Genomic DNA, 57,671 nt, shown 5'->3' with positions numbered 1-57,671 from the left:
CGCCACAGACACCGTCCCGAACGGTTGACGGAGCATCAGCCCGGCTCTAGGGTCACCGACTGAATCGGCGGATGGACCGAAAGTTTCGACCACCCGGTCCCTCCGCGCGGTCCGCGTTCCACGCCCCACCGCACGTCCCGTCTCTTCCCTCACAGAGAAAGGACCACGCCGGTGTCAGTCCGGACGCTCCGCCTTCCCCGCCCCACCCATGCCCGGCGCGCCTTCAGCGCCGCCGCAGTCACCGCAGTCGCAGCCCTGTCCGCCACCCTGCTGCCCACCGGCCAGGCCGGCGCGGCGGACACCAGCCTGCGCTCGCTCGCCGAGGCGAAGGGCATCTACTTCGGTACCGCCATCACCCAGGGCGACCTCAACAACTCCGCACTCACCGCCGTCGCCGGCAGTCAGTTCGGCATGCTCACCCCCGGCAACGAGATGAAGTGGGACACCACCGAGCCCTCGCGGGGCAGCTTCAACTTCGGCCCCGCCGACAGGCTCGTCTCCTTCGCCCAGACCCACTCGATGAAGTTGCGTGGCCACACCCTTGTCTGGCACAACCAGCTCCCGTCCTGGGTGAGCGGCCTTCCCGGCGCGCAGGTGAAGGCCGCGATGGAGAACCACATCACCAACGAGGTCACCCACTACAAGGGCAAGCTCTACGCCTGGGACGTGGTGAACGAGCCGTTCAACGAGGACGGCAGTTTCCGCACCGACGCCTTCTACAACGCCATGGGCAGCGGCTTCGTCGCCGACGCGCTGCGCACCGCGCGCGCCGCCGACCCGGACGCCAAGCTGTATCTGAACGACTACAACATCGAGGGCCTCAACCCGAAGAGCGACGCCATGTACAACCTGGTGAAGTCGCTCAAGAGTCAGGGCGTCCCGCTGGACGGCGTCGGCTTCCAGGCCCACTTCATCCTCGGCCAGGTCCCCTCGACCTTCAAGGCCAACCTCCAGCGGTTCACCGCTCTCGGCGTCAACGTCGCGATCACCGAGCTCGACGACCGCATCCAGCTCCCGGCGACCGCCGCCAGTCTCGCCCAGCAGGCGAACGACTACGCCGCCGTGATCAACACCTGTCTGGCCGTCACCGGCTGCGTGGGCATCACCCAGTGGGGCGTCGGCGACGCGGACTCCTGGATCCCCGGCACCTTCCCCGGCTACGGCGCCGCCACCCTGTACGACGCCAACTACCGGCCGAAGCCCGCCTACGCCGCCTCCGCCAACGCCCTCGGCGGCGGCACCGACCCCTCCCCCACCCCGGGCGCCTCCTGCAAGGTGACCGGCGCGGTCAATGCCTGGAACACCGGCCTGACGGAGGACATCACCCTCACCAACACCGGCTCGTCCACGGTCAACGGCTGGTCCCTGGCCTTCACCCTGCCCGCCGGCCAGACCGTGACCAGTAGCTGGAACGCCTCCCTCACCCCGGCCACCGGTCGGATCACCGCCGGAAACCTCAGCTACAACGGCACCCTCTCCCCCGGCGCCTCCACCTCCTTCGGTTTCCAGGCCACCCACACCGGCAACACCTCCCTCCCGACCGGGTTCAGCCTCAACGGCACCCCCTGCACCACCGCCTGACGCCCCTTCCCCTCACGGGCCCGGTACGCACGCGATCCACCACGGACGGCATCTTCTGGGAGCGCTCCCAACTCCGGCCTCGATCAAGGCGCGTCAACCGCCGACAGCGCGCCGGTCATCCCGGCCACCGATTCCGGCGCGAGTCGCGGTGTCACGGACACCCCCAGCCACCCAACAACCTACGGAGAGCCATGAAGCACCCACACCGATCCAGCTCACGCCGCGCCTGCCTGCTGGGCATACTGGCCGCCACCACCCTGGTGTCGATCGGCACGGCGACCGCGACGCCCCCTGCCGTCCGGGCCTCCGCCCTGGGCGCCCAAGCCGCCCAGTCCGGACGGTACTTCGGGACGGCCGTTGCGGCCCACAAGCTCAACGACAGGACGTACACGACGATCCTGGACCGCGAGTTCAACAGGATCACGCCGGAGAACGAGATGAAGTGGGACACCACGGAACCGTCCCGGGGATCGTTCAACTTCGGCCCCTCCGACCAGATCGTCAACCACGCCCTGGCGCACGGACAGAAGCTCCGAGGCCACACCCTCGTATGGCACTCCCAACTGCCCGGCTGGGTCGGCGCCATCCCCGACGCCACCACCCTGCGCGGCGTGATGAACAACCACATCGCCCGGCAGATGACCCACTTCAAAGGCAAGATCCATTCCTGGGACGTGGTGAACGAAGCCTTCGCGGACGGTGGCAGCGGACAGCATCGTCCCTCCGTCTTCCAGAACCTCCTCGGCAACGGCTTCATCGAAACGGCCTTCCGCACAGCACGCACGGCCGACCCGTCGGCCAAGCTCTGTTACAACGACTACAGCATCGAGGACTGGAACAGCGCCAAGACCCAGGGCGTCTACCGCATGGTCCGCGACTTCAAGGCGCGGGGCGTACCCATCGACTGCGTCGGCTTCCAGGCCCACTTCGGCACCAGCGGCCCGCCCGCGAGTTTCGGCACCACGTTGGCGAACTTCGCCGCCCTGGGCGTCGACGTCCAGATCACCGAACTCGACATCGCCCAGGCACCGCCGACGGCGTATGCGAACACGGTGAGGGCCTGCATGAACGTCGCACGCTGCACCGGCATCACCGTATGGGGAATCAGGGACACGGACTCCTGGCGCACCGGAGAGAAGCCACTGCTCTTCGACAGCGGCGGCAACAAGAAGTCGGCGTACAACGCGGCCCTCACCGCCCTCGGCGGCACTCCCGCTCGGCAGAAGTGACGCTGCCCCGGGTGTCAGCCCTTGCCCTGTAGGCGCCAGATCTGGTTCTTCTTGGTACCGAGGGCGCTCGCCGGGTCGCAGGTCCACTGGTGGATCAGCGCCCCGGCCGTGGTCGAGACGTTGCTGACGTCGACGCACTTCCCGCTGTGGACGGCGGACAGCTGGTAGTCCTTGCTGTTGCCCAGCGCCGTGACGGGGTTGAGGGTGAACTGCTGGTTGGTGGCGCCGTTGCAGGTGTACTGGATGACGGCGGCGCCGTCCGCCGTGGAAGCCCCGGACACGTCAAGGCACTTGCCGCTGTGCTCGTTGACGACGGTGTAGGTGTTGGTCTTGCCGCTCACCGGCTTGAGGTCAAGCATCTGCTGGTAGCCGCCCTCGCAGTCCCACTGCTGGTACTGGGTGCCGTTGGCGGTGCTGAGGTTGGTGTCGTCCAGGCACTGGCCGCTGTTCTCGCTCACGGCGACCGTGGACACGGTGGTGTTGGACGGCGGAAGGAGGGTGATGGTGTAGCCGTCCTTGGCGTTGCTCCAGGGGAGGCTCACCGAGGCCGCGTTGTTGCTGACCGTCAGGGTGGTGTCGGCGATCGTCTCCGAGCCCGCGACCGCGGCGCCGTTGTTGTGGGGGACGCGTTGGACGACCGCACGGACCTTGCCGCTCTCCACCACCGAGGTGGTGCCCAGGCCGGTGAGGTTGACGGTGACGTTGCCCGTGTTGCCGTTGCTGCCGAGCAGCACCTTGGCGTTCTTCGCGGCGTTGTCCTTGGTGGCAAGGCCGTCGGTGTTGCTGCCCGGGACGAGGTTGACGATGTTGCCGGTCTGGGAGCCGTAGTAGCGGTACATGAACCACTCGCCGAGCGGCAGGTACTGACCGGAGCTGTTCCTGGTCAGCAGATTGGCCTCATCGTCATGCAGGTTGGTGCCGGAAGCCCAGTTGCCGCGCAGGCCGTCGGCGCCCGCCCGCTCCAGGCGGCCGATGAACCAGGCACCGCCGCCTGGGTTCTGCTGGGAGTACGCGGCGTACTCGTTGATCTGGTACGGGCGGGTGTTGGTCAGGCCCGCGGCGGCGAGGGTGGCGTTGGCGCCGGCGGTGCCCGGGACGGGGTCGGCTGGTTCGTCGTGCCAGCTGTAGATGTCGGGAGCGACGTTGTGGGCCTTGACGTAGTCGAGATAGGTGGTCCACCAGGTGTTGGAGGAGACGGGCTGGTTCGCGATGCTGGGGCCGACGATCAGCTGGTTGGGGAAGGCCGCCCGCACGCGGGCGTAGAACCGCGACCACATCTGCAGGTACTGGCTCTGTGAGGCGCCCCAGAAGCCGCGGCCGTCGGGCTCGTTCCACAGGTCCCACTCGACCGTCATGTTGTTGGCTTTGACGTCGTTGACGAGCTGGGTGACGAAGGCGTCGAACCGCGTCCAGTCGCCGTTGTCACCGGGCCAGCCCACGTTGGTGGTGCTGTCGGCGCCCCACAGGTCGTGCGGCAGGAGCACGAAGGTGCCGCCGAGGGCGGCGGTGCGCTTGTACTGGGCGAGGGTGGCGTTCCAACGGGTCTGGTACTCGGCAAGGCTGGTGGCATAGCCCCCCTTGTTGAGCTGGGCGCCGCCTGCCCGCATGAAGTGCCACTTGATGTCCTTGAAGAAGTGATCCTGCGGGAGCGAGCCGTTCGGCGTCATGCCGTAGATCATTCCGGAGGCGCGGTAGGTGGGGGCGCCTCCGGCGTTGGCGAAGTCGACAGTGACGCCGGTGTCCGCGGCTTGGGAGGGGGCGGCCGGTATCAGGGTCGTGGCCAGGGCGGTCAGGACGACGGCGACTGACGAGACCGCCAGGCGCCTGGTGCTGGTCGTGGGTATGGGGAGTGCCGTGGGCGACTTCATGGTGCGGCTCCTGAAAGGGGAGGAGGAACCGGGGCTCGTTACGGTCCCGGGGCTGTGGGGGAGACGGCCGGTCAGCGGCCGTCCCGGTGGGCGTGTGCTTCGGCGAGGAGGAGGTAGCTGCTCGCGGTCCAGGTGTAGGCGCGGTCGCGCAGGCCCGTTCCGGTGAGGGCGTCGTAGTTCTCGGCGAAGCCGTGGCTTTCGCACAGGGCGCGGAAGCGGGCGCTGATGTCGTCCGCCAGCCGGTGGTGGCCGGCGCGGCGCAGGCCGTCCTCGACGAGAACGGTGGCGGGGGCCCAGATCGGGCCGCGCCAGTATCCGTCGGAGAGGTAGTGCGACGAGGAGGTCAGTTCGGTGGCCAGGCCGTACGGCGTCAGATGGGCCTTGATGCGGTCGGCCAGCGCGCTGCCGATGTCGCCGGGCAGGTGTTCGCCCAGCACGATGGGCATCAGGTCGAGGAGGCTGGCGCTGCTCCAGGTCCTGCCGCTCGCGACTCCCCGGGCGACGAACCTGTCGCCCGTCCAGAGCTGGTCGAGCAGCGCCCTCTGCATGTCCTCGGCCGCCCGCGTCCACCGACTCGCCTCGCCCTGCCTGCCCAGCTCCGTCGCCAGCTCGGCGAGTTCACGCAGCTGGAGGACGAGGAAGGCGGCCAGGTCGGCGGTGACGACCACCCGCTCGGGGTCGAAGGTGGTGGCGTTGTCCCAGCCGCTGTCGTTGCCGTGCTGGTAGTAGGCCAGTTCGGCCCCCGGGGCTCGCCGTGCGGTCATCCAGAAGGCGGTCCACCGTTCCAACTGCTCGTAGGTCTCGGTCAATTGGGCATGCGTGGGAGGCGTCGGCAGTCGGCGGCGCAGATGGCCGAAGGCCCAGCCGTGGATGGGTGGCTTGACGAAGTTGTGGAGGATCTCGGAGTGGGTGACCGAGTCGGGCAGGGCACCGCTGTCGTCCTGATGGTCGAAGGGCAGGGCGAACTGGTCCAGTGCCAGATTCGGGCAACCCCGGGCCAGAGCCAGGGCGTTGAAGCAGTGGTCCCAGCTCCAGACCTTGTCCATCCAGTGCTTGGACATCAGCACCGCGGGTCGGGTGACCACTCCCGTCGGCGCTACAGTCGCCGACCAGACGACGTAGGCGGCGAGTTCGGCCGCCGGGGTGGCGGACGAGCGCCAGGGGGCCACCGCGTCGACGAAGTCCGCGAACGCCCGCCGTGCGGACTCCACGATGTCGTCGAAGGTCCCCGAGGGCGCGTAGGACGGGCGGGCGGTGCCCAGTTCCTCGATCGCGATCTCCCAGACACCGCCCGTCTCCGCGATGACGGCGAGACCGCGGTCGGCGCCGCCCAGCGCTTGCGCTCCGGCCGTGTGGGCGGCGGTGCCGGACAGAACGGTGACGCGGTAACGGCGTCCCGTCTCGTACGACGTGAACACGTGCGCGTCCGCTGCCGGGTCGTGGAAGAAGTACGTTCCGCTGAAGGGGGTGAGGGTCCGCGCGGCGGCGAAGACGCCGATGCCGAGGCCGCTCCCCCGCAGGCGTACGGTGTCCGGCGACTCATAAGCGAGGTCGACGCGTCCGCTCTCGGCGGTCCAGCTGAGCAGGCTCGGTGTCGCCTCGACGCGGGTCTCGACCCGGTCGCCTCGCGCGGGGTCCCGGGGCACCAGGCGCAGGACGCCGTGCATGCCGTTCTGGTGCGAGACGAGCTGGAGGTCCTCGGCGTACGTGTTCTCGGCCACCACGGGCGATATGTCGAACCAGGATCCGTACGTGCTGAACGGGATCTCATGGACGGAGAAGGCCGGGCCGGATCGGGCGGCGGTCATGTGTCGTGACTCGTTTCTGGAGCAGGGGGCGGCAGCGGGCTGACGCGCGAGTGGCTCAGCCGTCGTGGCGGGGTCGGGCCGGTCTCAGTCCTTGACGGCACCGGCGGTCACGCCGGCGGCGACATAGCGCTGGGCGAGGACGAGGATGACCGCGGCGGGCAACGAGGCCACGACGGCGGTGGCCATGACGGCGTTCCACTCCTGGTTGTTGTTGCCGATGTAGTGGTAGATGCCGAGCGTGATCGGCTCCTGGGCACCCCCGTTGACGAGGGTGCTGGCGAAGACGAAGTCGGACCAGGACCACAGGAACGCGAACAGGGACACCGTGACGACGGCGTTGCGGCTCATCGGCAGGACGACGGACCGGAAGGTGCGCAGTGCACTCGCTCCGTCCACCTGCGCCGCCTGGAGCAGTTCACCGGGGATGCCCGACATGAACGCCGTGAAGATCAGGACGCCGAAGGGGACGGCCAGGGTGGAGTCGGCGACGATGAGGCCGGGGAGGGACTGGAGGAGACCGAGCTGGAGGTAGATGGCGTAGAAGCCCATCGCCATGATGATGCCGGGGATCATCTGGGCGGCCAGCAGGACGAAGCTCAGGATGCCCCCGCCGCGCGGGCGCAGCTTGGCCAGCGCGTAGCCGGCGGGCGCGGACAGCACCACGGTCAGGGCGACGGTGCCCAGGCCGATGACGAGGCTGGTGCCGAGGTAGGGCAGTTGCTCGTCCAGGACCGTGCGGTAGCCGGCCAGGGTGCCGTGGAGTGGCAGCAGGTCCGGCGGGGTCTTGCGCATGTCCTGGTCGCGGGTGAAGGAGACGTTGAGCATCCAGTAGACCGGGAAGAGCATGACCGCCGTCAGCGCCAGGCCCACGGCCGTCTTCCACCACGTACGGCTTCGGCTTCGGTTCATGACAGTGCCTGCTTTCGCTGGACTCTCAGGTACACCAGGCCGAAGACCAGGGCAGCCACGACGAGCAGGTTGCCGACGGCGGCTCCGGGGCCGAAGGCGGGCAGCAGGTTGCCGAATCCGAGCTGGTAGGACCAGGTGGCGAAGGTGGTCGACGAGTCCGCCGGGCCACCCTTGGTCATGATCCAGATGATGTCGAAGACCTTGAGCGTGTAGACCAGTCCCAGCAGCAGGGTGATCGCGGACACCGGGCGCAGCAGCGGGAAGGTGATGCTCCAGAACCGGCGCCAGGCACCCGCTCCGTCGAGCGCCGCGGCCTCGTACAGGGCGGCCGGGATGGACTGCAGGCCGCTGTAGAGCACGACCAGGTTGAACGGGATGCCGATCCAGACGTTGGCGATGATCACCGAGGCCAGCGACCAGGAGGGTGAGGTCAGCCAGTTCACCGGCCCTACGCCGACGACGTGCAGGACGGCGTTGACGACGCCGGAGTCGCTGTTGAGCATCCACGACCAGGTGGAGGCCGACACGATCAGCGGTAGCAGCCAGGGCACCAGGAACAGGGCCCGCAGGGTGGCCGACAGCCGGAAGTGCTGGTTGAAGAAGACGGCGAGGGCCAGCCCGACGGCGTACTGGAAGACCAGGCACACGGCGGTGAACACCGCCGTGTGGAGCAGGGCCGGGGCGAAGGTCGGGTCGGCGAAGACGGTGCGGTAGTTCTTCAGGCCGGTGAACGGCGCGTCGCCCTGGACGAAGGAGCGGACGGTGTACTCGCGCAGGCTCAGGTCGATGTTGCGGTACAGCGGATAGGCGTAGAAGAGGGCGAGGTAGAGGGTCACGGGGGCGAGGAATCCCCAGGCGGCCCACTGCGTGGAGGTGGGCCGGGTGCGCTTCCTTCCGCGAGCCGGGGGCGGGAGGGCCGTGGCCGTCCCGTTCCGGACGTGCACGGACCGCTGGTCCGGCAGCTGTGTCGTGTGGTTCATGAACGCCCCTTGGGGTCGGGCTACTTGACGGCGGACTGGGCCGCGGACAGGGCGTCCTTGGGCGCCTTGGACCCGCTGAGGGCGGACTGGACGGCCTTCCACATCTGCTCCGAGATCCTGGGGTACTTGGTGCCCAGCTCGTCACTGGTGCGGCCCTTGGCCGCCTTGACCGCATCCACCCACGGCTTCAGTTCGGCGTTCGCGGCCACCTGCTTGGCCTTGACCTCACCGGTGGGCGCGACGTAGGACAGCGTGGCGTCGGTGTTGTAGAGGTTGTCGGTGCTGGTCAGGCAGGTCGCCAGCTTCTGGGCGGTGGCGTAGCGGCCGGTGTCCTTGTGGACCGGGATGGTCACGAACTCACCGCCGACCGGAGCGGCGGCGTTGCCTCCGTTCGCGCCGGGAATGGGCAGCACGCCGTAGTCGAGGCCGGCCTTCTTGGCGCCCGCGAGCTGCCAGGTGCCGTTCTCGCTGAACGCGTAGTCGCCACTGGCGAACTCCTGCCAGCTGGTCGTCTGGGTGTTGTTGAGCACCGAGTTCGGGGCGTAGCCGTTCTTCAGCCAGTCCTTCCACAGGGAGAGGGCCGAGACGGCCTGGGAGGAGTCGAGTTCGGTCAGCTTGGCGCCGGCGCCCCAGAACCACGGCAGGAACTGGAAGCTGCCCTCCTCCGTGCCGATAGCCGAGAACGTGATGCCCTTCTTGCCCGCCTTCTTGACCTTCGCCAGCGCCTCGGTCAACGACTTCCAGTCCTTGACCGAGGCGATGTCCACCCCGGCCTCCTTCAGCACCTTCTTGTTGTAGTAGAGGGCGAGGGTGTTGGCGCCGATCGGTGTGCCGTAGGTCTTGCCGCCGGACTGGCCGGCCGCGAGCAGGTTGGGGTCCACCTTCGAGGTGTCCAGCTTGTTCTCGTCGGCCGTGGTGAGCACACCCGCCTCGGCGAGCGTCGAGACCACCGGGTTGTCGACGACGAGGACGTCCGGCGAGTTGCCCTGCTGCGCCGCGAGCAGCGCCTTGTTGCCCAGGTCGCTGGTGTCGAAGCCGGTCCGCTTGACCTTCACTCCGGCCTTGGTGCCGCACTGGTCCAGCAAGTTGACCCAGGCCGAGCCCTTGCCGAACTGCGGGTACGGGTCCCAGACGGTGTACGTGCCGGCGCCCTTGGTGTCGCTGCTGCCCGAGCCGGAGGAACAGGCGGTGGCGGCGACGGCCACGGCCAGGGCGGTCAGGGCAGTGGCGGTCAGACGGCGCTGCCTGGAGAAGCTGTTCATCGAGGTTCCCTTGTTCTGGACAAACGGGTGCCGAGGGCACGGGGTGGTGAGGAGAGGCCGTCACGGCGAACGGCCTGCACGGGCCGGGCGCCGGGGCGTGAGGAGGTGCGCGTGGAGACGGTCAGGGCGTGGTGCCGGACCCGTCGCCCGCGGTGGGCTGGATTCCCGCGGGCCCCGTACTCGACCGCAGGGAGATCGGCGGCGCCAGGAGATGGTGCCGGGGCGGTGCGCCGGGGCGGCCGAGCCGCTCCACGAGCAGGTCGACGGCGCGTCGGCCCATCTCCTCCGCCGGTACGTCCGCCGCGGTGAGTTGCGGTGTCACGGTCTCCGCCCAGCGGGCGGCCACAACTCCGGTGACGGAGAAGTCGCGCGGCACATGGCGGCCCGCCTGGGCGAGCCCCCGGTAGAGACCGCCCAGCGCGGCCTCGTTCAGGGTGACCAGGCCCGTGGTGGCCGGATCGTCGTACAGGATCCGTTCCACGCATGCCTGGCCGGAGGCGGCGTCGTCCCCGCAGCAGTACGTCCGCACCGTCAGCCCACGCTCGGCGGCGGCCTTGTTGAAGCCGTCCAGTCCCCGGTGCGCGGACTCGTACCCGGTTCGCAGCAGCTGCTCGGGCCGGTTGACGAAAGCGACCCTGCGGTGGCCGAGATCCGCCAGGTGGTGGACGCACGCCGCCGCCAGCGCTGTGTGGTCCAGGCCGACCCACCAGCCGCCTTCGGGATCGGCGGTACGGCCGATGGCGACGGAGGGGAAGTCCAGCGCGGCCAGGTGATCGACCCGGTCGTCCGCCAGCCTGATCTCCATCAGGATCGCCCCGTCGACGCGCCGCTCCCCCAGCAGCCGCTGGAACGAGCGGTCACGGTCCACGCCGCTCGGTGACAGCAGCACGTCATAGTCGTACGCCGCGGCGGCCTCCACCACACTGCCGATGAAGTCCAGCTGCATGCCCGTGTAGTGGTTGCCGGCCGGCGGGAACACCAGGCCGATCGTGCTGGTCCGGCCGTTGGCCAGAGCCCGCGCGCTGGCGTTCGGGCGGTAGCCCAACTCGTCGATGACCTCCTGGATCTTCCGGCGGGTGTCGTCCGAAACCGGGCGCTTGCCGCTCAGCGCGTAGGACACCGTGGAGCGCGAGACACCAGCTCGCCGGGCGATCTCACCGATGTTCACGACGACTCCTTGCTCGAACCGGTTCGACACCTCGAAAGAGGGAAGCCCACCGGCCGTGAGGGTGCGGGTTACGGGAAGAGCACGCCCCGGCTGTCGAACCGGTTCGCATGAAGGAACGTAGAAACGACCCCCACGGCTGTCAATACTCCGCGCACACTTTCCCAGCCGCAGAACGCAACATGGGAGAACCTCGCATCAGGGGTATTGCTGGCCGTGTGCCCCGGTGCTAGCTTCCTCGAACCGGTTCGAGTGCCGTGATCCGCACGCCGCCTGGCGGCCGGTCCTCACGCAGCACCGCCCTACGCGGTGTCGAAGGGGGTGCGGTACGAGGGGGTCCGGGTGCGGAGCGTCAGGTCCAGGGTCAGCCGGATCCTGGTGGAGGGCGGCAGCTCGACGCTGATCCAGGCGCTGTCGACGGCCACGGTGGTCTCGGTGACGTTCGGTTCACGGTGGCCGTAGTCGTACAGGTCGCCGATCCAGGATGGGTCCTCACAGACGGTGTGCCGCACGGCCCTGATGGTGTGTTCGGCGCAGGCGCCGGCTTGTACGACGACCGTTCGCGCGGTCTGGGGGTGGAGATTGACCAGTTCGACAGTGGTCGCGGCGGGGTCGATGCCGGTGACCAGTGCGGCCACCGAGGGCGGGAGGCCGGGGCGACGGGCGCGGGCGTCGTAGTGGCGGACGCGGGCCTGCTGGAGGCCGCCGTTGTAGATGACCTGCGGGCCGCCCCAGGTGAGTTGGACCAGAGCCTCGGTGACGACCGGGTTGGACTGCTGCCACAGGTGAATGTCCTCCTCGGGGACGTCCAGGTCGCGGTAGCGGTCCATCCGTGCAAGGCGGTGGCGCACCTGGGCCTGGGCGGCGGCCAGGATCCGTTCCGGGTAGCCGGGGTTGTCGCCGGCCAGGAAGGCGAACCAGGGCTCCTCGTGCCCCGCCTCCTCCTTGGTACGGAACGGGCGCACCGTACGCCAGTCGATCCCGCCGGCCTCGCGCATCCGTTCCAGGCGCGCCCGGTCCGTGTCGGCCGCGCTGTGGTGCCACAAGGCCGTGGGGACCGCGGCCAGCAGCGGGTTGAAGTCGAACCAGCCGCGGTCGCTGTGCCGGAACGGCACGTGCAGGGTGGGGGTGTCCACATCCTCGGCGAGCTGGGCGGTCCACCTTGAGCGCAGGCTGGAGTCGGATTCGTTGAAGGTCATGGTCTTGCCGTGGGCGATGACGGTGTCCAGGGCCGGACGGACCAGGTCGAGGAAGCTGTCGTCGCCGGTCGCGGCGACGGCTGCCAGGGCCGCCACCAGGGCGGCTTGGCCGACGCTGTACCAGCCGTGGGGCCAGGTCCAGCCGTAGTGTCCGCCGTACCAGCGGCCGTCCAGTTGGCTGCCGACTTCGCCGTCGGTGCCGACGTTGTCCGGAATGATCCCGCCGTTGGCCGCCGCACGCTCCCGCCATGCGCCGACGTAGTCGGTGATCCAGGTGCGGTAGCGCTCCTCACCGGACAGGATCCAGGCGTTGAGGACCAGTCCGGCCGCGGCGAGGTTGACCGCGGTGTCGCCGCTGCCGATCCTGCGGCGCATCTCCTCGCCGAGGCGCGGGTCCTGCGACAGCTCGGGTTCGGGTGTGCCGTCAGGGAGCATCCAGTCGAGCGGGAAGCCATACGTCTGGGCTTCCTTGGGCAGCCACGGGTAGGCCTCGCCGTCGGACAGGCCCGCCCGCTCGGGGTCGCTTCCGTTGTGCGGGCGGCGGATGATGCGGTGCTCGGGGTCGTAGTTGCCGTTGGCCGGATCGACGTAGAGGTCGGCGAACCGCAGGGCGCGCTCCGACCAGCGCTCGGGGGCCGCCATCGACAGGAAGTAGAGCAGCAGCAGGCTCTCGCCCTGGTGGAACCAGTCGTAACCGCGTTCGTACTCGTCGTGGAGCATGCCCAGTTCGGTCAACTGGCGGGTCACGCCCTCCCAGTGGCGCTCGGCGGCCGCCAGCAGGTCGTCCGCGCCGCCGAGCAGATAGAGCTGAGGCCAGTTGAAGAAGACCTCGTAGAAGTCGTCCACGCCGTCACGCGAGGTCAACACGCCGCTGTAGTTCAGCCGGCCGTCCTCGCCGGTGAAGTCGTTCGTGAACCGCCGCCGAGCGTGGTCGAGGAGCTCGAACAGGTCCCGCTGCGCGATGGCCCAGCCCGGTGGGTCAAGCAGCGGAACCGAGGCCGTGATGCCGGGTATCGACGGTGACGGCCCGCTCTCGGCAGGGTTGAGGGACATAGGGAGGCCTCCTTCGGGGCGCTGCGGCAGGGCAGGACGGGGCGGCGCGTACGAGGCCATAGCGGACCGGGCTGGTGGCTCAGGACTTCGTGGACCCGGCGAGCATTCCGGCGATCAGGAAGCGCTGGGAGAAGAGGAACACCACCAGGACGGGGATGATCGCCACCAGGGTGGCCAGGGCCAGTTGGGGACGCTCGACCGCGAGCGTGCCGACCGTCGGGTTGAAGGAGGGCACGCTGTCGAGGAGGGTGCCGAGGCCGACCTGCACGGGCATCTGACTGCTCTCGGGGAGCATCACATAGGGCAGGAAGTAGTTGGTCCAGTTGGCGACGAAACTGAAGAAGCCGACCAGTGCCACGACGGGGGCGGCGAGCGGCAGGGCGACGTGCCGGAAGACCTGGAACTCCGAGCACCCGTCGATGCGCGCCGCGGCGAGCAGATCCTTGGGAACGGCGGTACTGAAGTAGATATAGGTCAGGTAGACGCCGAAGGGGTAGAACGAATACGGCAGGATGACCGACCACATGGACCCGATCAGGTGGACCGCGTTGACCTCCAGGAAGAGCGGCACCACCAGGGTGGCGTTGGGCATAAGCATCACGATGAGCGTGGCGACCAGCAGCGTGTGCCGGCCCCGGAACTCGGTCATCGCCATGGCGTACCCGGCGGGCACGGCGACGCACAGGGTGATCACCAGGGCGAGGCCGGAGTAGAGCGCGGAGTTGCGCAGCCACAGCAGGAGCACGTTGTCCTGGAAGCCGGTCAGCGCGTTCCAGTTGGCGCGCAGCGCGTGCCAGGAGCCGAAGGAGAGCGGATTGCCGTGCACCAGCTGCTGGTCCGACTTGGTGGCGGCCAGCACCAGCCACAGCAACGGCAGAACGAAGAAGAGCAGGAACAGTGCGAGCACCACAGCGGTGAGCAGCCGCGGAAGCGCCGGCCTGCGGACCGGGCGCGGACGGCGCCGGATCCGCGGGGCCGGCGCGTCAGGTACCGGTGCCGGCGTGGCGGAGGGCGTGGCGGTGGCGTACGGCCTGATGTCATTCGGCATCGAAGAACCCCGACCGTGCGACGAAGACCGTGGCGACCGCGAGCCCGACGACCAGGAGCTCGACGGAGATGGCGGCGGCGCCGTTGACGTTGTCCATCTGGAAGGCGAAGTCGTACGAGAGCTGGTTGGGCGAGTAGTCCCGGCCGGCCACGCCTACGCTGGCCTGGGAGAGCAGCTGTGGCTCGACGAACAGCTGGGTGCCGCCCGCGAAGGCCAGGATCACCATGTAGACGATCCACTTGCGCAGCATCGGCACCTGGATGTGCCAGGCGGTGTGCCACGCGCCGGCGCCGTCGATCCGGGCAGCCTCCAGCACCTCGGTGGGGATGTTGTTGAGCGCCCCGTACATCACCACGATCCAGCCGCCCGCGCCGGTCCAGAACGCGATGAGGGCGAAGAGCAGTGGCAGGTGTCCAGGCGCGATGACCTCACCGAAAGTGGCGTAGCCGAGCCGGCGCAGCAGGAAGCTGACCGGGCTCACGGTCGGGTCGAGCATGAACAGCCAGATCATCACGCTCGCCGCGCCCGTCAGTGCGCCAGGGATGTAGAAGAGGAACCGCAGCGCCCGGCTGGTGCCGTGTGAGGCCAGGCGGTGCAGCAGCAGTGACAGGGCGACGACCAGGATCACGAGCAGGGCGAGCCAGAACACCAGGTAGAGCGCGATGTGTCCGACGGCCGGCAGGAAGCGGAAGTCCTGCGCGGAGGTGGCGAAGTTGTCGAACCCGGTGAAGGCGCCGTCGGCGGTGGTGAAGGCGAAGTAGACGGCGTAGCCGGTGGGCACGATCCCGAACGCGGCCAGCAGGATGACGTATCCGGCGACGAAGAGGTAGGTGGTCCGGCTTCGCCGGGGGGCGCGGCCCGCGCGGTCCCCGACGAGGCCGGTCGCGCGGGTGGGCGCGGTCACTCGGAGACCTTGTAGCCGTCGGCCTTGGCGTACTTCTCGATCGCGTCCTGCCAGGCGGGGAGCAGGGCGACGATCGTCTTTCCGGCGGTCAGGCCGGGCTTGACGGTGGACGCCCAGATGGCTTCCTGGCTGAACTGGCCGGAGCCCCAGCCGGGCCAGACCTTGGTGGCGGCGTCCTGGAGGGGCTTGGTGATGTCGTCGGCGTAGTAGCCGCCGGACCTCTGGGCGGCCAGCCAGGTGGCGGCGGCCGGGGCGTACGCGGGGTATCCAGGGGCTACCTTGCCCTGGTAGTCGTCGGAGGTGGTGACCCAGGTCAGGAAGTCGGCGGCGGCCTTGATGTGCGCCGAGTGGGCGGACAGCAGCCAGGTACCGCCGCCGACATTGCCGGTGGCCGGGCTGGAGTCGCCCGTCCACTGGAGCGGCGGGGCGGCGGCGATCTGGCCGGCGGGGGTCTTGAAGGTGTCTTTGAACAGGGCGCCGCCGAACCAGGCCGGACCGGGCATCAGCAGCACCTTGTCGGCCTTGTTCTTACCGAAGTCGGTGCTGAAGACACCGCTGGTCGACATCGACTTGTTCGTGATCAGGCCGTCCATGAGCTTGGCCATCTTGGTGCAGTCGGTGCTGGTGGTGTTCACCGAAACGGACTTCGGACCCGTGATGTGGTTGGCACCGCACTTGCTCGCCCACAGGTAGATCTCCGGGGCGAAGGAGTCACCGGCGTCGCCCACCAGATAGCCGGGGTGTTCGGCCGCCACCTTCTTGCCCAGGGCGGCGTACTGCTCCCAGGTGGTCGGCACTTGGTAGCCGAACGTGTCGAGCAGCTTCTTGTTGTACCAGAGGACGCCTTGCGAGAGGTCGTTGCGCAGGCAGTAGAGCGTGCCGTCCACGGTGCACACGTCGTTGGCGCCGGAGGCGAACTTGCCGAGGGTCGATGCGGGGATCAGGCCCTTGTTGAGCGGGGCCGTGAAGCCGGCTTGGACCGCCCAGGTGACCTCGTTGTTCTGCGAGCTGAAGACCACATCGGGCCAGCCCTTGCCGGTGCGGTTGAACAACTGGACCTTGGTCTGTAGGTAGTTGGACCCGTTGGCGTCACCGTCGAAGGTGACGATGTCCATCTTCACCTTGGGGTTCTGCTTCTGGTACAGCTTCGCCGCGGCCAGCCGGGTCGAATCCACCCACACGGTCAGCGCGCCGCCGCTGTCCTGGGCGACCTGCTTGAATCCGTCCTTCGTGGTCTTTCCCCTGCTTGCGTTGCCGCTCGTGCAGGCGGCGGCGGTCACCAGGGCCAGCACGGTGCAGGAGGCTGCCACGGCGTCACGCAGACGGCGGCCGCGCTGTCTGTTCGTGCTCGTGCCGCCACCGGTGCCGACCGTTTTGGTCATGAGCCTTCTCCGCTCCGTTGTGGTGCCCGCCGGCAGGGGGCAGCAGGCGAGGGGCAGCCTGGGATGCGTCGTGCGCATGGTCCGGCCCGTGACCGTCCGGCCCGACGACGGAAGCCAAGTAGGGGCCTCTCGGCGGTAATTAGGCTCCCGACCCGCTGGCCGGGTCAAGGGGATGAGCACACCTATTTTCGGCGGCATCCAGGCCGCAGCGCCCCACCCGTCGGCACCATCTCCCGACTCCGTGCGGCCCGGTGAGACGGTGATGCCGAGCTCAGGCCCCGTTCATCGCAGACAGCGAAGGCATCCTCGCTCCGAGAATGTGCAGGCTTATTTGCCCGCCCCTTGTTCGCTGCCGAACTCGGCGAGAGGATGTATCAGATCCATGGCGAGCGAGGACTACGGAGAAGTGAGGCTTCCGTGACGGGCGCAGCGAGAGGAACGGCGGACGGCGACGAGGAGGCTCCGTACCGGCCCGGGTATGAGGTGGCCGCGGAGCAACTGCTCGAACTCATCGCGTCCATGGATCTGCGTCCGGGCGACCGTCTGCCCACGGAGCTGGAGCTTGCCGGACGGCTCGGAACGAGCCGCACCGTGGTCCGCGAAGGCATCAAGATCCTTTCCGCGCTCGGTCGGGTCCGCGCGCAGAAGGGCCGGGGGCTCTACGTCGCCGACGACCCCGGCATGCTGGGCGCCGGGCGGTTCGGCGGATTCTTCCTGCCGACCAACCTCGACCATCTCTTCATGCTCTTCGAATTCCGCAGAGTCCAGGAGACCGAGGCGAGCCGACTGGCCTCGGTCCGGGCAACCCCCGTCGAGCTGCGTGCCATCGAGAAGGCCGCCGACACCTGCCGCCGCGCCTTCGAGTCCGGTGACGTCGAGCTGTTCGAGCAGGGGGACGACGCCTTCCACACCGGTGTCGCCGCTGCGGCTCACAACTCCTTCCTGTCGGTGGCCGTGCAGGAGGCACGGCGACTGCAGAGCCAGTCGGGCGTCATGGCGCTACGCGGCACGCTGGGCGGGCACGGGGCAGCCGCCATCGAGGAACACGACGCGATCTTCCGCGCCATCAGAGACGGCCTACCCGAAGAAGCCGCGCTCGCGGCCGCCACCCACATCGACAACACCCTTGAGGATTATCGCAAGAAGATTCAGCAGCGCGTCTTCGGCTGATGCCCGCCGGCGTGGTGGTCCTGCCGGTGACGATGTCGTCCGGCCCCCCGTGCGCTCCAGGGTCGTGAAGCGAACCGATTCTACGTAAGCGCTTCGACTGGATGGTACGACCGGCGGGGTACGGGGTCAACGATGTGCCGCGAGACGAAGGCGACGCAGACGCGCGCGCCGAGGTCCGCCACTTCGGCGAGTGCACTGCGAAACGGCCCCCGAACACCGTGGTTTTGGCGGTCGCGTACCTGTTCAGAGGCGTGACGGCAGGTCACCCGGGCTCCCTGGGCGTGGCCGTCGAACGGCACCCTGCGCGACCCACCGCGACGCCGCCTGCCCGCCGCTACGCCGGCTCGGTTCGGTCAGTCGAACGCTCCCGTTCCGCCGGGCCCAAACCATCGAACCGATTCCGTGAAGGTTCGCAACAGTGCGCTCCCCAACCCTTGACAGCCCTGCGGAATCGGGAGCAGCGTCTCCTCCCGAAACCTCACGGCAATCCCACTGCAAACACGGCACGTTCAAGCGCTTCCGCACCATGGGCGCCACCAGCACAACCTGACTGGGTTACGCCGGCACGGTAGGGAGATCGGATGGAAACCCCACGTACAAAAGGCCACACGCTGTCCGGGCGCGGTGGCGTCCAACGGCTGCTCGCAGCGTTACGGCGCCGTGACGGGCCGACCAAGGTGCCGGATCAGGCACATGTCCCTTCGCCGCCGGTGCGCTCGCCGCGCTCTCGGCTGAAGACGTTCGCCCGGGCGGGGGCCGCGGCCGCGCTCGTCATTGGCGCGCTGACCGGTGCCACGGCCACGGCAGGCACGGCCCAGGCGGCCGCATCCGGGCCGTGCGACATCTACGCGACAGGCAATACGCCATGCGTCGCGGCGCACAGCACGACGCGCGCGTTGTACGCCGCGTACAACGGGCCGCTCTACCAGGTCCGGCGCTCCTCGGACAACACCACCCGGAACATCGGTGTCCTGAGCGCGGGCGGGTATGCCGACGCCGCCGCGCAGGACTCGTTCTGCTCGGGGACGAGCTGCCTGATCACCATCATCTACGACCAGTCGGGCCGAGGTAACCACCTCACCCAGGCCCCCGGCGGCGGTGCCGCGGGCGGTCCCGACAACCTCGCGAACGCGACCGCCGCACCCACCATGGTGGGCGGCCACAAGGCCTACGGCGTCTTCGTGGCGCCCGGCACCGGTTACCGCAACAACCACACCAACGGCATCGCGACCGGGGACAACCCCGAGGGCATGTACGCGATCTTCGACGGCACGCACTACAACGGGGGCTGCTGCTTCGACTACGGCAACGCCGAGACGGACAGCAACGACGACGGCAACGGCACCATGGAGGCCATCTACTTCGGCAACATCAAGGTCTGGGGCTACGGTTCGGGCAACGGTCCCTGGATCATGGCCGATCTGGAGAACGGCCTGTTCTCCGGGGTGAACCAGCACTACAACGCCAACGACCCGACGATCAACTACCGGTATACGACCGCCATCGTCAAGGGCGGCCCGAACCACTGGGCGATCCGCGGCGGCAACGCGCAGTCGGGCGGTCTGTCCACCTTCTACGACGGGGTGCGTCCCAACGTCGCGGGATACAACCCGATGCGCAAGCAGGGGGCCATCATCCTGGGCATCGGTGGTGACAACAGCAAGGGCGCCCAAGGCACCTTCTACGAGGGCGTGATGACCTCCGGCTACCCCTCGGACGCCACCGAGAACGCGGTCCAGGCCAACATCACCGCGGCCGGATACAACACCGCGTCCGGCCCTACGGGCACCGGCCCGTTGCACGCGGTGGGCGCGGGCAAGTGCCTGGACGTGCCGAACTCGTCCACCACGGCCGGCACACAGGTGCAGATCTGGGACTGCAGCGGCGGCGCCAACCAGAGCTGGACCCACACTTCCTCCAACCAGCTGACCGTCTACAGCGGCAGCAGCCAGATGTGTCTGGACGCGTACAACAACCAGACCACCGCCGGCACCAAGGTGGTGACCTGGCCGTGCCACGGCGGCGCCAACCAGCAATGGCAGCTGAACTCCGACGGCACCGTCACCGGCATCCAGTCCGGACTCTGCCTCGACGTCACCGGAGCTTCCACGGCCAACGGCGCCCTGGCCGAACTCTGGCCGTGCAACGGCGGATCCAACCAGCAATGGCGCCTCAACTGATCTGAACGGCTCCCGCCCGTGGCCGGCTCACCGCCGGCCACGGGCCGCACTCGCCACCAGATGAGGGCACCCGCATGCCCGGCACGGGCCACACGCGCCACTACTGAAGGATGACGATGCCCAGACCCAGAGCGCTCCGCGGCCGCTGGGCCGTTCCCCTGTCGCTGCTCGCCCTACTGGCGGGGAGCGTCGCCACGGCCGGGGCCGCGAACGCCGCACCGGCCGAACGCCAAGCAGCAGCCGCCGCCCTGTACGTGGCTCCAGGCGCGGCTCCGGGCGGGAACGGCAGCGCCCAGCAACCGTTCGCCACCATCGACCAGGCGCAGCAGCCCGCACACCGGCTCGCGGCCGACGCTGACGTCGTGGTCTACCTGGCCGGTGGCACCTACCGGCAGTCCAAGCCGCTGACGTTCGGCTCCGCCGACGGCGGCCAGAACGGCCACACCATCTCCTACCAGGCCATGTCCGGGCAGCAGCCGGTCGTGACCGGCGCCCAGCAGGTGACCGGCTGGCAGGTGCAGGACCAGACGAACAACATCTGGTCGGTCCACGTCGGCACCGGCGTGAACACGCGTCAGTTGTACGTGAACGGCAAGGAGGCACCGCGGGCGGCGGTCCAGGTGTCCCGCTCCGACTTCGCCTTCACCCAGACCGGCCTGACCATCACCAACTCCGCTCTCAACTATCTGGCCGGCCTCTCGGACAAGAACCACATGGAAGTCGAGAGCCTCAACTCCTTCACCGACCGGTACGCGCCGGTCCAGTCGATCAGCGGCAACACCATCACGATGCAGCAGCCCGCGTGGAACAACAACTCCTGGGGCTACGACACGATCAACGCGCCGTTCGCCGGCGGAACGATGTACCTCGAGAACAACTACGCCTTCCTGCGGCAGGCCGGACAGTGGTACCTCAACTCGTCCACCGGCGACCTGTACTACCGCGCCCAGCCGGGCCAGAATCCGGGCAGCCTCGACATCGAACTGCCCCGGCTGCAGAGCCTGCTCGGCATCAGCGGCAGCTACGGCTCCCCCGCGACCGGTCTGCGATTCACCGGCATCCGGTTCACCGGCACCTCCTGGCTCGGCCCGAGCGGATCCGTCGGCTACGCGGACCAGCAGAGCGGCGCGCACATCACCGGTGCCTACACGATGCCGACGGACTGGCTGAACACCTGCAAGTCCGGGTGCGCGCAGTTCGAGGCCACCCGTAACCACTGGGCGCAGATGCCCGCGGCCGTACAGGTCTCCGCCGCCGCCAACATCACGTTCTCCGGCGACACGTTCTCCGAACTCGGGCAGGCCGGGCTGGGCGTGGGCAACGACGGCGTCGCCACGGCCTCCGGCACGGGCCTCGGCGCCAACGGCATCACCATCACCGGCAACACGTTCACCGACGACGCCGGCAGCGGCATCCAGGTCGGCGGGATCCAGCCGGACGCACACCACCCCAGCGACCCGCGGATGACCAACCAGAACATCGTGATCAGCAACAACCGGGTCAGCGGGGTGGGCACCGACTACAAAGAGACCGCGGCCATCCTGTCCACCTACGTCACGAACGCGACGATCACTCACAACCAGTGCGACCACCTTCCCTACGACGGGATCGACATCGGATGGGGCTGGGGCGTCAACGACCCGGGCGGCAGCCAGGACTACGTCAACCGAGGCACGTACAACTACCAGCCCGTCTACAGCACTCCGACGACGCTGAAGAACAACACCGTGTCGTACAACCTGGTCTTCAACACCAAGAACGCGATGTTCGACGGCGGAAGCATCTACAGCCTGTCCGCGAGCCCCGGCTCGGTGATCTCCGACAACTACATGTACGACAACCGTCACACCACCGCGCTGTACCTCGACGAGGGCTCCCGGTACCTGACGGTGTCGCACAACGTGGTGCAGGACGCCGGTAACTGGGCGCTCACCAATGCCAACGGGAACAACCACACCGACGACAGCACCTTCTCCGGCAACTGGTACAACGGCGGCAACACGTATGTGGCCACCGGTCCTCCGCACAACAACGTCCTCACCGGCAACGTGCAGGTCAGCGGCACCAACTGGCCGCAGGGTGCGCAGCAGGTCATCCAGCAGGCGGGCGTGCAGACGTCGGGAGGCGGCGGCTTCCCCAGTGGCTACCACCGGCTGGTGATCGGCAGCGACAGTCTGTGTCTGGACGTGTACGGCAACTCCGGCAGCGCGGGCGCCGCGATCGACCAGTGGACCTGCAACGGACAGAGCAACCAGCAGTTCCAGTTCGTGCTGGTCTCGGGCGGTTACGGGCAGTTGCAGGCACAGAACTCCGGGCTGGTCGTGACGGTGTCGGGCGGTTCCACGGCTGCCGGTACGCCGGACATCGTGCAGCAGGCCGCCGACGGAGCATCCAGCAGTCTGTGGCTGCCGGTGCACCAGTCCGACGGGTCGTACGCCTTCCAGAACCAGAACAGCGGGTTGTGCCTGGACGTCTACGGCGCCGGCAGCAACCTCGGCCAGCAGCTCGACCAATGGCCCTGCAAGAACACCGCCGGCACCAACCAGGACTTCACCCCGCGCTGACCGGCCCGTACGGCCCCGGCGCCCGCACGGTCCGGCGGTTCTTTCACCACACCACTGTCCCCCACCAGTGAGGAACACCGATGAAGAAGTACTGGGCACCCTTGGCCGCGGCGCTGACGGCCGCACTCGGCCTGAGCGGCGCGTTGCCCGCGACGGCCGCCACCGGCGGCGAGGCACCGTCCGCCGCCGGGGCCGCCGCCGCGCCCGCCGCCCTGCGGCTGATGCCGTTGGGCGACTCGATCACCTGGGGCGTCGGCAGCGCGTCCGGGAACGGCTACCGGAGCTTCCTGTGGAACCGGCTGGCGGCCGAGGGGCACGCACTGGACTTCGTCGGCTCGGGCCGCAACGGCACCATGTCCGACCCGGACAACGAAGGCCACTCCGGCTGGCGTATCGACCAGATAGCGGGCATCGCAGACTCCATGCTGGCCCGATACCGGCCGAATGTAGTCACCCTGGAGATCGGCACCAACGATCTGAACGGCGGCTCCACGGCCCCGGCCGCGGCCGACCGGCTCCGCGCGCTCATCGACCGGATCACCAGCGACGCGCCCGACGCGACCGTTCTGGTCGGCACCCTGATCATCTCCACCAGCGGAACCGAGGAAGCCACCCGGCCCGCGTTCAACGCCAAGCTACCCGGAATCGTCCAGGCCGAGCAGGCAGCCGGCAAGCATGTACGCCTGGTGGACATGAGTGCTCTGACCAGCGCGGATCTGGCCGACGCACTGCACCCCAACGACACCGGCTACGGCAAGATGGCTGACGCCTTCAACGCCGGGGTCCAGGCCGCGGACGCGGCAGGCTGGATCAAGCCGCCGGTTTCCGTGGGCGGGCAGGTGCGCTCCGGCGTCGCGGGGAAGTGCCTGGATGTCAAGGGCGGCAGCAGCGCCAACGGGACCGCCGCGGAGATCTGGTCATGCAACGGCTCCAGCGCGCAGGCGTGGTCCGCGCGCTCCGACGGCACCCTGCGGGCGCTCGGGAAGTGCCTCGACGCCACCGGTTTCGGTACCGCCAACGGCACCCCGATCGAGATCTGGGACTGCCACGGCGGCACCAACCAGCAGTGGCAGGCGTACAACGGTGGTTACCGCAATCCGGCCTCCGGCCGCTGCCTCGACGACCCCGGTGCTTCCACCACCGACGGTACGCAACTGGTCCTGTGGGACTGCAACGGCGGCGCCAACCAGCAGTGGACCACCCTGCCGGTCAGTTCCGTGACACGACTCCACAGCGGCACCGCCTCGTGATCGGTGTCTCTCCCCCCCCACACACACAAGGAGAACGATCCCCCATGTCCTGGCCCAACGAGGAGCCCCGTCTCCGCAAGGCCCTGACCCTGGCCACCGGTTTGGTGGCCGGCACCGTACTGGCCCTGACCGGCCCGGCGAGCCCCGCACACGCGGCCTCCGGCACGCTGGGCGCGGCCGCGGCCGACAGCGGCCGCTATTTCGGCACGGCCGTGGCTGCCGGGAAGCTGGGCGACTCGACGTATTCCACGATTCTCGACCGGGAGTTCAACATGATCACCCCGGAGAACGAGATGAAGTGGGACACCACCGAACCGTCCCGCGGCAACTTCAACTTCGGCCCGGCCGACCAGATCGTCGGCCACGCATCCGCGCACGGACAGCGGATGCGCGGCCACACCCTGGTATGGCACTCCCAACTGCCCGGCTGGGTCGGCTCCATCGGAGACGCGAACACGCTGCGCAACGTGATGAACAACCACATCACCACCGAGATGACCCACTACAAGGGCAAGATCTACGCCTGGGACGTGGTCAACGAGGCGTTCGCCGACGGCGGCAGCGGCCAGCACCGCAGCTCGGTGTTCCAGAACGTGCTCGGCAACGGCTTCATCGAGGAGGCGTTCCGCACCGCCCGGGCGGCCGACTCCTCGGCCAAGCTCTGCTACAACGACTACAACATCGAGAACTGGACCGACGCCAAGACCCAGGGCGTCTACAGCATGGTCAGGGACTTCAAGTCCCGTGGCGTACCGATCGACTGTGTCGGGTTCCAGAGCCACTTCGGCACCGGCGGGCCGCCCGCCAGCTTCCAGACCACCCTGTCCAACTTCGCCGCCCTGGGCGTCGACGTCCAAATCACCGAACTCGACATCGCCCAGGCACCGCCGACGGCGTACGCGAACACGGTGAGGGCCTGCATGAACGTCGCGCGCTGCACCGGCATCACCGCGTGGGGAATCAGGGACAGCGACTCGTGGCGGACGGGAGAGAACCCGCTGCTGTTCGACAACAACGGCAACAAGAAGCCGGCCTATGAAGCGGCTCTGTCCGCGCTCGGCGGCAGTACGGGGGACCCCGGGGGCATCGTCTCGGGCAGGGTGTACGCGCTGAGCGATGTGGCTGCGGGGCGGGTGCTGGACGTGCCGGCCGGACAGACGGCGAACGGCACGTCTTTGCAGGTCTGGGATGCCAACGGGAGTGCTGCGAATCAGCAGTGGCGGGCGAGTCAGAACGGTGACGGCTCCTACACGTGGACGAACATCGGCAGCGGGCGGGTGCTGGACGAGCCGGGTGGCCAGACGGGCAACGGCACGCGGATGGAGATCTGGGACGCCAACGGCGGTGCCAACCAGCACTGGCGGGCGAGTCGGAACGGCGACGGTTCGTACACCCTGACCAACGTCGCTTCCGGCCGGGCGCTGGAGATCCCCGGCGGGCAGAGCGCCAACGGGGCCCCGGTCCAGGTCTGGGACTCCAACGGCGGTGCCAACCAGCACTGGAGTCTCAGGTGAGGTGATCGGCGCCAGAGCGCGTCCCGGTCCCGCCGGATCGCTTCGGCGGGACCGGGACGGACACCCGCGTCCGGTATGACGGCCGTCGCCGGACGCGGATTTCACCATGCCCTCACAGCGGACCGAACGGGGCATATACATGGGATGGATTGATTTCCGATTGACGGTGGCGTGCGCATTGACAGCGTGAATGACGTATGGAATCACTAAGGAACATGGGATGTCTCAGTGCTCTCTGTGAGTGCTCTCGGGCGCCCCTACCCCCACGACACCAAGGGAGAGTCGACCCTATGCAGCCTTCAGCTGTTGCGTCCTTGCGCAGGACGCTGGCGCTCACCTTCTCGGTCGCGCTGCTCGCGTTGGCCGCCCCGCTCCTCTCCCCCGGTATGGCGCAGCCCGCCGCTGCGCTGAACAACGGGCTGGCGCTGACCCCGCAGATGGGCTTCAACGACTGGAACGCGTACGGCTGCAATGTCTCCGAGTCGCTGATCAAGTCCACCGCGCAGGCGATGCACACCAACGGCATGCAGGCGGCGGGCTACTCGTACGTCAACATCGACGACTGTTGGATGACCCACAACCGCGATTCCGGCGGCCACCTGGTGCCGGATCCGGCCAAGTTCCCCGACGGCATCAAGGGCACCGCGGACTATGTGCACTCGCTGGGGCTCAAACTGGGGATCTACGAGGACGCGGGCAGCGCGACCTGTGCGGGGTATCCGGGCAGCCTGGGGCACGAGACCACGGACGCGCAGTCGTTCGCCTCGTGGGGTGTGGACTATCTGAAGTACGACAACTGCAACAACAACGGGGCACCCGCGCGGTGTCTGGATGTTCCGGGCTCGTCCACCACAGCGGGGACGCAGACGCAGATCTGGGACTGCCACGGGCAGGCGAACCAGGCCTGGTCCCAGACCACCTCCCACCAGCTCACCGTGTACTCCGGCACCAGTCGGCTGTGCCTGGACGCCTCGCACCAGGGCACCAGCCCCGGCACCAAGGTCATCACCTGGACCTGCAACGGCCAGAGCAACCAGCAGTGGAACCTCAACGCCAACGGCACCCTCACCAACGCCCAGTCCGGCCTGTGCCTGGACGTCACCAACGCCGCCACCGCCAACGGCACCCCCGTACAACTGTGGACCTGCAACGGCGGATCCAACCAGCAATGGTCGCTCGGCTGACCTCGGACCGCAGGAGGATCGGATGAGGACGAGAGTGGGACCCGGACGTCTGGCACTGATAGCCGGCGCCGTCCTGGCGCTCTTGCTGCCGCTGCCGGCGAAGGCAGCGAGCCAGGCCGCCTCGGGCGAGTCGCTGAGCGTGCACCTGGCGTCGACGCGCGGGCCGTCGACCGGCGTCGGGGAGGGCTTCCTCTACGGCATCAGCGAAGACGGCACCCAGCCCGTGGACCAGTTCATCCAGCCGCTGGGCATCAACGCGTTCCGCGGCGGCGGATGGTTCTCCGGCGGCTGGATCAAGGACAACTACCAGTACGGCTCGGCGACCCGGGCCGATGTCGGCTCGATCATCTCGCAGGCGAAACGGCTCACCCAACCGCCCTACCACGCCCAGTACCAGGTGCTGGTCAGCGACATCTACGGTGCGAACGGCGGCCAGCCGTCGAACACCAAGTACCCGTGCGACAACGGGGACTGCTCCAACTGGATCAGCTTCATCGACTCCACGGTGGGAGCGCTGCAGGCTTCGGGGCTGAAGTTCTCCTACGACATCTGGAACGAGCCGGACATCTCCGTCTTCTGGACCCGGGGGGTGAACAGCGCCCAGTACTTCCAGATGTGGGACACCGCCTACCGGGAGATCCGGCGCATCGCCCCCGGTGCGCAGATCGTGGGGCCGTCACTGGCGTTCACCCCGCAGAGCAACCCCGGTGAATGGCGGACCTGGCTCGCGCATGTGAAGGCGGCGGGGACGGTGCCGGACATGATCGCCAACCACGACGAGGGCGATGTCGACGACCCGGTCACCGTCGGGCAGTCCCTCAACAGCGCTCTGACCACGGCGGGCATCGGTCCGTTGCCGCTGTCCGCGAACGAGTACCAGCCGGCCGACCGGCAGACCGCCGGGGTGACAGCGTGGTATCTGGCGCGGTTCGCGCAGTCCGGGTACACCAACGCGATGCGCGGCAACTGGGTGTGTTGCGTCACCCCTAACCTGACCGGAGTCCTGACCCAGAGCGGGGGCAGCTGGCAGCCGACCGGCAACTGGTGGGCGCTTCGGGACTACGCCGACATGACCGGCACCCTCGTGGACACCTCCGGCCAGGTCGGCTCGACGGCGATCTCGGCCTCCGAGGACTCCTCCGCCAGGCGCGCGGTGGCGATCGTCGGCGACTCCAACGGGTACACCGGCGCCGCGTCCGTGACCTTCGACGGGCTGTCGTCCGTACCCTGGCTGGCGAACGCGGGCAGCGTGAACGTCACCGTCCACCGCATCCCGGAGCAGGCGCCCCTCGCCGCCCCGCAGATCGTCTACAACCAGAACGTGAGCGCCTCGGGCGGCTCGATCACCGTGCCGCTCACGTTCCAGGCCTCGCATGACGCGTTCGCCGTCTACCTCACACCCGCCTCGTCCAGCGGCGGCTTCCCGAACGGCTACCACCAACTCGTGGTCGCCAACGACAACTTGTGCGTGGACGTCTACGGCAACTCCGGCAGCGCGGGGGCCGCGATCGACCAGTGGGCCTGCAACGGGCAGGGCAACCAGCAGTTCCAGTTCGTGCCGGCCTCGGGCGGTTACGGCGAACTGCGAGCCCAGAGCTCGGGCCAGGACGTGGCGGTCGCCGGCGGCTCCACGGCGGCAGGTATCCCGGACATCGTCCAACAGTCCCCCGGTGCGGCGGCCAACAGCCTTTGGCTGCCTGTACGGCAGTCCGACGGCTCCTACGAGTTCCAGAACAAGAACAGCGGTCTGTGCCTGGACGTCTACGGCGCCGGCGGCAACCTGGGCCAGCAACTGGACCAGTGGCCGTGCAAGAACGCGCCCGGCACCAACCAGGACTTCATCCTCCGCTGACGTGATCAGCCATCCGCTCGCGCGGCTGGGCCGCGCGAGCTCCACGGGCTCGCGTCGACCAGCCCGGCGGCGGAACGATCGAGGCGGAATCCAGAAGTGAACGCGCGCAGCTGATCCGTGACCGGCCGTCGATCACCGACTCCCCCATCACCTCCGTCAATTCCCCCGAGAGGCCTCCACATGCCCTCCTCTTCCCTGCCGCTCAGCCGACGCCGACTGCTGTCGGCAGCCGGTGCGGCCACGGCCTTCAGCCTGCTGCGCTTCGCCCCCGGCGCCGCCGCGACCGAGGGCCCCGGGAGCTACACCGCGAACTGGCCCTCCGTGGACCAGCACCCCCCGGCCCCGGCCTGGTTCCAGGACGCCAAGTTCGGCATCTACTACCACTGGGGCGTCTTCAGCGTTCCCGCGTTCGGGAACGAGTGGTACCCGCGCAACATGTACATCGGCGGCTCGGCCGAGAACCAGCACCACATCGCCACCTACGGCGACCCCTCGGCATGGCCGTACAACAACTTCATCGACGGCGCCCGCGACAAGGCGGGCACCTACGTGCAGTTCGCCCCCAAGCTCGTCTCCCAGGGCGGCAGGTGGGATCCGGACGCCTGGGCGCGGCTGTTCAAAGCCGCGGGCGCCAGGTTCGCCGGCCCGGTCGCCGAGCACCACGACGGCTACTCCATGTGGAACAGCCGCTCCAATCCGTGGAACTCGGTCCAGCACGGCCCCAGACTCGATCTGGTGGGACTGCAGGCGCAGTCCATCCGAGGGCAGGGGCTGAAGTTCATGGCCTCCCTCCACCACGCCTACCACTTCAACGGCTTCTACGACCACGTGCCGTCCCAGTCGGACCCGGCGCTCCGCGCCCTCTACGGCCAGCAGGGCTCCGCCACCGAGAACAAGCTCTGGTACGACAAACTGGTCGAGGTCATCGACGGCTACCAGCCGGACCTGGTCTGGCAGGACTTCGACCTCAGCCTGGTGCAGGAGTCCTACCGGCTCCAGTTCCTCGCGCACTACTACAACCAGGCGGTCTCGTGGAACAAGGACGTGGTCGCGACCTACAAGGACGGCCTCGACAACAAGGGTGAGGTCTTCGACTTCGAGCGCGGCGGCCCGGCAGGGCTGCTCACGCCCTACTGGCTGACCGACGACAGCATCTCCTCCTCCAGCTGGTGCTACACGGTGGGCATCGGCTACTACTCGACGCAGGCACTGCTCCACTCGCTGATCGACCGGGTCAGCAAGGGCGGCAGCATGCTGCTGAACATCGCCCCGATGGCGGACGGCACCATCCCCTCCGGGCAGCAGTCCATCCTGCTCGCCATGGGCGACTGGCTCGGCCGCTTCGGGGAGGCGGTCTATGCCACCCGCACCTGGGCCAGTTACGGCGAGGGCCCCACCAAGATGGGCGGAGGCTCGTTCAGCGGACCGGTGGCCGGCAAACCACAGGACGTCCGGTTCACCCGCAGCCGGGACAACAAGGTCCTCTACGCCACCGCGCTGGGCTGGCAGGGCGCCACCATGACCATCACGACGCTGAACTCGAACCAGATCAACCTCAGCAGCCTGACGGGCGCCAAACTGCTGAACACCACCGCCGGCACCTACATCGACCTGCCCGCACCAACCCAGGACGCCTACGGCCTGCACCTCACCATGCCCTCGTCCAACCCGCCGTTCAGCGCCCTCGCCTACACGGTCAAGCTCACCTTCTCCGGTGAGATCCCCGTCCTGGGCGCGCCGGGCGGCTCGACAACCTGGGTGAAGATCGCCAATGTGACCAGCGGGCTGGCGCTCGACAGCGGAGGCAGCGTCGCCTCCGGCTCCAACCTCAAGCAGTGGAACTACGACGGAAGCACCAACCTGCAGTGGCAACTGATCGCCCTCGGCAACGGCTACTACCGCATCATGAACCGCACCAACGGTATGGCCGCCGACAGTTGGGGCAACTCCGCCAACGGCGCTCCCGCCCGGCAGGAGGTGTGGAACGGTGGCAACAACCAGCAGTGGTCGCTCAGCAGCCTCGGCGGCAACCGCTACCAGATCGTCAATCGGGGCACCGGAACCGCCCTGGACGGCAGTGGCAGCACCACGGTCGGCTCGACCACGGTGATGTGGACACCGAACTCCAGCACCAACAACGAGTGGACCATCACCGGGGTCTGAACCGCCTTCAGCGACCGACGCTCCCTGTCCATCCCTCGACCACGGAAGAAGGAGTGTATGAAACGCAAACCGCTCTTCATGTCCGTCCTGGCTGCGTTACTTCTGGTCCTGTCAGCCGCGGGCACCTCGTTCAGCCGCGGCCTCGGCGCGCCCGCGTCGGCCACGGCCACCGGCGCCGTCCAGGCGACCGCCGGGTGCGGCAAGGCCCCCACGCTGACGAGTGGCACCCACACGATTCAGAGCGGCGGCCAGACGCGCAGTTACATCCTGCGGGTCCCCGCCGGTTACGACAGCAACCATCCCTACCGGCTGGTCTTCGGTTTCCACTGGCGGGGCGGCACGGCCAACGACGTCGACTCGGGCGGAACGGACGGGTACAACTGGTCCTACTACGGCCTGAGGCGCCTGGCGGACGGCGCGAACAACAGCACGATCTTCGTCGCCCCCCAGGGCAACGGCAACGGCTGGGCCAACCCCGGCGGCCAGGACGTGGCCTTCGTCGACGCCATGGTCAGCCAGATCGAATCAGGTCTGTGCGTCGACACCACCCAGTTGTTCTCCGCCGGCTTCAGCTACGGCGGCGCGATGTCGTACGCCCTCGCCTGCTCCCGGGCAACGGTCTTCCGCGCGGTCGCGGTCTACTCCGGCGCGAATCTCAGCGGGTGCAACGGCGGTACTCAGCCCATCGCCTACATGGGTCTGCACGGCCTGCGGGACAACGTGCTGCCCATCGCGTCGGGACGGGAACTGCGCGACACCTTCGTCCGGGCGAACGGCTGCACCCCGCAGAACCCGCCCGAACCGGCCTACGGAAGCCTGACGCACATCATCACCACCTACTCCGGATGCAGGTCCGGATACCCCGTCGTCTGGGCCGCGTTCGACGGAGCGGGCCACGACCCCGGCCCCATAGACGGTTCCACCGGTGACGGCTGGCGCACCTGGACGTCGGCAGCGGTGTGGCAGTTCTTCACACAGTTCGGCTCGAACCCGTCACCGCCCACCGGCAACCAGAAGATCGTCGGTCAGCAGTCGGGGCGCTGCCTCGACATCAACAACTCGACCACGACCAACGGCACGCAAGCACAACTGTGGGACTGCAACGGTGGCTCCAACCAACGGTGGACCCGCACCGCCGGAAAGCAGCTGGTCGTGTACGGCAACAAGTGCCTGGGCACCTCCGGCCAGGCAGGGGGCAACGGCACCCCGGCGACGATCTGGGACTGCGGCGGGCAGGCCGACCAGCAATGGAACATCAACACCGACGGCACGATCACAGCGGTGCAGTCGGGGCTCTGCCTGGACGCCAACGCCCGTGGGACCGCCAACGGGACGAAGGTCCAGCTGTGGAGTTGCACGGGCGGTGCGAACCAGCACTGGCGCCTGGAGAACTGACCCGCCCGAGCCAGGCCGGGCAACACCCAGGTCCTGCGGGCTGACCCGGTCCGCGGCAAGGCGATCCTGGACCGCCTCCCGGCAGGGCGCGAGCGCCTGCACCCCCGTATCATCAACGTCACCCTGGGCATGCGGAATCGCGAACAGGTCACGCGGAACGCGGGGCGCGGCTCCACCGTCGGCGTGTCCCCGAAGATCTGTGGAACGGCCTGCGCGCCCGGGGCTGATCGGCCCCGGCGTGCAGGTGGAACCAGGACGAGGGAGTTCGCGATGTCGTTGACCGACAAGGCGATCGAGCGGATTCGTGAACTGATCCGCACCGGTGCGCTGCTCCCGGGCGCGAAACTGCCGCCGGAGCAGGAACTCGCGGCTCAGCTGGGGCTCTCCCGCAACCTGGCACGCGAGGCGGTCAAGGCGCTCGCCGTGGCACGGATCCTTGAGGTCCGGCGGGGCGATGGCACCTACGTCACCAGCCTGGAGCCGCGCCTGCTGTTCGAGGGGCTGGGCGGCGCCGTGGAACTCCTGCAGACGGACTCGGCCGCACTGCTGGACCTCATGGAGGTCCGCCGGCTCCTCGAACCGGCCGCGACCGGCCTGGCCGCCACCCGGATCACCGACGACCAGTTGGCCGAGGTCGAGCACCACCTGGACGCCATGCGCGAGGCCCGCGACGACGTCGAGCAGCTCAACGCCCATGACGCGGCCTTCCACCGCACCGTCGTCGCGGCGACGGGCAACGACTCGCTGCTCACTCTCCTGGAGGGCATCTCGGGCCGTACGCTGCGGGCCCGGATCTGGCGCGGCCTGGTCGACGACCAGGCCGCGGGTCGCACCCTTGCCGAGCACAAGGCGATCTTCATGGCCCTGTCCACCCGTGACGCGGTCCTCAGCCACGCGGCCGCGCTCCTGCACGTCACCAACACCCAGCAGTGGCTGCAGGAACACGTCCGCTCCGCCGAGCCGCCCCCGAGCACCACGGCCGGGCGACCGCGCCGTACCACGTCGAACGCTCACTGACGCGTCGAGGACGTGGTCACAGCTTCTCGAAGAAGAACTCGTGCTTGAGGAAGGACGTGTCGTACTCGTGGCCGGGGTGGGGCGGAAGCAGTTGGGACGCCTGGAACAGGCGCCAGCCGTCTTCCAGCGCGGCGAGGCCCGTTTCGTACGGCGGCTCGTCGCTGTCCCCGGTCGTCGGACGGGTCCGGCCGCTGCCGTCGTAGCGGGACCATCCGACGACGTACGAGTCGAGCGCCGACGTGGCGAGGTAGAGCACGAGGACTTGCTGCTTCATACGTTCCTCCGCAGAGCCGGCCGGTTGTTGGCACGAGTGATCCAGTACTCGATGTCGAACGTGTCGTCTCCGGTCAGCGCGCGCCACAGCAGTGCCCGGTTGTAGATCTCCAGGCGCCCGGTGGCCCACTCGTACCACGGGAAGGAAGTGCTGAGCTCCGCCGTCACGGCGGGATCGTGCAGATCGGACGTGTCCCAGAGCCTGACTTGGGGCACGGTCGGGTTGAGGCGGATCTTGTACATGTAGCGCTGCTGGGCCGTGTCGTTGCGCCGGCCGCTGTGCCAGATTCCGTGGTGTACGAGAACGATGGTGCCGGCCGGGCAGGTCAGCCGGGTCTGCCCGCGCAGGTTCTGCACGCGCCCGATGTCGGTCTCGTTGATGCGGCGCAGGTGACTCCCCGGCACACTCAGGGTTCCGCCCATGTCGGCGGTCACCTCGTGGGGGTAGTACATGAGCTGGACGTCGAAGGCGTCCGGGCGGACGTCGATGATCGCGTCTGCGTGCAGATCCTGCGCGTTGCCCTCGTCCGGCTGGCGGACGTGCACCGCGTGGTGGTCGACCGTCGGATCCGGCCCGACCAGGCTCTCCACCGCGCCGGCCACGGCGGGCAGGGCGAGCATGCGCGGGATGAAGGTGTCTTCGGGGAACGCCTTGAACAGCGGCGTCCCGTACGGGACTTCGGGTATTCCCGAGGCCAGGGTCTCCATGGCCTCTTCGTTCAGCTCCTGCGGCACGACCGCGTCCAGGCGGAGAAACCCCTGCGCGACGAAGCGTGCCACCTGAACCGAGGTGAGCAGCTCTTCAGTGGTTGGCATGCGACCAAGCTAGGACGCGAAACCGTCACAGGCGTGGGATGTAATCGCCGGTCGCTGGTAGATTTTCACCGCCATGGAGAGTGTGTCCTTGTGCCTGGATCAGCCGCCTGAGGTGGTGAACGCCGGCGTGGGCGTGCACGGGTCCACGACCGCCCACGAAGTCTTCCGGTTGCCCGACCTGTGGCAACTGCACCTGTACAGCTATGTGGGGCGACTGTCCGTCGAGGGCACCGTGCACCCGATCCGGCCCGGATGCGTCAGCCTGATCCCGCCGGACACCGAGGTGCACTTCCACTACCATGGCAGATCTGAACACCTCTATGCCCATCTGCGTCTCCCCCGCGCCGGCCCCACGCACTCCCTACCCCTGATGCAGGATGCCGGGCCCGAAGGGCCGCTCATGGCCGCCCTGTTGAGACACGCGATCGCCGCCCTGCCCGTGTCTGCCGCGCGCGCGTCCGCCGAGGTGTGGACGGTTCTCTGGCACACCGCCCTGCTGACCGGCTCCGACGAGCCCGGGCGCCGGCATCCCGTCGTGGCCTCCGCCCAGGCCTATATCGAGGAGCATCTCGCCGAGCCGCTGCCCGTGCCCGTCATCGCGCGCGCTGCCCGCGTCTCCCACACGCATCTGACCCGTTTGTTCCGGGCGGAGACAGGCCTCACCGTCATCGCCTACCTCCGGCGCCGTCGGCTGGAGCGCGCCCGCCATTTACTCCAGTCCTCCACCCTCTCCATCCCTTCCATCGCCGCGGCGGTGGGCATCGCCGACCTCCAGGCCTTCAACAAGGCCTGCCGTCGCGAGCTCGGAGCGGGGCCGCGCGCTGTGCGCGCCGCCCGCTCGCTGTGAGAAACCGGGCACTCGCTTTTGGCCATACTGCGAACACCGGCAAGATCAAGCCGTGCGCCTCGTTGCCCGGGGCGATCGCCCCTCCAATAAAGCTGAGCACAAATTACACACATCCCCTCTACATGCTGGCTCCTATGCTCTAGATTGACCGTGCTTCAGCTGCTCGGGTACGAGGCGCCAATAATGATCTATAGGTCCGGCGTTGGGGAAAGCCAGCAGTCGCGTCCCCGGCGCCAGACATGGGGGTGATCAATTCTTGGAGCCCGACAGAGGGCTTTGGGTGCGGGGAGCACCCTAAGTTCCGACGAGTTCCCGCGCACATCGAGGGTCTGGCAGGACATGCGAATCCGCTGTCGCCAGGGTGGGGTGTTCAAGTAGCGCTGAATAGCCGGGATGTCATGCGCGAGGGGCGCGGACCTCCCAAGGGGAGAAACAGTGCGGGGGGCGGGGGCCTCCCGGGGGGAGGGGCGGTGTTGGGCGAACACGTCGAACCACTGGCGACCTGGGGGGTCCTGTGCGGCAGGGGGGATTAGTCAGCCCGATTCCGTCGACGCGAAGACGTCTGACGAACGGGACGATCAGCCAGCCCATGATCGACTGGGAGCAGCGGTACCGCCGTACCGTGATCACCAGCGACACCCTGACCACCGCCTTCGTGGTGGCAGCGATCGGCAATTTCTTCGGGGCCCGCGACGCGGCCAACTGGCACGAGAAGTGGGGAATCCTCACATTCGGCACCGAGCTGCTGGTGCTGGGAACGCTTGCGATGAGCCGGGCGTGGGCTCCGGCCGTGCTCGGCCAGGGCGCCGAGGAATTCCGCCGGCTCGGACGCTCACTGTTCACGGCGGCCGTCGTATTGGCGCTCGGCGGGATCGCGCTCACCTCGCGCAACATCAAGCTCTGGATCTTCGTCGCAATCCCCGCGATCGCGCTCATCACCATGACCGCGCGGTATCTGCTGCGACTCTGGCTGCATAAGCAGCGCAAGGAGGGACGGTGCCTGCGACCGGTGCTCGCTGCCGGGAGCCCGGCCACCGTACGCGACCTGATCGCCCGGACCCGCAAGTTCCCGCACCTCGGCTGGCGGGTGGAGGCGGTGTGCACGACGGACGGTCTCGGGCCCGACGGTGATCAACTGGAGGGAGTGCCGGTCGTCGGCCGGCTGGCGGACGTCGCTGGCCACGTCCGCCGCGACGGCTACCGTGTCGTCGCGGTCACACCGGACCCGCACTGGTCACCGGACCGGCTGCAGCGGCTGGCCTGGAACCTCGAAGGCAGCGACGCCGAGATGGTCGTGGCTCCCGTGCTGATGGAGGTGGCCGGCCCACGGCTGCACGTCGACGCGGTGCTCGGGATCCCGCTGCTGCGGGTCAGCATGCCGACCTTCACCGGGGGCCGTCGGGCGGTCAAAGAGGTCGTCGACCGGATGGGCGCGGCGATCCTGCTGATGCTGTTCGCGCCGCTGATGGTGCTGGTCGGGCTGCTCGTGCTGGTGGACAGCCGAGGTGGGGCGTTCTACCACCAGCGCAGAGTCGGCAAGGATGGCCGCGAGTTCACCATTCTCAAGTTCCGCACGATGGCCGCCGGGGCTGACGGGGCACGTGCCGCGCTGGCCGACCGCAACGAGGGCGCCGGCCTGCTGTTCAAGCTCCGCCGGGATCCGCGGGTGACCCGGGTGGGAGCAGTGCTGCGCCGGTACTCGCTCGACGAGCTCCCGCAGCTGTTCAACGTGCTCACCGGATCGATGTCGCTCGTCGGTCCGCGCCCTCCGCTGCCGGAGGAGTCCGCCGCGTACGGCCCGGACATCCGGCGGCGGCTGCTGGTCAAGCCCGGGCTCACCGGCCTGTGGCAGATCAGCGGACGCAGCGACCTGCCGTGGGAGGAGGCGATCCGTCTTGACCTGCGGTACGTGGAGGACTGGTCGCTCGCCCTGGACGCAGTGATCTTGTGGAAGACGCTGCGTGCGGTGCTCTACGGGCAGGGGGCCTACTGATGCGCGGGAGTCGTCGTCCGGCCGATGCGCGGACCGCAGGCCGACAGGGCTTGTCTGGGGGGAGGAACGGATCATGAGAGTCAGCGTTTTCGGGCTCGGCTACGTGGGCTGCGTGTCGGCCGCGTGCCTGGCCAGCATGGGGCACGAGGTCATCGGGGTGGACGTGAACCAGGTGAAGGTCGACCTGGTCAACGACGGCAAGGCCCCGGTGGTCGAGGAGCGGATCGGCGAGCTCACCGCCGAGGTCGTACGCAGTGGAGCGCTGCGCGCCACCGTCGACGTCCGTGAGGCGATCATGGGAAGCGAGGTGTCGCTGGTCTGCGTGGGCACGCCGTCGGAGCCCAACGGCAGCCTGTGCACGACGTACTTGGAGCGGGTGACCGAGCAGATCGGCGTCGCGCTGGCCGAGCGGGGCGGGCGGCACACCGTCGTGTTCCGCAGCACCATGCTCCCGGGCACCTGCCTGAACCTGCTGGTGCCGATCCTGGAGAAGTACGTCGGCGGCACGGCCGGGGTGGGCTGGGCTGCTGAGGTGGGGGTTGCGGTCAACCCGGAGTTCCTGCGGGAGGGCACGAGCGTGCGGGACTTCTTCGACCCGCCCAAGACCGTCATCGGCGAGCTCGACCCGGCAAGCGGCGACGCGGTGACGGCGCTGTACGACGGCCTGCCCGGCGAGGTGTTCCGGGTGCCGGTCCCGACGGCCGAGGCGATCAAATACGCGGACAACGCGTTCCACGGCCTCAAGATCGGCTTCGCGAACGAGCTGGGTGCGGTGTGCCAGGCGCTCGGGGTGGACTCGCACCAGGTGATGGACGTGTTCCTGGCCGACCGCAAGCTGAACATCAGCCCCGCCTATCTGCGGCCCGGCTTCGCCTTCGGGGGCTCCTGCCTGCCCAAGGACCTGCGCAGCCTGGTCCACGCGGCGCGGCGGGCCGACGTCTCGGTGCCCATCCTCGCCCACGTGCTGCCCTCCAACTCCGACCATCTGCAGCGCGCGGTGGAGCTGGTCGAGCGCACCGGCAAGCGCCGGGTGGGCCTGTTCGGGCTGTCCTTCAAACCCGGCACCGACGACCTCCGCGAGAGCCCGCTCGTCGAGCTGGCGGAGAGGCTCTTCGGCAAGGGGTACGACCTGCGGATCCACGACGCCAACGTGAGCCTCTCCCGGCTGATCGGCGCGAATCGCGAGTACATCGAGAGCCGGCTGCCGCACCTCGCGCAGCTGCTCGCGGACTCCGTCGACGAGGTGCTCGAACACGCCGAGGTGTGCCTGGTCGGAACCAGGGATCCGGCCGTGCTGGCGGCGCTGCCCCACGGTGACGGACCGGTGATCGTCGACCTCATCCACCTTCCCGACGCCGAGGCGCGCCGGACCGAACCGGGGTACGTGGGCCTTGCTTGGTGACACATCGTTCGATGGCACAGCCAGCGGCGGCCGGCCGGACCGGCGCGCGCTGATCCTGGTGGAGAACCTGTCGGTGCCGTTCGACCGGCGGGTGTGGCAGGAGTGCACGACGCTGCGCGACGCGGGCTGGAAGGTGCACGTCATCTGCCCCCGGGGGACCAAGCGGGACACGGAGGCCGAGGCGGAGATCGACGGGGTGCGGATCCACCGCTACCCGTTGCGCGCGGCCACCGGAGGGCCGGCCGGCTACCTGCGGGAGTACGGATCGGCGTTGTGGCATACGGCCCGGCTGGCCCGCAAGGTCGGCCCGGTCGACGTGGTCCACGCCTGCAACCCGCCCGACCTGCTGTTCCTGCCCGCACTGTTGCTGAAGCGGCGCGGCGCGCGGTTCGTCTTCGACCAGCACGACCTGGTGCCCGAGCTGTACCTCTCCCGGTTCGACCGCGGCGAGGACCTGCTCTACCGCGCCGTGTGCGCGCTGGAACGGCTGACCTACCGGGCCGCGGACGTCGTGCTCGCCACGAACGAGAGCTACCGGGACGTCGCGGTGCGCCGTGGCGGCCGGCGGCCGGAGGACGTCTTCGTGGTGCGCAGCGCGCCCCAGATCGACCGGTTCCAACCCGTACCGGCCGAGCCGGAGTTGATGCGCGGCAAGCCTCATCTGCTGTGCTACCTCGGCGTCATGGGCCCTCAGGACGGCGTCGACTACGCCTTGCGGGCCCTCGCGAAGCTGCGCGACGAGCTCGGGCGGACCGACTGGCACGCGGTGTTCGTCGGCTCCGGTGACGCCTTCGACGCGATGGTGGAGCTGTCCCGGCGGCTCGGGCTCAGTGAGCAGGTCCAGTTCACCGGGCGCATCCCGGATGCCGACCTGGTGCGCTACCTGTCCACCGCGGACGTCTGCCTCTCCCCCGACCCGCGTAACCCGCTCAACGACGTGTCGACCATGAACAAGGTCCTGGAGTACATGGCGATGGGCCGACCGATCGTCTCGTTCGACCTCCGGGAGGCGCGAGTCTCCGCCGGTGACGCCGCCCTCTACGCACGCGCCAACGACGAGGCCGAATTCGCCAAGTTCATCGCGCTGCTCCTTGACGATCCGGAGAAGCGGGCCCGGATGGGCAAGATCGGCCAGGAGCGGATCAGCGGGCAGCTCTCCTGGCGGAACTCGCAGGCGTCGCTGCTCGCGGCCTACGCCGTTGCCTGCCGTGACCGCTCTCCGATGTCGGCGGGCGACCCCGTCCGTACAGGCAGGAGGCCGCGCCGTTGAGCGATGACACGATACGCCTGGTCACGGTCGGGCGGATGCTCCGCCGGCGCTGGCGGCTTCTCACCGTCCTCACCGTGGTGGGCGCGCTCGTCGGCTACGGCACCTCGATGCTGTTCCCCCCGCGGTACACGACATCGGCATCGGTACTGCTGCCGGGGCAGTGGGAGGAGCGCGAACTGCTCACTCAGGCGGAGATCGCGGCCAGTTCGGCGGTGGTCGACCGCGCGGCCGCCACACTCGGCTGGAAGGGCGTCAGCGGCGGCGAGCTGCGGCATCGGGTGAGCGCCAAGGCCGCCGACGGGAACATCATCAAGATCTCGGGTACGGCCGACACCCCGGAGCGCGCCCAGCGGCTAGCCGACCAAGTGGCCCAGCAGTTCCTCACGTTCGCCGCGCGGATCGCGGGCGACAACTCCGACCCCGACGCGGCCACGGGACCCGAGGCGCTGCGGCAGAAGGTGGAGCAGACCAACCGCCGCATCACCGAGCTGGCCAATGCGGCGGATCCGGGGCAGACCGTGGAGGGCGTGCAAGCCCGCACCGAACTGGAGAAGCTGCGCACCGCGCTGCAGGAGGCCATGAAGAAGCTGGACCAGGCCAACCCCGCGACCAACAAGGCCGGCATGGTCGTGATGGGGCCGGCCGCCCGGCCGACCGGCGAGGCACCACCGACGAGGACGCAGCTCGTCGTCGCCGGGGCGCTGCTGTTCTTCCTGCTCACGGTCGTCGGCCATCTCGCCGCCGCACGGATGAATCGCCGGCTGCGCACGGAACCGGAGATCGCCGCGGCCCTGGGCTCGGCACTCCTCGGCACCGTCGACGTACCTGGTGAACGGCACCCCGGCCGAGCCCAGGGCGGTGGCGCGCGGGCCTGGATCCGTCGGCTGCTGGGCGTCGACAGCCGGTGGGACCTGCCGACCCCGCGGACCTCCGGCGACGAGGCCGGCAGACGGATCCGCTACCGACGGGTGTGCGAACGGCTGCGGGACCAACTGCCCGCCCCCCGGCGGCTGCTGGTCGTCGTACCGGACGGCGACGAGATCGCCCACCGGGCCGCCGAGCAGCTCGTCGCCGAGGCCAAGAGCGGTCCGCTGCTGCGGCTGGTGGGAGTTTCGGTGTCCCAGCCGATGTTGCCGGACCGCGACACCGAGTCCGGCGCCCTGGTCGTGCTCAGCGCGGGCAGCTGGACCGCGGAGGAGCTCGCCGGCATCGCCGAGGCATGTGCGGACGCACGGCACGAGGTCGTCGGCACCGTCGTCGCCGGCACCGTCCGGGCCCGCCCGACGCGGAGTGCCGGCCATCCTCCGGACAGCGCCACTCCGGCGCTCGCGGTTCGCGGCCACGCTGGGGGAGGTTCTGTGTGACGACGAGCAACACTTCGGAGTCGTCGGCCACCACTCCGCTCCTTGACCTGCAGGCGCTCGTGGTGGCGGTGCGCAGGCGCCGCCGCCTCTGGTGCACCGTAGCGCTGCTGGGGCTACTGCTCGGCGCGGCGGTGGCGGTCCTGCTGCCGCCGCCTCCGACCGCGGTGACCAAGGTGCTGGTCACGCATCAGGAGGACCAGCCGAACGACCCCGGAACACTGATCCGCACCGACGTCGCGCTCCTGCAGACCACGCGGATCGCCGACACGGCCCTGCAGTCCCTCAAGTCCCCGGAACGCCCGGAAGACTTCATGCGCGACTACCGGGGCACCGGCTTGACCAACAACCTGCTGCAGATCACCGTGACAGGCGACAGCGACGCGGAAGCGGTGGCCCGGGCCAAGGCGCTGGCCGACGCGTTCGTCGCGGACCATGTGAGCCGGATGCAGGAGGCCGCGAAGGCCGAGGCCAAGGCCCTGCTCGACCAGCGTGACCGCATGCGCACCGAGCTCGCCCAGGTCAACAAGGCGATCGGGGACCGGTCCCCGGGAAGCGACCCGAAAGCGTCGGCGAGCATCGAGTCGCTCTTCGCCCGCCGGGCCGAGCTCAATTCACGGATCGCCGATTTCGACCAACGCGCCGCCGAAGCACGCACCGGCACGCCCAAACTCGTCGCCGGCACGCAGATCGTGGACGCCCCGCGCGCGATGCCGCACTCCCTGCCCAAGGCCGCTGTCACCAACGCCGCCATCGGGTTCGTCCTCGGGCTCGTCCTCGGGCTCGCGGTGGCCGCGGTCGGCACGGTGGTGGCGGACCGCCCCGTGCTGCGCCGGGAGATCGCGGCGAACCTGGGCGCCTCGGTCATCGCGGAGTTGCGCCGCGCGCCCCGCCGGCCGGCCGGGCCGTGGCAGCGCCGAAGGACCCGGGCGGCACGGACAAGACTCACCGCGACCCTGGCCCGCACCGTGCGCGGCTCCGCGGAACCGGTGTCGCTGCTGGAACTGGGCTGTGCGCGCAGCACGAGCACGATCGCCCTGGACCTCGCCGCGGCACTGGCACCGGACGGTCCAGTGGTGATCGTCGACGGTCTGCCCGGCCCGGACCTCGCCAACAGCCGCCAGGAGCCAGGAGGCCCGACCGTGGTCAGCGGCGAGCAGGCCGCGGCCTTGCCGCATCCGGTGCGCCGACTCGGCGTCGGCTCGGTCGCGCCCGGCACGGCGTGGACCGACCTCCAGTACCTCGGTAGCCAGACCGTGCTCGTCGTGCGTGCCGGGCACGGCAGCGTCGCATGGCTGCACACCGTGGCGCGGCAACTCGCGGACCAGCGCATTCCGGTGATCGGCGTGGTGCTGATCGACCCCGATCCGCGTGATCGGACCGACGGCACGCTGTGGGACGGGCTGCACACCGCGCTGCGCGGCCACAACGAACGGCTGGCCCGGCAGTACGGGACGGGCCGGCGGCGGACGGAGCGACCGTCGATGCCGGCCGCACGGGTCCCGGACAGCGACCAGGAGGCACGGTAGACATGTGTGGCATCGCAGGCACGTACCAATGGCCGGACGGGAAGGCCGTGACCGACCGGCTCACCGACACCCTCGCCCACCGCGGCCCGGACGGGGCGGGCCGCTACAGCCACCCCGCCGGTGACGGCGAAGTGCACCTGGGGCACCGCCGGCTGGCCATCATCGACCTGTCCGAGACCGGCGCCCAGCCGATGGTCTCGGGCGGCCTCGCCCTGACGTACAACGGCGAGCTGTACAACGCTCCCGAACTCCGTGCCGAGCTGGCAGCCACCGGGGCGCGCTTCCGGGGTACCTCCGACACCGAGGTGCTGCTTGAGGCCTGGCGGCGTTGGGGCACGGACTGCCTGCCCCGGCTGCGCGGCATGTTCGCGTTCGCGATCTTCGACGAGCGAACCGGTGACCTGGTGCTCGCCCGCGACCAGCTCGGCATCAAGCCGCTGTTCCTGCTGCGGCGCGGTGCGGGCCTGGTGTTCGCCTCCGAGCTCAAGGCCCTCGCCGCCGTGACCGGCGGGTCGCTGCGGGTGGACCCTGCGGCGCTGGTGGCCTCGCTGCTGTACTACTGGGTGCCGGACTCGCGCTGCGCGTTCCGCGAGGCGGAGAAGCTGCCGCCGGGGAGCTGGCTGCGGTGCCGGCCCGACGGCCGGGTGGAGCGCGGCCGGTACTGGAACCTGAAGGACGTCGCCGCCGAGGGCCGGGAGCGGGCCCGGGCCGGCGAGCAGCCGGACGTGGCCGCCGTCGTCGAGGAGTCGACTCGGCGCCACCTGCTCTCCGACGTACCCGTGGCGACCTTCCTCTCCGGCGGTCTCGACTCCAGCTACCTGACCGCGCTGGCGGCCCGCGACCGACCCGGGATCTCCGCTTACACGATCGGGTTCCGCGCCGAGGACGCCAGGTTCGAGGCGATGCCGGACGACCTGCGCTACGCCCGGCAGGTGGCCGAGCGGTTCGGCGTGGACCTGCACGAGATCGAGATCGCCCCGAACGTGCTCGACCTGCTGCCGCAGATGACGTACAGCCTTGACGAGCCGATCGGCGACCCCGCCGCGATCAACACCTTCCTGATCTGCGAGGCCGCGCGGGAGGCCGGGGTCAAGGTGATGCTCTCGGGGATGGGTGCCGACGAGCTGTTCGCCGGTTATCGCAAGCACCTGGCCAACCTGCTCGCGCTGCGCTACCAGCGCGTGCCCCGGCCTCTGCGGCGCGGCCTGTCGAGGGCCGTGGACCGGCTGCCGGTCGCGACGGCCCGCCGGGGGTACCGGTCGGTGCGCTTCGCCAAGCGGTTCCTCTCCTTCGCCGATCTGCCGGAGGAGACCGCGTTCCGGCGCAGCTACACCATGTACGACCAGGACGAGCTGCTCGCCCTTGTCGATCCGGACTTGGCCGGGACGGTCGAGGACGTGCTGACCGAGCACGCGGACATCTACCAGGACAACGACCTCGACGACTTCGTCAACCGCATGTGCCTGGGCGACGCCCGGATGTTCCTGCCGGGCCTGAACCTCGCCTACACGGACCGCTCCAGCATGGCCGCGTCGACCGAGGTGCGGGTGCCGTACGTGGATATCGAGGTGGTCAAGGCGGCGTTCGCCGTGCCCGGCGATCGCAAGATCGTCGGACGGCAGGGCAAGGCCGTCCTCAAGGAGGCGGCCACCTCGATCCTGCCCCGGGAGATCGTGTACCGGCCCAAGGGCCTGTTCAGTGCCCCGCTGCGCGCCTGGATGAGCCGGGATCTGGCACCGCTGGTGCGCGAGGTGGTCAACGACGGTGTGCTCGTCAGTTCCGGGTTCCTGCGCCGCGACGCGCTGGCGCGCATGGTCGCCGAGGACGCCGCCGGGCAGCGGGACTTCTCCAAGCATCTGTGGCATGTGCTGACGCTCGAGTACTGGTATCGCGGCGCGACCTCTGGCTCCGGCCAGAGCCAAGCGGCCTGACAGCGTTGAAACAAGAGGAGCTCGGGTGAAACAGGTTGTTCAGAACTACAAGAGCGGCGAGCTGGCGGTGCTCGACGTGCCGGCGCCGGGGTGCAAGCCGGGCGGAGTGCTGGTCCGCACCGCCTACTCGCTGATATCCACCGGAACCGAGCTCATGAAGGTGTCCGAGGCCGGCATGTCGATGCTGGGCAAGGCCCGCTCCCGGCCGGACCAGGTGGCCAAGGTCATGCAGAGCGTGGCCACCAACGGGGTGCCCGCCACCTACCGCAAGGTGATGGGCAAGCTGGACTCGTACACGCCGCTGGGCTACTCGCTGTGCGGGGTGGTCGAGCAGGTCGGCGCCGGGATCGACGATGTGGCGGTCGGTGACGTCGTGGCCTGCGCGGGCAATGAACACGCGTTGCACGCCGAGCTGAACTGGGTGCCGAAGAACCTCTACGCCCGGGTGCCCGACGGTCTCGCGCCGCGGCACGCGGCCTTCGGCACCGTCGGGTCGATCGCGTTGCAGGGCGTTCGCCGGGGCGAACCGCAGCTCGGCGACGTGGCACTCGTCATCGGCCTCGGGCTGATCGGTCAGCTGGTCGTGCAGCTCCTCGCCGCCTCGGGAGTCCGCGTCGTCGGGGCCGATCCCGACCCGGTGCGCTGCGAGCTCGCCGAGCGCCTGGGCGCGGCGGCCTGCGGCGATCCCGCGTCCGCGGCCGTGGAAGCCGCCGTCGCCGAACTCACCGGCGGTCACGGCGTGGACCAGGTGTACCTGGCCGCCGGCGGCGCCACCAACCAGCCCGTCGAGCTGGCCGCCCGGTTGAGCAGGGACCGCGGCCGCGTCGTCGACATCGGCAAGTGCCGTCTGGACCTGCCGTGGAACGCGTACTACGAGAAGGAGCTCGACGTCCGGTTCTCCCGCAGTTACGGCCCCGGGCGCTACGACCCGGAGTACGAGCTGGAGGGCCGGGACTACCCCATCGGCTACGTGCGCTGGACCGAGCGCCGCAACCTGGCGTGCTTCCTCGATCTCGTCGCCCGCGGCAGCGTCGACGTGGAGCCCCTGGTCTCCCACATCGCCGACTTCGACGACGCAGTCGAGACGTACCAGCGCCTGAAGGACGGCGAGTTGAAGGCCGTGGCCGTGCTGTTCCGGTATCCGGACCAGGTGGAGGACGCGGGGGAAGCGGCGGCCCCGGTGGTGGCCGTGCCCGCGGTGAAGCGACCCGGCGGTGGAGTGTCCACGCCGGGCCGGACCGCCAAGTCACCGGTGCGCCTCGCCTTCGTCGGTGCGGGAAACTACGCGACGTCGATGCTGCTGCCGCACCTGGCACAGCGCGACGGTGTCGAGCTGTCGACAGTCGTCACCACGACGGCGCTGTCAGCGGCCAACGCGCAGCGCAAGTTCGGTTTCGCCGAGGCGACCACCGATCTCGACGCCGTGCTCGGTGACAAGTCCATCGACGCGGTGTTCGTGGTCACCCGCCACAGCTCGCACGCCGAACTGACCCGGCAGGCACTGCTGGCCGGCAAGGCCGTGTTCGTGGAGAAGCCCCTGGCCCTCACCGAGGACGAGCTGACCGGCGTACTCGCGGCGGTGGAGGAGTCCGGCAACGACCGGCTGCAAGTGGGCTTCAACCGCCGGTTCGCGCCACTGCTCCAGGAGGCCAGGAAGCGGTTCGGCGCCCGGACCGGCCCGGCGAGCCTGCGCTACCTGGTCAACGCGGGTCGGCTCCAGCACGGCAGCTGGTACCTCCAACAGGGCACCGAGGGCTCGCGGTTCGCCGGCGAGGGCGGGCACTTCATCGACACGGCGAGCTGGCTGCTCGACGCCGCCCCGGCCTCGGTGTACGCGGTCGCCCCCTCCGGCAACGAGGACCTGCAGGTCGTGCTGCGCTACCCGGACGGGTCCACCGCCACCATCAGTTACGTCACCACCGGCGCGCCCGGCTTCCCCAAGGAGACGCTGGACCTCGTCGCGGACGGCAAGGTGCTGCGGCTCGACGACTTCGTCCGTGCCTCTGTTGACGATGCCCGCCGTAAGCGGTGGGTCAGTTCGCGGCTGCCCAAGGCCAGGGACAAGGGCCAGAACGCCGAACTGGCCGCGTTCGTCAGGGCCGTTCGGACCGGCGGGCCGATGCCGGTGCCGCTGGAGTCGCTGGTCGCCACCACGGCGGCCACCCTCGCCGTGCAGGCCGGCCTGGTCACCGGCGTGCCGGTGACGTTGGCGGGGGCGCGATGACGGTGAGCTCGGGGAGCGCGGGCTGGTACCTGCGGCGGCTGTCCCGGATGGGACCGCGGGAGGTCGGCGGCCGGGTGGGCGACGCGGTGCGCAGGCGGCGATGGCGGTCGGCGCGGCCCGACTGCCCGAGCGTGACCAGCGCCCGGTTCTCCGCGGTACTGCCCGCCGGCACGATCGCCGCAATACCTCCGGACGCCGCCAAGCGCGTCATCGCCGAGGCGGACCGGCTGATGGACGGGCACGCAGTGTTCTTCGGGGTGGACCGCGACGACCTGGCCGACCCGGACTGGCGGTACGACCCGAAGACCGGGCGCAGGGCTCCGTCCGGTTACGCCTTCGACGTGCCGTATCGCGACGAGGACGCGGTCGGGGACATCAAGCAGATCTGGGAGCCGTCCCGGCACCAGTACCTCACCGTGCTCGCCGCCGCCTACGCGGTCACCGGGGACGAGCGGTACGCCGAGCGCGTGGCCGAGCACCTACGGTCGTGGTGGGCGGCCAACGCGCCGCTGCGCGGCGTGCACTGGACCAGCGGCATCGAGCTGGGGATCCGGCTGCTGTCCTGGGTGTGGATCCGCCGGTTGCTCGACGGCTGGCCGGGCGCGGCCGACCTGTTCGAGGACAACGCGGTGGCGCGGAACCAGATCTGGCACCACCAGCGCTGGCTGGCCGCCTTCCCCAGCCGGGGATCCTCGGCGAACAACCACGTCATCGCTGAGGCCGCCGGGCAGTTCGCCGCGGCCTGCGCGTTCGGATGGTTCCCCTCCTCGGCGCGTTGGCGAGCCGACGCGCTGCGGTCGCTGGAGCGGCAGCTGCGAAGCAACACCTTCACCTCCGGCCTCAACCGCGAGCTGGCCACCGAGTACCACGGACTGGTGCTGGAGCTCGGCCTGGCAGCCGTGGCCGAGGCGGATGCCGCAGGCAGGCCGGTCCCCGCGTCGGTCCGGCTGGTGCTGCTGCGGATGACCGACGCGCTCGCGGCCGTCGTGGACAACCGGCTGCGGCCGCCGCGCCAGGGGGACGCGGACGACGGGCACGGCCTGGTCGTGGACGGTGCGGGCACCGACCGCTGGGCCTCGCTGCTTGCCACCGGGGACGCCGTGTTCGGCCGGCTCACCTGGTGGCCGGTGGTGACCAGCACCGATGTGCGCACCCCGCTGCTGGCCGCGCTCATCCGGCCGTACGCGACGAAGGGAACCCCACGCCCTCCAAGCCGACCAGGCCACTTCGCCGACGCGGGCATGACCATCCTGCGCGGACCGGCAGGGACGGGAGAGATCTGGTGCCGCTGCGACGGCGGTCCGCACGGGTTCCTGTCCATCGCCGCGCACGCCCACGCCGACGCGCTGTCCGTGGAGGTCCGGCACGACGGGGTCGACGTGCTCGCCGACCCGGGGACGTACTGCTACCACGGGCAGCCCGAGTGGCGGCAATACTTCCGGTCGACCCTCGGCCACAACACCCTGCAACTGGACGGCGGTGACCAGTCCGTCTCCGGCGGCCCGTTCCTGTGGACCCGGCATGCCCGCAGCCGCGTCCTGGTCGCGGACACCTCCGGCACCTGCGACGGGGGGACGGCCCGCTGGTGCGCCGAGCACGACGGCTACCAGGGCTCCGTGCACCGCCGCCGGGTGGAGCTGACGGCCGCGAGCCAGGAGCTGAAGGTGATCGACGAGGTCCGCGGCCAACACAGCCCGCGCCGGGCCGTGCGGTTGGCGTTCCACCTCGGCCCGGCGATCACCGCGGAGCTGGCGGGCAACCGGGCCGTGCTCACCTGGACCCGGGACGGCGAGGACCGCTCCGCGGATCTCGACCTGCCCGGGCAGCTGAGCTGGCGGGCGCATCGCGGCGAGAGTGACCCGCCGCTGGGCTGGTACTCCGCCGGCTTCGGGCGCAAGGAACCCGCCACCACGCTGATCGGCACCGGCGTCGCCGACGGCTCGGAGGGCTTCACGACCGTACTCAGGTTCCACGGCTAGGGAGGAGGGAGGACACGTGGGGATCAAGTGGCGGAACCGGGCGTTGCCGGCAGCACCGCTGGCGCTGGCGCTGCTGGTGGCGACCGGCTGTGAGAGCACGCCGGGCGGCTCGGCAGCGGAGCCGACCACCGCGCCGTCCACGTCCGCGGCCCGATCCGTGGCCCGGGTGTGCGCCAAGCCCGCCGCCGGGCCGGCGAAGGCACCGACGGGCGCGGTGACGGTCGACCCCTCGGTGGTCGGCGACCTGGCCGCGAAGACCAAGAGCAGTCCCGCGCACACCACGTTCTGGCTCCGACCGGGCACACACAGGCTCGATCCGGACCGCTACGCCCAGGTCCTCCCCAAGGAGGGGGACAGCTACCTCGGCGCGCCGGGCGCGGTGCTCGACGGCCACAAGACCAACCAGTACGCGTTCGGCGGCGCCGCCGGCGACGTCACCATCCGCTACTTGGCCGTGCAGGGATTCGTCGCGCCGCAGAACGAGGGCGTGGTCAACCATGATTCGGCCGACGGGTGGGTGATCGAGCACACGACGATCCAGTACAACTCGGGCGCCGGGCTGATGGCCGGAGCCCGCCAGCAGGTCCGCGCCAGTTGCCTGCGCGGCAACGGCCAGTACGGCATGAACGCGTACAAGAACGGCGGCCCCATCAGCGGCCTGGTCGTCGAGGGCAACGAGATCGTGGGCAACAACACCGACGAGTGGGAGCGGCGGAAGCCGGGCTGCGGCTGTACCGGAGGTGTCAAGTTCTGGGCCGTCAACGGCGCCGACGTACGCGGCAACTGGGTGCACGACAACCGCGGAACCGGGTTGTGGGCGGACACCAACAACAACGACTTCCGCATCGAGGACAACGTGCTGGAGGCCAACGACGGTGCCGCGCTGATCTACGAGACCAGCTACAACGCGGTCATCCGGAACAACACGATCCGGCGGAACAACTGGGTCGAGGGCCGCAAGTACGCCGACCGCGGCGACACCTTCCCGTATCCGACCGTCTACCTGTCCGAGTCCGGCGGCGAACCACGGATCCGGGCCCGCACGGACAAGATCGAGATCTACCGGAACGTGCTGGAGAACAACTGGTCCGGAATCACCCTGTGGGAGAACGCCGACCGGTTCTGCAACAGCCCGGCCAACACCTCGTCCGGCGACTGCACATTGCTGGTGCGGCACTCCGACCGCTGCGCGCGGCCGGCGATCGCCGCCGCACCGCTCTACACCGACTGCCGGTGGAAGACCCAGCGGGTGGACATCCACAACAACCGCTTCGCCCTGGACACGTCCGTCGTCGACTGCACCGTCAAGTGCGACCGCATGGCGGTGCTGGCCAACTACGGCACCTATCCGGACTGGTCGCCGTACCAGGGCGAGCAGGTGGCTGAGGCGATCACCCTCAAGCAGCACAACCGCTGGCACGACAACGTCTACATCGGACCATGGAAGTTCATCGCCCACGACCCGAGCCGGGTGCTCGACCTCGGGCAGTGGCAGGGCACGCCGTACCAGCAGGACGCGGGCAGCACCTTCGCGCCACAGGCCGGTGGTTGAGATGGACGGGAACCCGATACCCGGTGGGCTGCCGGGCGGACCGGATACGGCGGGCCTGCGGCCCGGCGCCGAACCGCGCCCTGCCGGCACACCGAGGATCGTCGCCATGGCCTGGGGGCTGCTGGTCCTCAACACGCTCGGCTCCGCCGGGGCGAAGACCATCATCCCGCTCCCCCGCTCCCTCATCCAGCTGGTCACCATGGGCGCGCTGGTCGCCGCGTTCGCGCTGGCGCTCGCACTCAACCTCCGGCTACGCGTCCAGACCAGCGCCTTCTTGTTCCTCCTCACCCTGCTGCTGGTGCCGAGCGTGATCTCCAGTGCGCACCTGGAGTCCGGTTTCGGCGCGCTCTTCCGGTGCGCCCGACTGGCTCTCTTCATCGGCACGCTGTGGCTGCTCAGCCGCTGGTGGGACGGCGGCCCGGCATTCGTCCGCCACCACATCCGGATGTACTTCGCGGTGCTCGGGTCGGTGGCCGCCGGCCTGGTCATCTCACCGGGCGCGGCCCTGCCCGACCTCTACGGCGGGCGGCTCGTCGGCGCGTTGTGGCCGCTCACGCCGCCGCAGATCGGACAGTACGCCGCAGTGATCATCGGGCTCACCGTGCTGCTCGTCCTGGGCCGCCGGACCGACCGGGCCAGCGCGGTGGTGATCATCGTGCCGTCCCTCCTCCTGCTCGCGTTGACCCATACCCGCACGGCCACGCTCGGTCTGTTCATCGGGCTGACGTTGGCGATCGGCTCGCTGTTCCTGACCAGCGCCGCGGCCCGCCGCTTCTTCACCTGGGCGGTTCTGTGCGCCCTGGTGGCCGCGGTGGGGTTCGCCTCCGCGCTACAGGCGTGGTTCCTGCGCGGACAGAGCCAGGAGAACTTCTCCAACCTCACCGGCCGGGCCAAGGTCTGGGACGCCTTGCTGGCCGCGCCCCGTACGACCGCGGAGAAGGTGTTCGGCGTGGGCCTGGGCGACAAGTCGTTCGGCGGGCTGCCGATCGACAACAGCTGGCTGGCCGTCTACAACGAGCAGGGTCTGATCGGCGTCACCCTGGTGGCGGCGATCATCATCGTTCTTGCCGGCGTCGCGTTGCTGCGGCCGCCGTCGCTGTCGAGAGCCTGCGCGATATTCCTCATCAGCTACTGCGCGATCGCGTCGTACACCGAGGCCGGCCTTGGCGACGCCTCGCCGTATCTGCTGCATCTCGCCGTGGCCGCCTCGCTGCTGGCGACACCCGGCGCGGCCACGTCCATCCCGACGCCCGCAGTCCCTCGACGACATCTCCCGCGCTGGGCCAAGGACCGGAGGTGACCTCAAGCATGCACGTGCTCGTAGTGCACAACCGCTACGCCTCGGCGCAGCCGAGCGGGGAGAACAAGGTCGTCGACCAGGAGGTGGCGCTGCTGCGCGGGGCCGGCCACCGGGTCGAGGTGTTCGAGCGGCGCAGCGACGAGATCGCCGCCCGGTCCCTGCTGGGCAAGGTCGCGGTGCCGCTGCTGGTGCCGTGGAACCCGGCGGTCCGCTCGGAGCTCGCCGCCCGGCTCCGTACCGAGCGGCCGGACGTGGTGCACGTCCACAACGTCTTCCCGCTCCTGTCGCCGGCGGTGCTGGCCGCCTGCGCCGACGCCGGTGTGCCCGCCGTGGCCACGCTGCACAACTACACCCAGATCTGCCCGCCGGGCACTCTGCAGCGGGACGGCCGGCCGTGCACGGAGTGCGTCGGGTCCTCGCCGCTGCCCGCCGTCCGGCACGGCTGCTACCGGAACTCCCGCCTCGCGACGGTGCCGCTCGCGGTGAGCCTGTCGGTCAACCGGCGGCGGTGGTGGTCCGGCGTGGAGCGGTTCTTCTGCATCTCCGCGGCGCAGCGCGACGTCCTGGTGCGGTCCGGAATGCCGGCCGAGCGGCTGACGGTGAAGCACAACTTCGTTCCGGAGCCCGGCACTTGCCGCATGGGTGACGGCGAGCATGTGCTGTATCTCGGCCGGCTGGCGGAGGCCAAGGGCGTGCGGCTGCTCATGGCCGCGTGGGACGAGATCGCCGCGGACGGCGGTGTGGGCGTGCCGCTCGTGGTCGCCGGCGCGGGGCCACTGGAGCGAGAGGTGACGGCCTGGGCGGCGGGCCGGGACGACGTGCGGTACGTCGGCCTGTACGACCCGGCCCAGTGCCGGGAGGCCGTCGCGCGGTCGGTCGCCGTGGTGGCTCCCTCAACGTGGCTGGAGGCGTTCGGCCTGGTGGTCGTGGAGGCGATGGCGGCGGGGGTCCCGGCCGTCGCCGCCGGCCACGGCGCCTTCGTCGAACTCGTCGAGGACGGCGTGACCGGGCTGCTGCACCAGCCGGGCGAGCCCGCCTCACTCGCGTCCTGCCTGCGCCGGATCACGGCCGATTCGGCCGGCAACCGGGAGATGGGCCAGGCGGCCCGGCGCCGTTACGAGCAGGGGTTCAGCCCGGCCGTCGGCCTTGAGCGCCTGGTGGAGGGGTACCGAACCGCGATCGCGGGTCGGTCCGGCGGCGGGGACAGCCCGCCGCCGGTAGGGGACAAAAGCACTGGCTCGCGACGGGGCACCCGCGCGAACAGGGGGGATGGGGGCAGTACATGACACGATGCCGACTCTGCGGCTCGGCGGCGCTGGCGAGCGTCGTCGATCTGGGGGCGACCCCGCCGTGCGAGAGCTTTCTCGCCGCGGACCAACTGGACCAACCGGAGCCCGCGTACCCGCTGCACCTGCGGGTCTGCACCGACTGCTGGCTCGCGCAGATCCCGCCGCTGATCACACCGGAGGAGACGTTCAAGGAGTACGCGTACTTCTCCTCGTACTCGACCTCCTGGGTGGAGCACGCGCGCACGTTCGTCGCCGACGCCGTGGAGCGGGTGGGTCTCGGCCCCGACGCCTTCGTGGTCGAGGTCGCGAGCAACGACGGGTACCTGCTGAAGCACGTGGCGGACCGGGGGATCCGCTGCCTCGGCATCGAGCCGTCGGTGAACGTCGGCGCCGCGGCGCGGGACGCGGGTGTGCCCACGCTCACGGAGTTCCTGAGCCCGGACACCGGCTCGGCCGTCCGCGCCGAGCACGGCCCGGCGGACCTGGTCGTGGCCAACAACGTGTACGCGCACATCCCCGACGTGGTCGGGTTCACCGAGGGGCTGCGCGCCCTGGTGGCCGACGACGGCTGGGTCTCGATCGAGGTGCAGCACCTGCTGACCCTGATCGAGGAGAACCAGTACGACACGATCTACCACGAGCACTTCCAGTACTACACGGTCGCGTCCGCGATCCGAGCCCTTGCGAGCGGCGGACTCACGCTCGTGGACGTCGAGTTGCTGCCCACGCACGGCGGCTCCATCCGGCTGTGGGCCCGGCCGGCCGAGGTGGCCGGCGAGCCGAGCCGGAGGGTGGCTGACGTACTGGAGAAGGAGAAGGCCGCCGGGCTGCAGGAGCTGTCCGGGTACACCGAGTTCTCCGCCCGGGTGGCCAAGGTGCGCCGGGACCTGCTGCGGTTCCTCATCGAGGCGGCCGAGCGCGGCGAGACGGTGGTCGGCTACGGCGCCCCGGGCAAGGGCAACACCCTGCTCAACCACTGCGGCATCCGGCCCGACCTGCTCGCGTACACGGTCGACCGCAACCCGTACAAGCACGGCAGGTTCACCCCGGGCACCCGCATCCCGATCCTGCCGCCCGAGCAGATCGCCGCCGACAAGCCGGACTACGTCCTCGTCCTCCCGTGGAACCTGCGGGCCGAGCTGGTCGAGCAGTTGTCCTTCGTGCACGACTGGGGCGGCCGACTCGTCTTCCCCATACCGGAACTGGGCATTGTCGAGGCCGCGTCTTGAAAGGGCACAGCATGAAGGTCGTTCTGTTCTGCGGCGGTTACGGGATGCGGATGCGCAGCGGTGCCGCGGACGACGTCCCCAAGCCGATGGCGATGGTCGGCCCGCGACCGCTGATCTGGCACGTCATGCGCTACTACGCGTACTTCGGGCACACCGAGTTCATCCTGTGCCTCGGCTACGGGGCTCACCACATCAAGGACTTCTTCCTCAACTACAAGGAGACGACGTCCAACGACTTCGTGCTGCGGGGCGGGCGGACCGAGCTGCTGTCCACCGACATCTCGGACTGGACGATCACGTTCGTGCAGACGGGCATCGAGTCACCGATCGGAGAGCGGTTGCGCCGGGTGCGGCACCACCTGGAGGGCGAGGAGATGTTCCTCGCCAACTACGCCGACGTGCTCACCGACGCCCCGCTGCCGCAGATGATCGACAGCTTCGCCCGGCGCGACGCCGGCGCGTCGATGATGGTGGTGCCGCCGCAGTCCTCGTTCCACTGCGTGGAGCTGGGCGAGGACGGACTGGTGGGGGGCATCACCGCGGTGAGCGAACTGCCCCTGTGGGAGAACGGCGGCTACTTCGTGCTCCGCCAGGAGGTCTTCGACCACATCCCCGAGGGCGGGGACCTGATCGCTGACGGATGCGCCCAACTGGCCAAGCGGGGGCGGCTGGTGGCGCATCAGCACCGCGGCTTCTGGAAGCCGACGGACACCGTGAAGGAGCGGGCCGCGCTCGACGACGCCTACGCCAGGGGCGACCGTCCGTGGGCCGTGTGGGAGCGGGACAGTGCCGGAGTCAGAGCGTGATCCGGCTTGGGGCCGGGCGCCTGGACCGGATCGTCGCGGTGGGCGCGCACTGCGACGACATCGCGATCGGCGCCGGTGGCACGCTGCTGACGCTGTGCCTCGCGCGGCCGGGAATCCGCGTCGACGCACTGGTGCTCTCCGGCGGCGGCACCGACCGGGAGCAGGAGGAGCAGGCCGCGCTCGCCGCCTTCTGCCCGGGCGCCGACCTGCGGCTTACGGTCCTCAAGTTGGCGGACGGCCGACTGCCGGCACAGTGGGAGGAGGCCAAGGCCGCGGCCGAGGAGCTGCGCGGGCAGACCGACCCGGATCTCGTGCTGGCCCCGCGCACCGATGACGCGCACCAGGATCACCGCGGCCTGGCGCAGCTGATACCCACCGCGTTCCGTGACCACCTCGTACTCGGCTACGAGATCGTCAAGTGGGACGGCGATCTCGGCCGTATGGCGGCGTATCAGCCGCTGTCGCCGGAGATCGCCGAACAGAAGGTGCGGCTGCTGCAGGAGCACTACCCCTCGCAGCGGCACCGGCCCTGGTACGACCGGGAGGCCTTCCTCGGTCTTGCGCGAATCCGCGGCATCGAATGCCACGAGCGATACGCCGAGGCGTTCGCCGTCACCAAACTCACGCTCAACCTGGGGGGTTGAACCTTGCGCGTACTACTGACCGGACACCAGGGATACCTGGGAACCGTCATGGCTCCGGTCCTCACGGCCGCCGGAAACGAAGTCGTCGGCCTCGACTCCGGCCTGTTCGCCGACTGCGTCCTCGGCCCGTCGCCCGACGACCCGCAGGGGCATCAGGTGGACCTGCGCGACGTCACGGCCGAACACGTGGCCGGAGTGGACGCCGTGATCCACCTGGCCGCGCTGTCCAACGACCCGCTGGGGTCGCTGGCGCCGGAGCTCACCTACGACATCAACCACCACGCGTCCGTACGCCTTGCGCGGCTGGCCCGCGAAGCCGGCGTGCGGCGCTTCCTCTACGCGTCGACCTGCTCGGTGTACGGCGCCGCCGGCGGCGACGAGCTGGTGGGCGAGGACGCCCCGCTGCGCCCGGTGACGCCGTACGCGGAGTCCAAGGTGCGGGTGGAGGACGACCTGCACGCGCTGGCCGACGGCGACTTCAGCCCGGTGTTCATGCGCAATGCCACCGCCTTCGGCTACTCACCCCGGCTGCGCGCCGACATTGTGCTGAACAACCTGGTGGGCCACGCGCTCCTCTCCGGCGAGGTGCTCGTGCTCTCCGACGGCACCCCCTGGCGCCCGCTGGTGCACGCCGCCGACATCGCCCGGGCCTTCGCGGCCGCGCTGACCGCGCCGCGCGAGGCGGTGCGCGACCGGGCGTTCAACATCGGCAGCGAGACCAACAACGTCACGGTCGCGGAGATCGCCGAGCAGGTCGCCGACGCGGTGCCCGGCGCGAAGGTGAGGATCACCGGGGAGAACGGCGCCGATCCACGGTCGTACCGGGTGGACTTCTCCCGCTTCCGCGCCGCGATACCCGGCTTCGACTGCGAGTGGACGGTGAAGCAGGGCGCGCTCGAACTCGCCGAGGCCTACCGGAAGTTCGAGCTGACCCGGGAGGACTTCGAGCGACGCTTCACCCGCCTTGCCGTGCTGCGCGCGGCGTCCGACGCCGGTACCGTCGACGACACCCTGCGGTGGCGCCGATGACCACGGCCGGCGAACAGCCGATGGCCACCGCCGGCGAAGAGATGTACGCGCTGGTGGAGCGGCTGTACCCGCTGTGCCGGAGCATCACCGGCGACGGTGTGCGCGCCACCCTGGACATCGTCGGCGAGTACGTCCCGCTCCAGATGCACGAGGTGCCGACCGGGACGCACGTGCTCGACTGGACGGTGCCGCAGGAGTGGAACATCCGGGACGCGTACATCGCCGACACCGCCGGAAACCGGGTCGTCGACTTCGCCGCGTCCAGCCTGCACGTGCTCGGCTACAGCGTGCCGGTGTCGGCGACCATGCCGCTGTCCGAGCTGCGCGGACACCTGCACACCCTGCCGGAGCACCCGAGTTGGGTGCCGTACCGCACCAGCTACTACAAACCGGAGTGGGGGTTCTGCCTGGCCCAGGAGACCCTGGATGCGATGCCGGACGGCGAGTACGAGGTGCGCATCGACTCCACGCTCGCGGACGGCCACCTCACGTACGCCGAGCACGTGGTCCCCGGGCAGGTCGCGGACGAGGTGATCGTCTCCTGCCACGTCTGCCATCCGTCGCTGGCCAACGACAACCTGGCCGGCATCGCGGTGGCGACGTTCCTGGCCCGGGCGCTGGCGGAGCGGACGCCGTACTACACCTACCGGTTCATCTTCGCGCCCGGCACCATCGGCGCGATCACCTGGCTGGCCCGCAACGCGGAGCGGATCAATGGGGTATCCCCTGCTCGAGCGGAGCCGAGAGCTCGGGGAAGGGTCAAGCACGGCCTCGTGCTGGCCTGCGCAGGCGACCGGGGCCAACTGACGTACAAGCAGAGCAGGCGCGGCGACGCGGAGATCGACCGGGTGATGCGGCATGTGCTGGCCGCCTCCGAACGCCTGTACCACATCACGGAGTTCACTCCCTACGGCTACGACGAGCGGCAGTTCTGCTCGCCCGGGTTCAATCTCGGCGTGGGCTCGCTCAGCCGGACGCCGTACGCCGGCTATCCCGAGTACCACACCTCGGCGGACAACCTGGACTTCGTCTCCCCGGAGGCGATGGCGGACACCCTCGCCGTCTGCCGCGAGGCGTTCGCCGTCCTCGACCGCAACCGGAGGTTCCTCAATCTCAGCCCCTACGGCGAACCACAGCTGGGCCGACGCGGGCTGTACGACGCGCTCGGCGGCCGCAGCGACACCAAGCAGGCCCAGATGGCCATGCTCTGGGTGCTCAGCCTCTCGGACGGCGAGCACAGTCTGCTGGATGTCGCCGAGCGGTCCGGTCTGCCGTTCAGCGCCGTCGCCGCCGCGGCCGACGCCCTGCACGGCGCCGAGCTGATCAAGGCATGACGCCGATGCCCACCGGGGAGGGGAAGGCGACGGCACCGGCCGGATCCGCCAAGCGGGCCATGGTCGGCCGACTGTCCTGGGGACTGGCCGACCAGGCGGCCTCCAGCATCAGCAACTTCGTGGTGGGCATCTACGTGGCCCGCTCGCTGGGGCTGACCGCGTTCGGCGTGTTCAGCCTGGCCTGGG

Annotated in this window: 42 protein-coding genes and 1 pseudogene (2 of these 43 cut by a window edge); 31 read left to right on the top strand and 12 right to left on the bottom strand. The window is 69.6% G+C overall.

The features are described from left to right. The 3 genes and pseudogenes from AB0G17_RS01275 to AB0G17_RS01265 form a co-directional block, all read left to right on the top strand. Positions 1-50: the 3' portion of a LacI family DNA-binding transcriptional regulator gene (locus tag AB0G17_RS01275; protein WP_361374220.1), read on the top strand. 988 nt of this gene lie to the left of the window's left edge; the window shows 50 of its 1,038 coding nt (coding positions 989-1,038); its start codon lies beyond the left edge, outside the window; its stop codon occupies positions 48-50. A 121-nt stretch (positions 51-171) separates the two neighbouring features. Continuing rightward, entirely contained in the window at positions 172-1,581 is a 1,410-nt protein-coding gene (locus tag AB0G17_RS01270) for an endo-1,4-beta-xylanase (protein ID WP_361374218.1), read from the top strand. Positions 1,582-1,772: 191 nt separating this feature from the next. Continuing rightward, positions 1,773-2,798: pseudogene (locus tag AB0G17_RS01265) on the top strand (endo-1,4-beta-xylanase); the annotation flags it as partial. 26 nt (positions 2,799-2,824) lie between these two features. On the opposite strand, the gene AB0G17_RS01260 reads toward AB0G17_RS01265, so the two are convergent. The 10 genes from AB0G17_RS01260 to AB0G17_RS01215 form a co-directional block, all read right to left on the bottom strand. Beyond that, the gene (locus AB0G17_RS01260; protein ID WP_361374216.1) at positions 2,825-4,678 is read right to left on the bottom strand and encodes an RICIN domain-containing protein; all 1,854 of its coding nucleotides are present in this window, start codon (positions 4,676-4,678) and stop codon (positions 2,825-2,827) included. Between the two features lie 71 nt (positions 4,679-4,749). Beyond that, entirely contained in the window at positions 4,750-6,486 is a 1,737-nt protein-coding gene (locus tag AB0G17_RS01255) for a trehalase family glycosidase (protein WP_361374214.1), read from the bottom strand. 84 nt (positions 6,487-6,570) lie between these two features. Then, entirely contained in the window at positions 6,571-7,395 is an 825-nt protein-coding gene (locus AB0G17_RS01250) for a carbohydrate ABC transporter permease (protein ID WP_361374212.1), read from the bottom strand. Continuing rightward, positions 7,392-8,375: a sugar ABC transporter permease gene (locus AB0G17_RS01245; protein ID WP_361374210.1), complete on the bottom strand. Its 984-nt coding sequence runs from the start codon at positions 8,373-8,375 to the stop codon at positions 7,392-7,394. The genes AB0G17_RS01250 and AB0G17_RS01245 overlap by 4 nt, the downstream gene beginning before the upstream one ends. A gap of 20 nt (positions 8,376-8,395) precedes the next feature. Beyond that, positions 8,396-9,637, bottom strand: a complete 1,242-nt coding sequence (locus AB0G17_RS01240; RefSeq protein WP_361374208.1) for an extracellular solute-binding protein — start codon at positions 9,635-9,637, stop codon at positions 8,396-8,398. A 121-nt stretch (positions 9,638-9,758) separates the two neighbouring features. After that, positions 9,759-10,805 carry a LacI family DNA-binding transcriptional regulator gene (locus AB0G17_RS01235; RefSeq protein ID WP_361374206.1) on the bottom strand — a complete coding sequence of 349 codons (1,047 nt, stop codon included), beginning with the start codon at positions 10,803-10,805 and terminating at the stop codon, positions 9,759-9,761. 299 nt (positions 10,806-11,104) lie between these two features. Beyond that, positions 11,105-13,054, bottom strand: coding sequence for a hypothetical protein (locus AB0G17_RS01230; protein WP_361374204.1), 1,950 nt, complete (start codon positions 13,052-13,054; stop codon positions 11,105-11,107). A 79-nt stretch (positions 13,055-13,133) separates the two neighbouring features. Further along, positions 13,134-14,102 carry a carbohydrate ABC transporter permease gene (locus tag AB0G17_RS01225; protein ID WP_361374202.1) on the bottom strand — a complete coding sequence of 323 codons (969 nt, stop codon included), beginning with the start codon at positions 14,100-14,102 and terminating at the stop codon, positions 13,134-13,136. Continuing rightward, positions 14,092-15,006 (bottom strand): sugar ABC transporter permease, encoded by a 915-nt coding sequence (locus tag AB0G17_RS01220; RefSeq protein WP_361374200.1) that lies wholly within the window; start codon positions 15,004-15,006, stop codon positions 14,092-14,094. Before AB0G17_RS01220 ends, AB0G17_RS01225 begins: the two co-directional genes overlap by 11 nt. Beyond that, a complete protein-coding gene (locus AB0G17_RS01215) occupies positions 15,003-16,388 on the bottom strand; it encodes a carbohydrate ABC transporter substrate-binding protein (RefSeq protein WP_361374198.1) in 1,386 nt (461 codons plus the stop codon). The genes AB0G17_RS01220 and AB0G17_RS01215 overlap by 4 nt, the downstream gene beginning before the upstream one ends. 417 nt (positions 16,389-16,805) lie before the next feature. Here AB0G17_RS01215 and AB0G17_RS01210 point away from each other — a divergent pair, with 417 nt between their 5' ends. The 10 genes from AB0G17_RS01210 to AB0G17_RS01165 all read left to right on the top strand — a co-directional run bounded on the left by AB0G17_RS01210 (position 16,806) and on the right by AB0G17_RS01165 (position 32,677). Further along, the gene (locus AB0G17_RS01210; RefSeq protein WP_361374196.1) at positions 16,806-17,558 is read left to right on the top strand and encodes an FCD domain-containing protein; all 753 of its coding nucleotides are present in this window, start codon (positions 16,806-16,808) and stop codon (positions 17,556-17,558) included. A 581-nt stretch (positions 17,559-18,139) separates the two neighbouring features. Beyond that, positions 18,140-19,738: an arabinofuranosidase catalytic domain-containing protein gene (locus AB0G17_RS01205; protein ID WP_361374194.1), complete on the top strand. Its 1,599-nt coding sequence runs from the start codon at positions 18,140-18,142 to the stop codon at positions 19,736-19,738. Between the two features lie 116 nt (positions 19,739-19,854). Continuing rightward, positions 19,855-22,302 carry an RICIN domain-containing protein gene (locus tag AB0G17_RS01200; protein WP_361374192.1) on the top strand — a complete coding sequence of 816 codons (2,448 nt, stop codon included), beginning with the start codon at positions 19,855-19,857 and terminating at the stop codon, positions 22,300-22,302. Positions 22,303-22,382: 80 nt separating this feature from the next. Continuing rightward, the gene (locus tag AB0G17_RS01195) at positions 22,383-23,552 is read left to right on the top strand and encodes a ricin-type beta-trefoil lectin domain protein (RefSeq protein WP_361374190.1); all 1,170 of its coding nucleotides are present in this window, start codon (positions 22,383-22,385) and stop codon (positions 23,550-23,552) included. Positions 23,553-23,596: 44 nt separating this feature from the next. Next, positions 23,597-25,066, top strand: coding sequence for an endo-1,4-beta-xylanase (locus AB0G17_RS01190; RefSeq protein WP_361374188.1), 1,470 nt, complete (start codon positions 23,597-23,599; stop codon positions 25,064-25,066). 359 nt (positions 25,067-25,425) lie between these two features. Further along, the gene (locus AB0G17_RS01185) at positions 25,426-26,250 is read left to right on the top strand and encodes a ricin-type beta-trefoil lectin domain protein (RefSeq protein ID WP_361374571.1); all 825 of its coding nucleotides are present in this window, start codon (positions 25,426-25,428) and stop codon (positions 26,248-26,250) included. 22 nt (positions 26,251-26,272) lie between these two features. Then, entirely contained in the window at positions 26,273-28,102 is a 1,830-nt protein-coding gene (locus tag AB0G17_RS01180; protein WP_361374186.1) for an RICIN domain-containing protein, read from the top strand. Between the two features lie 180 nt (positions 28,103-28,282). Further along, complete coding sequence (locus AB0G17_RS01175; RefSeq protein ID WP_361374184.1) at positions 28,283-30,265, top strand: alpha-L-fucosidase; 1,983 nt, start codon at positions 28,283-28,285, stop codon at positions 30,263-30,265. Between the two features lie 78 nt (positions 30,266-30,343). Further along, positions 30,344-31,660 carry a ricin-type beta-trefoil lectin domain protein gene (locus AB0G17_RS01170; protein ID WP_361374569.1) on the top strand — a complete coding sequence of 439 codons (1,317 nt, stop codon included), beginning with the start codon at positions 30,344-30,346 and terminating at the stop codon, positions 31,658-31,660. Positions 31,661-31,930: 270 nt separating this feature from the next. Next, positions 31,931-32,677 carry a FadR/GntR family transcriptional regulator gene (locus tag AB0G17_RS01165; RefSeq protein WP_361374182.1) on the top strand — a complete coding sequence of 249 codons (747 nt, stop codon included), beginning with the start codon at positions 31,931-31,933 and terminating at the stop codon, positions 32,675-32,677. Between the two features lie 16 nt (positions 32,678-32,693). Here AB0G17_RS01165 and AB0G17_RS01160 read toward each other — a convergent pair whose 3' ends face one another. Next, positions 32,694-32,951 (bottom strand): hypothetical protein, encoded by a 258-nt coding sequence (locus AB0G17_RS01160; protein ID WP_361374180.1) that lies wholly within the window; start codon positions 32,949-32,951, stop codon positions 32,694-32,696. After that, positions 32,948-33,766 carry a phytanoyl-CoA dioxygenase family protein gene (locus AB0G17_RS01155; RefSeq protein WP_361374178.1) on the bottom strand — a complete coding sequence of 273 codons (819 nt, stop codon included), beginning with the start codon at positions 33,764-33,766 and terminating at the stop codon, positions 32,948-32,950. Before AB0G17_RS01155 ends, AB0G17_RS01160 begins: the two co-directional genes overlap by 4 nt. 73 nt (positions 33,767-33,839) lie before the next feature. Between AB0G17_RS01155 and AB0G17_RS01150 the strand changes: the two genes are divergently transcribed. The 18 genes from AB0G17_RS01150 to AB0G17_RS01065 all read left to right on the top strand — a co-directional run. Continuing rightward, positions 33,840-34,613 carry an AraC family transcriptional regulator gene (locus AB0G17_RS01150; RefSeq protein ID WP_361374176.1) on the top strand — a complete coding sequence of 258 codons (774 nt, stop codon included), beginning with the start codon at positions 33,840-33,842 and terminating at the stop codon, positions 34,611-34,613. A 514-nt stretch (positions 34,614-35,127) separates the two neighbouring features. Further along, positions 35,128-36,606, top strand: a complete 1,479-nt coding sequence (locus AB0G17_RS01145; RefSeq protein WP_361374174.1) for a sugar transferase — start codon at positions 35,128-35,130, stop codon at positions 36,604-36,606. Positions 36,607-36,679: 73 nt separating this feature from the next. Continuing rightward, positions 36,680-38,008 carry a nucleotide sugar dehydrogenase gene (locus tag AB0G17_RS01140; protein ID WP_361374172.1) on the top strand — a complete coding sequence of 443 codons (1,329 nt, stop codon included), beginning with the start codon at positions 36,680-36,682 and terminating at the stop codon, positions 38,006-38,008. After that, entirely contained in the window at positions 37,998-39,278 is a 1,281-nt protein-coding gene (locus AB0G17_RS01135; RefSeq protein ID WP_361374170.1) for a glycosyltransferase family 4 protein, read from the top strand. Before AB0G17_RS01140 ends, AB0G17_RS01135 begins: the two co-directional genes overlap by 11 nt. After that, complete coding sequence (locus AB0G17_RS01130) at positions 39,275-40,642, top strand: Wzz/FepE/Etk N-terminal domain-containing protein (RefSeq protein ID WP_361374168.1); 1,368 nt, start codon at positions 39,275-39,277, stop codon at positions 40,640-40,642. The genes AB0G17_RS01135 and AB0G17_RS01130 overlap by 4 nt, the downstream gene beginning before the upstream one ends. Next, positions 40,639-42,168, top strand: coding sequence for a Wzz/FepE/Etk N-terminal domain-containing protein (locus tag AB0G17_RS01125; protein WP_361374166.1), 1,530 nt, complete (start codon positions 40,639-40,641; stop codon positions 42,166-42,168). Before AB0G17_RS01130 ends, AB0G17_RS01125 begins: the two co-directional genes overlap by 4 nt. A 2-nt stretch (positions 42,169-42,170) precedes the next feature. Continuing rightward, positions 42,171-44,099 carry an asparagine synthase (glutamine-hydrolyzing) gene (gene asnB, locus AB0G17_RS01120; protein ID WP_361374164.1) on the top strand — a complete coding sequence of 643 codons (1,929 nt, stop codon included), beginning with the start codon at positions 42,171-42,173 and terminating at the stop codon, positions 44,097-44,099. A gap of 25 nt (positions 44,100-44,124) precedes the next feature. Then, entirely contained in the window at positions 44,125-46,323 is a 2,199-nt protein-coding gene (locus AB0G17_RS01115; protein ID WP_361374162.1) for a bi-domain-containing oxidoreductase, read from the top strand. Beyond that, complete coding sequence (locus AB0G17_RS01110) at positions 46,320-48,302, top strand: alginate lyase family protein (RefSeq protein ID WP_361374160.1); 1,983 nt, start codon at positions 46,320-46,322, stop codon at positions 48,300-48,302. The genes AB0G17_RS01115 and AB0G17_RS01110 overlap by 4 nt, the downstream gene beginning before the upstream one ends. A gap of 16 nt (positions 48,303-48,318) precedes the next feature. After that, the gene (locus AB0G17_RS01105; protein WP_361374158.1) at positions 48,319-49,854 is read left to right on the top strand and encodes a right-handed parallel beta-helix repeat-containing protein; all 1,536 of its coding nucleotides are present in this window, start codon (positions 48,319-48,321) and stop codon (positions 49,852-49,854) included. A gap of 1 nt (position 49,855) precedes the next feature. Beyond that, on the top strand, positions 49,856-51,154 hold the full coding sequence (locus AB0G17_RS01100; protein WP_361374156.1) for an O-antigen ligase domain-containing protein: 1,299 nt from the start codon (positions 49,856-49,858) through the stop codon (positions 51,152-51,154). Between the two features lie 8 nt (positions 51,155-51,162). Continuing rightward, positions 51,163-52,440: a glycosyltransferase gene (locus tag AB0G17_RS01095; RefSeq protein WP_361374154.1), complete on the top strand. Its 1,278-nt coding sequence runs from the start codon at positions 51,163-51,165 to the stop codon at positions 52,438-52,440. Next, the gene (locus tag AB0G17_RS01090) at positions 52,437-53,672 is read left to right on the top strand and encodes a class I SAM-dependent methyltransferase (RefSeq protein ID WP_361374152.1); all 1,236 of its coding nucleotides are present in this window, start codon (positions 52,437-52,439) and stop codon (positions 53,670-53,672) included. The genes AB0G17_RS01095 and AB0G17_RS01090 overlap by 4 nt, the downstream gene beginning before the upstream one ends. An 11-nt stretch (positions 53,673-53,683) precedes the next feature. Beyond that, positions 53,684-54,478 carry a glucose-1-phosphate cytidylyltransferase gene (locus AB0G17_RS01085; RefSeq protein ID WP_361374150.1) on the top strand — a complete coding sequence of 265 codons (795 nt, stop codon included), beginning with the start codon at positions 53,684-53,686 and terminating at the stop codon, positions 54,476-54,478. Continuing rightward, entirely contained in the window at positions 54,475-55,122 is a 648-nt protein-coding gene (locus tag AB0G17_RS01080) for a PIG-L family deacetylase (RefSeq protein WP_361374148.1), read from the top strand. The genes AB0G17_RS01085 and AB0G17_RS01080 overlap by 4 nt, the downstream gene beginning before the upstream one ends. Before the next feature lie 3 nt (positions 55,123-55,125). After that, entirely contained in the window at positions 55,126-56,151 is a 1,026-nt protein-coding gene (locus tag AB0G17_RS01075) for an SDR family oxidoreductase (protein ID WP_361374146.1), read from the top strand. A gap of 20 nt (positions 56,152-56,171) precedes the next feature. Next, on the top strand, positions 56,172-57,485 hold the full coding sequence (locus AB0G17_RS01070; RefSeq protein ID WP_361374567.1) for a DUF4910 domain-containing protein: 1,314 nt from the start codon (positions 56,172-56,174) through the stop codon (positions 57,483-57,485). Further along, on the top strand, positions 57,482-57,671 hold the beginning of the coding sequence (locus tag AB0G17_RS01065; RefSeq protein ID WP_361374144.1) for a hypothetical protein. The gene runs 1,109 nt beyond the window's last position; the window shows 190 of its 1,299 coding nt (coding positions 1-190); it begins with the start codon at positions 57,482-57,484; its stop codon lies beyond the right edge, outside the window. Before AB0G17_RS01070 ends, AB0G17_RS01065 begins: the two co-directional genes overlap by 4 nt.

Source organism: Streptomyces sp. NPDC023838 (assembly GCF_040639555.1).
Taxonomy (GTDB): domain Bacteria; phylum Actinomycetota; class Actinomycetes; order Streptomycetales; family Streptomycetaceae; genus Streptomyces.
Note: the sequence above shows the minus strand (reverse complement) of the source record. Positions and strands in the feature narration are given on the sequence as shown.

Coding starts and splice junctions, on each gene's coding strand:
- AB0G17_RS01110 (WP_361374160.1), top strand. CDS start 46,320: ATGACGGTGAGCTCGGGGAGCGCGGGCTGGTACCTGCGGCGGCTGTCC.
- AB0G17_RS01260 (WP_361374216.1), bottom strand. CDS start 4,678: ATGAAGTCGCCCACGGCACTCCCCATACCCACGACCAGCACCAGGCGC.
- AB0G17_RS01170 (WP_361374569.1), top strand. CDS start 30,344: ATGTCCGTCCTGGCTGCGTTACTTCTGGTCCTGTCAGCCGCGGGCACC.
- AB0G17_RS01155 (WP_361374178.1), bottom strand. CDS start 33,766: ATGCCAACCACTGAAGAGCTGCTCACCTCGGTTCAGGTGGCACGCTTC.
- AB0G17_RS01165 (WP_361374182.1), top strand. CDS start 31,931: ATGTCGTTGACCGACAAGGCGATCGAGCGGATTCGTGAACTGATCCGC.
- AB0G17_RS01230 (WP_361374204.1), bottom strand. CDS start 13,054: ATGTCCCTCAACCCTGCCGAGAGCGGGCCGTCACCGTCGATACCCGGC.
- AB0G17_RS01240 (WP_361374208.1), bottom strand. CDS start 9,637: ATGAACAGCTTCTCCAGGCAGCGCCGTCTGACCGCCACTGCCCTGACC.
- asnB (WP_361374164.1), top strand. CDS start 42,171: ATGTGTGGCATCGCAGGCACGTACCAATGGCCGGACGGGAAGGCCGTG.
- AB0G17_RS01205 (WP_361374194.1), top strand. CDS start 18,140: ATGGAAACCCCACGTACAAAAGGCCACACGCTGTCCGGGCGCGGTGGC.
- AB0G17_RS01180 (WP_361374186.1), top strand. CDS start 26,273: ATGAGGACGAGAGTGGGACCCGGACGTCTGGCACTGATAGCCGGCGCC.
- AB0G17_RS01090 (WP_361374152.1), top strand. CDS start 52,437: ATGACACGATGCCGACTCTGCGGCTCGGCGGCGCTGGCGAGCGTCGTC.
- AB0G17_RS01070 (WP_361374567.1), top strand. CDS start 56,172: ATGGCCACCGCCGGCGAAGAGATGTACGCGCTGGTGGAGCGGCTGTAC.
- AB0G17_RS01085 (WP_361374150.1), top strand. CDS start 53,684: ATGAAGGTCGTTCTGTTCTGCGGCGGTTACGGGATGCGGATGCGCAGC.
- AB0G17_RS01190 (WP_361374188.1), top strand. CDS start 23,597: ATGTCCTGGCCCAACGAGGAGCCCCGTCTCCGCAAGGCCCTGACCCTG.
- AB0G17_RS01225 (WP_361374202.1), bottom strand. CDS start 14,102: ATGCCGAATGACATCAGGCCGTACGCCACCGCCACGCCCTCCGCCACG.
- AB0G17_RS01215 (WP_361374198.1), bottom strand. CDS start 16,388: ATGACCAAAACGGTCGGCACCGGTGGCGGCACGAGCACGAACAGACAG.
- AB0G17_RS01150 (WP_361374176.1), top strand. CDS start 33,840: ATGGAGAGTGTGTCCTTGTGCCTGGATCAGCCGCCTGAGGTGGTGAAC.
- AB0G17_RS01140 (WP_361374172.1), top strand. CDS start 36,680: ATGAGAGTCAGCGTTTTCGGGCTCGGCTACGTGGGCTGCGTGTCGGCC.
- AB0G17_RS01200 (WP_361374192.1), top strand. CDS start 19,855: ATGCCCAGACCCAGAGCGCTCCGCGGCCGCTGGGCCGTTCCCCTGTCG.
- AB0G17_RS01175 (WP_361374184.1), top strand. CDS start 28,283: ATGCCCTCCTCTTCCCTGCCGCTCAGCCGACGCCGACTGCTGTCGGCA.
- AB0G17_RS01100 (WP_361374156.1), top strand. CDS start 49,856: ATGGACGGGAACCCGATACCCGGTGGGCTGCCGGGCGGACCGGATACG.
- AB0G17_RS01095 (WP_361374154.1), top strand. CDS start 51,163: ATGCACGTGCTCGTAGTGCACAACCGCTACGCCTCGGCGCAGCCGAGC.
- AB0G17_RS01195 (WP_361374190.1), top strand. CDS start 22,383: ATGAAGAAGTACTGGGCACCCTTGGCCGCGGCGCTGACGGCCGCACTC.
- AB0G17_RS01245 (WP_361374210.1), bottom strand. CDS start 8,375: ATGAACCACACGACACAGCTGCCGGACCAGCGGTCCGTGCACGTCCGG.
- AB0G17_RS01250 (WP_361374212.1), bottom strand. CDS start 7,395: ATGAACCGAAGCCGAAGCCGTACGTGGTGGAAGACGGCCGTGGGCCTG.
- AB0G17_RS01255 (WP_361374214.1), bottom strand. CDS start 6,486: ATGACCGCCGCCCGATCCGGCCCGGCCTTCTCCGTCCATGAGATCCCG.
- AB0G17_RS01160 (WP_361374180.1), bottom strand. CDS start 32,951: ATGAAGCAGCAAGTCCTCGTGCTCTACCTCGCCACGTCGGCGCTCGAC.